Source organism: Thiomicrospira sp. S5 (genome assembly GCF_003991075.1).
Classification (GTDB): domain Bacteria; phylum Pseudomonadota; class Gammaproteobacteria; order Thiomicrospirales; family Thiomicrospiraceae; genus Hydrogenovibrio; species Hydrogenovibrio thermophilus.
Genome location: NZ_CP014470.1, coordinates 2,584,561 through 2,642,231 on the forward strand (window position 1 = coordinate 2,584,561; position 57,671 = coordinate 2,642,231).

At 49.3% G+C, this 57,671-nt stretch carries 47 protein-coding genes (2 of these 47 only partly in view); 29 read left to right on the forward strand and 18 right to left on the reverse strand.

Annotated features, from left to right (window positions below; translation table 11 throughout):
• Positions 1 to 1,009, forward strand: the 3' portion of a protein-coding gene (locus tag AYJ59_RS12065) for a GNAT family N-acetyltransferase (RefSeq protein ID WP_127120213.1). The gene continues 155 nt to the left of window position 1, outside the view; the window shows 1,009 of its 1,164 coding nt (coding positions 156–1,164); its start codon lies beyond the left edge, outside the window; the stop codon is at positions 1,007 to 1,009.
• A gap of 13 nt (positions 1,010 to 1,022) precedes the next feature.
• On the opposite strand, the gene AYJ59_RS12070 is transcribed toward AYJ59_RS12065, so the two are convergent.
• From AYJ59_RS12070 to doeB2, 4 genes are all read right to left on the reverse strand, one after another.
• Positions 1,023 to 2,396, reverse strand: a complete 1,374-nt coding sequence (locus AYJ59_RS12070) for an NAD-dependent succinate-semialdehyde dehydrogenase (protein ID WP_127120214.1) — start codon at positions 2,394 to 2,396, stop codon at positions 1,023 to 1,025.
• Positions 2,397 to 2,407: 11 nt separating this feature from the next.
• A complete protein-coding gene (doeA, locus tag AYJ59_RS12075) occupies positions 2,408 to 3,682 on the reverse strand; it encodes an ectoine hydrolase (RefSeq protein ID WP_127120215.1) in 1,275 nt (424 codons plus the stop codon).
• Entirely contained in the window at positions 3,679 to 4,938 is a 1,260-nt protein-coding gene (locus tag AYJ59_RS12080) for an aspartate aminotransferase family protein (RefSeq protein ID WP_127120216.1), read from the reverse strand. The genes doeA and AYJ59_RS12080 overlap by 4 nt, the downstream gene beginning before the upstream one ends.
• 82 nt (positions 4,939 to 5,020) lie before the next feature.
• Positions 5,021 to 6,193: a N(2)-acetyl-L-2,4-diaminobutanoate deacetylase DoeB2 gene (gene doeB2 / locus AYJ59_RS12085; RefSeq protein ID WP_127120217.1), complete on the reverse strand. Its 1,173-nt coding sequence runs from the start codon at positions 6,191 to 6,193 to the stop codon at positions 5,021 to 5,023.
• Positions 6,194 to 6,535: 342 nt separating this feature from the next.
• On the opposite strand from doeB2, the gene AYJ59_RS12090 reads away from it, so the two are divergent.
• The gene (locus tag AYJ59_RS12090) at positions 6,536 to 7,615 is read left to right on the forward strand and encodes a 3'-5' exonuclease (protein ID WP_127120218.1); all 1,080 of its coding nucleotides are present in this window, start codon (positions 6,536 to 6,538) and stop codon (positions 7,613 to 7,615) included.
• Positions 7,616 to 7,624: 9 nt separating this feature from the next.
• The gene (hisI, locus tag AYJ59_RS12095; RefSeq protein ID WP_127120219.1) at positions 7,625 to 8,086 is read left to right on the forward strand and encodes a phosphoribosyl-AMP cyclohydrolase; all 462 of its coding nucleotides are present in this window, start codon (positions 7,625 to 7,627) and stop codon (positions 8,084 to 8,086) included.
• 42 nt (positions 8,087 to 8,128) lie between these two features.
• On the opposite strand, the gene truD is transcribed toward hisI, so the two are convergent.
• From truD to AYJ59_RS12115, 4 genes are all read right to left on the reverse strand, one after another.
• Positions 8,129 to 9,184, reverse strand: a complete 1,056-nt coding sequence (gene truD / locus AYJ59_RS12100) for a tRNA pseudouridine(13) synthase TruD (protein WP_127120220.1) — start codon at positions 9,182 to 9,184, stop codon at positions 8,129 to 8,131.
• Positions 9,185 to 9,268: 84 nt separating this feature from the next.
• Positions 9,269 to 9,727, reverse strand: coding sequence for a hypothetical protein (locus AYJ59_RS12105; protein ID WP_051673529.1), 459 nt, complete (start codon positions 9,725 to 9,727; stop codon positions 9,269 to 9,271).
• A gap of 95 nt (positions 9,728 to 9,822) precedes the next feature.
• Positions 9,823 to 10,743: a Tim44 domain-containing protein gene (locus AYJ59_RS12110; RefSeq protein WP_029939504.1), complete on the reverse strand. Its 921-nt coding sequence runs from the start codon at positions 10,741 to 10,743 to the stop codon at positions 9,823 to 9,825.
• A gap of 108 nt (positions 10,744 to 10,851) precedes the next feature.
• Positions 10,852 to 11,433 (reverse strand): class I SAM-dependent methyltransferase, encoded by a 582-nt coding sequence (locus AYJ59_RS12115; RefSeq protein ID WP_029939503.1) that lies wholly within the window; start codon positions 11,431 to 11,433, stop codon positions 10,852 to 10,854.
• 166 nt (positions 11,434 to 11,599) lie between these two features.
• Here AYJ59_RS12115 and rep point away from each other — a divergent pair, with 166 nt between their 5' ends.
• The 9 genes from rep (at position 11,600) to AYJ59_RS12160 (ending at position 24,314) form a co-directional block, all read left to right on the forward strand.
• Positions 11,600 to 13,633, forward strand: coding sequence for a DNA helicase Rep (gene rep, locus AYJ59_RS12120; RefSeq protein WP_029939502.1), 2,034 nt, complete (start codon positions 11,600 to 11,602; stop codon positions 13,631 to 13,633).
• Positions 13,634 to 13,646: 13 nt separating this feature from the next.
• A complete protein-coding gene (locus tag AYJ59_RS12125; protein WP_029939501.1) occupies positions 13,647 to 14,834 on the forward strand; it encodes an iron-containing alcohol dehydrogenase in 1,188 nt (395 codons plus the stop codon).
• A 126-nt stretch (positions 14,835 to 14,960) separates the two neighbouring features.
• Positions 14,961 to 15,908: an OmpA family protein gene (locus AYJ59_RS12130; protein ID WP_051673528.1), complete on the forward strand. Its 948-nt coding sequence runs from the start codon at positions 14,961 to 14,963 to the stop codon at positions 15,906 to 15,908.
• A 28-nt stretch (positions 15,909 to 15,936) separates the two neighbouring features.
• On the forward strand, positions 15,937 to 16,587 hold the full coding sequence (locus AYJ59_RS12135) for a transglutaminase-like cysteine peptidase (protein ID WP_029939499.1): 651 nt from the start codon (positions 15,937 to 15,939) through the stop codon (positions 16,585 to 16,587).
• Positions 16,588 to 16,651: 64 nt separating this feature from the next.
• Positions 16,652 to 18,589 carry a bifunctional diguanylate cyclase/phosphodiesterase gene (locus tag AYJ59_RS12140; RefSeq protein ID WP_127120221.1) on the forward strand — a complete coding sequence of 646 codons (1,938 nt, stop codon included), beginning with the start codon at positions 16,652 to 16,654 and terminating at the stop codon, positions 18,587 to 18,589.
• Between the two features lie 105 nt (positions 18,590 to 18,694).
• A complete protein-coding gene (locus AYJ59_RS12145; protein ID WP_237260335.1) occupies positions 18,695 to 20,914 on the forward strand; it encodes a type I secretion system permease/ATPase in 2,220 nt (739 codons plus the stop codon).
• Between the two features lies 1 nt (position 20,915).
• Positions 20,916 to 22,277 (forward strand): HlyD family type I secretion periplasmic adaptor subunit, encoded by a 1,362-nt coding sequence (locus AYJ59_RS12150; protein ID WP_237260336.1) that lies wholly within the window; start codon positions 20,916 to 20,918, stop codon positions 22,275 to 22,277.
• Positions 22,278 to 22,326: 49 nt separating this feature from the next.
• Positions 22,327 to 22,935 (forward strand): response regulator transcription factor, encoded by a 609-nt coding sequence (locus AYJ59_RS12155; protein WP_051673527.1) that lies wholly within the window; start codon positions 22,327 to 22,329, stop codon positions 22,933 to 22,935.
• Between the two features lie 98 nt (positions 22,936 to 23,033).
• Complete coding sequence (locus AYJ59_RS12160) at positions 23,034 to 24,314, forward strand: TolC family outer membrane protein (RefSeq protein WP_237260337.1); 1,281 nt, start codon at positions 23,034 to 23,036, stop codon at positions 24,312 to 24,314.
• Positions 24,315 to 24,383: 69 nt separating this feature from the next.
• On the opposite strand, the gene AYJ59_RS12165 is transcribed toward AYJ59_RS12160, so the two are convergent.
• Together AYJ59_RS12165 and AYJ59_RS12170 are read right to left on the reverse strand one after the other, a co-directional pair.
• Entirely contained in the window at positions 24,384 to 25,076 is a 693-nt protein-coding gene (locus AYJ59_RS12165; RefSeq protein WP_127120222.1) for a sulfite exporter TauE/SafE family protein, read from the reverse strand.
• Positions 25,077 to 25,556, reverse strand: a complete 480-nt coding sequence (locus AYJ59_RS12170; protein WP_127120223.1) for an ATP-binding protein — start codon at positions 25,554 to 25,556, stop codon at positions 25,077 to 25,079.
• A 68-nt stretch (positions 25,557 to 25,624) separates the two neighbouring features.
• Between AYJ59_RS12170 and AYJ59_RS12175 the strand changes: the two genes are divergently transcribed.
• The 8 genes from AYJ59_RS12175 (at position 25,625) to AYJ59_RS12210 (ending at position 35,779) form a co-directional block, all read left to right on the forward strand.
• On the forward strand, positions 25,625 to 26,305 hold the full coding sequence (locus AYJ59_RS12175; protein WP_127120224.1) for a TnsA endonuclease N-terminal domain-containing protein: 681 nt from the start codon (positions 25,625 to 25,627) through the stop codon (positions 26,303 to 26,305).
• Positions 26,298 to 28,226: a Mu transposase C-terminal domain-containing protein gene (locus tag AYJ59_RS12180; protein ID WP_164730773.1), complete on the forward strand. Its 1,929-nt coding sequence runs from the start codon at positions 26,298 to 26,300 to the stop codon at positions 28,224 to 28,226. The genes AYJ59_RS12175 and AYJ59_RS12180 overlap by 8 nt, the downstream gene beginning before the upstream one ends.
• Entirely contained in the window at positions 28,223 to 29,134 is a 912-nt protein-coding gene (locus tag AYJ59_RS12185) for a TniB family NTP-binding protein (protein WP_127120226.1), read from the forward strand. Before AYJ59_RS12180 ends, AYJ59_RS12185 begins: the two co-directional genes overlap by 4 nt.
• A 2-nt stretch (positions 29,135 to 29,136) precedes the next feature.
• Positions 29,137 to 30,276: a TniQ family protein gene (locus tag AYJ59_RS12190; RefSeq protein WP_127120227.1), complete on the forward strand. Its 1,140-nt coding sequence runs from the start codon at positions 29,137 to 29,139 to the stop codon at positions 30,274 to 30,276.
• Between the two features lie 161 nt (positions 30,277 to 30,437).
• Complete coding sequence (locus AYJ59_RS12195) at positions 30,438 to 31,640, forward strand: DNA cytosine methyltransferase (protein ID WP_127120228.1); 1,203 nt, start codon at positions 30,438 to 30,440, stop codon at positions 31,638 to 31,640.
• 50 nt (positions 31,641 to 31,690) lie between these two features.
• Positions 31,691 to 33,658: a DUF262 domain-containing protein gene (locus tag AYJ59_RS12200; RefSeq protein ID WP_127120229.1), complete on the forward strand. Its 1,968-nt coding sequence runs from the start codon at positions 31,691 to 31,693 to the stop codon at positions 33,656 to 33,658.
• The gene (locus AYJ59_RS12205) at positions 33,655 to 34,791 is read left to right on the forward strand and encodes a DUF3696 domain-containing protein (protein ID WP_127120230.1); all 1,137 of its coding nucleotides are present in this window, start codon (positions 33,655 to 33,657) and stop codon (positions 34,789 to 34,791) included. The genes AYJ59_RS12200 and AYJ59_RS12205 overlap by 4 nt, the downstream gene beginning before the upstream one ends.
• A 10-nt stretch (positions 34,792 to 34,801) precedes the next feature.
• Positions 34,802 to 35,779, forward strand: a complete 978-nt coding sequence (locus tag AYJ59_RS12210) for a hypothetical protein (RefSeq protein WP_127120231.1) — start codon at positions 34,802 to 34,804, stop codon at positions 35,777 to 35,779.
• 817 nt (positions 35,780 to 36,596) lie between these two features.
• On the opposite strand, the gene AYJ59_RS12215 is transcribed toward AYJ59_RS12210, so the two are convergent.
• The 4 genes from AYJ59_RS12215 to AYJ59_RS12230 form a co-directional block, all read right to left on the reverse strand.
• Complete coding sequence (locus AYJ59_RS12215) at positions 36,597 to 36,908, reverse strand: hypothetical protein (RefSeq protein ID WP_127120232.1); 312 nt, start codon at positions 36,906 to 36,908, stop codon at positions 36,597 to 36,599.
• Between the two features lie 21 nt (positions 36,909 to 36,929).
• Entirely contained in the window at positions 36,930 to 38,750 is a 1,821-nt protein-coding gene (locus tag AYJ59_RS12220; protein ID WP_127120233.1) for a hypothetical protein, read from the reverse strand.
• 334 nt (positions 38,751 to 39,084) lie between these two features.
• The gene (locus tag AYJ59_RS12225) at positions 39,085 to 40,194 is read right to left on the reverse strand and encodes a YifB family Mg chelatase-like AAA ATPase (RefSeq protein WP_127120234.1); all 1,110 of its coding nucleotides are present in this window, start codon (positions 40,192 to 40,194) and stop codon (positions 39,085 to 39,087) included.
• A gap of 4 nt (positions 40,195 to 40,198) precedes the next feature.
• The gene (locus AYJ59_RS12230; protein ID WP_029939491.1) at positions 40,199 to 40,453 is read right to left on the reverse strand and encodes an accessory factor UbiK family protein; all 255 of its coding nucleotides are present in this window, start codon (positions 40,451 to 40,453) and stop codon (positions 40,199 to 40,201) included.
• A 160-nt stretch (positions 40,454 to 40,613) separates the two neighbouring features.
• Between AYJ59_RS12230 and AYJ59_RS12235 the strand changes: the two genes are divergently transcribed.
• On the forward strand, positions 40,614 to 41,669 hold the full coding sequence (locus tag AYJ59_RS12235) for a GGDEF domain-containing protein (protein WP_127120235.1): 1,056 nt from the start codon (positions 40,614 to 40,616) through the stop codon (positions 41,667 to 41,669).
• Between the two features lie 47 nt (positions 41,670 to 41,716).
• Here AYJ59_RS12235 and AYJ59_RS12240 read toward each other — a convergent pair whose 3' ends face one another.
• The 3 genes from AYJ59_RS12240 to topA form a co-directional block, all read right to left on the reverse strand.
• Complete coding sequence (locus AYJ59_RS12240; protein WP_127120236.1) at positions 41,717 to 42,421, reverse strand: SPOR domain-containing protein; 705 nt, start codon at positions 42,419 to 42,421, stop codon at positions 41,717 to 41,719.
• Between the two features lie 44 nt (positions 42,422 to 42,465).
• Complete coding sequence (gene argS, locus AYJ59_RS12245; RefSeq protein WP_127120237.1) at positions 42,466 to 44,232, reverse strand: arginine--tRNA ligase; 1,767 nt, start codon at positions 44,230 to 44,232, stop codon at positions 42,466 to 42,468.
• Positions 44,233 to 44,482: 250 nt separating this feature from the next.
• Complete coding sequence (gene topA, locus AYJ59_RS12250; protein ID WP_127120238.1) at positions 44,483 to 46,969, reverse strand: type I DNA topoisomerase; 2,487 nt, start codon at positions 46,967 to 46,969, stop codon at positions 44,483 to 44,485.
• A gap of 228 nt (positions 46,970 to 47,197) precedes the next feature.
• Between topA and AYJ59_RS12255 the strand changes: the two genes are divergently transcribed.
• Positions 47,198 to 48,106 (forward strand): response regulator, encoded by a 909-nt coding sequence (locus tag AYJ59_RS12255; RefSeq protein ID WP_127120239.1) that lies wholly within the window; start codon positions 47,198 to 47,200, stop codon positions 48,104 to 48,106.
• Here the strand turns inward: AYJ59_RS12255 and dprA are convergent.
• Positions 48,103 to 49,239: a DNA-processing protein DprA gene (gene dprA, locus AYJ59_RS12260; protein ID WP_127120240.1), complete on the reverse strand. Its 1,137-nt coding sequence runs from the start codon at positions 49,237 to 49,239 to the stop codon at positions 48,103 to 48,105. The two genes, AYJ59_RS12255 and dprA, sit on opposite strands and share 4 nt — an antisense overlap.
• 64 nt (positions 49,240 to 49,303) lie before the next feature.
• Between dprA and def the strand changes: the two genes are divergently transcribed.
• The 7 genes from def to trkA all read left to right on the forward strand — a co-directional run.
• The gene (def, locus tag AYJ59_RS12265) at positions 49,304 to 49,816 is read left to right on the forward strand and encodes a peptide deformylase (RefSeq protein WP_127120241.1); all 513 of its coding nucleotides are present in this window, start codon (positions 49,304 to 49,306) and stop codon (positions 49,814 to 49,816) included.
• Complete coding sequence (gene fmt, locus AYJ59_RS12270) at positions 49,813 to 50,784, forward strand: methionyl-tRNA formyltransferase (protein WP_127120242.1); 972 nt, start codon at positions 49,813 to 49,815, stop codon at positions 50,782 to 50,784. The genes def and fmt overlap by 4 nt, the downstream gene beginning before the upstream one ends.
• Positions 50,785 to 50,787: 3 nt before the next feature.
• The gene (rsmB, locus tag AYJ59_RS12275) at positions 50,788 to 52,107 is read left to right on the forward strand and encodes a 16S rRNA (cytosine(967)-C(5))-methyltransferase RsmB (RefSeq protein ID WP_127120243.1); all 1,320 of its coding nucleotides are present in this window, start codon (positions 50,788 to 50,790) and stop codon (positions 52,105 to 52,107) included.
• 26 nt (positions 52,108 to 52,133) lie between these two features.
• Positions 52,134 to 52,730, forward strand: coding sequence for a DUF4390 domain-containing protein (locus AYJ59_RS12280; protein ID WP_051673526.1), 597 nt, complete (start codon positions 52,134 to 52,136; stop codon positions 52,728 to 52,730).
• Positions 52,731 to 52,769: 39 nt separating this feature from the next.
• The gene (locus AYJ59_RS12285; protein WP_127120244.1) at positions 52,770 to 54,995 is read left to right on the forward strand and encodes an ATP-binding protein; all 2,226 of its coding nucleotides are present in this window, start codon (positions 52,770 to 52,772) and stop codon (positions 54,993 to 54,995) included.
• Positions 54,996 to 55,016: 21 nt separating this feature from the next.
• Positions 55,017 to 56,375: a sigma-54-dependent transcriptional regulator gene (locus tag AYJ59_RS12290; RefSeq protein ID WP_127120245.1), complete on the forward strand. Its 1,359-nt coding sequence runs from the start codon at positions 55,017 to 55,019 to the stop codon at positions 56,373 to 56,375.
• A 168-nt stretch (positions 56,376 to 56,543) separates the two neighbouring features.
• Positions 56,544 to 57,671, forward strand: the 5' portion of a protein-coding gene (trkA, locus tag AYJ59_RS12295) for a Trk system potassium transporter TrkA (protein ID WP_127120246.1). 270 nt of this gene lie beyond the right edge of the window; only the first 1,128 of its 1,398 coding nucleotides appear in the window; it begins with the start codon at positions 56,544 to 56,546; the stop codon falls past the right edge of the window.

The window sequence follows — 57,671 nt, forward strand, 5'->3', positions numbered from 1 at the left end:
CACCCGTTTGACGCTGAAAAAGATTGACGAAGATTGGGTGCCCGTCACCGTCAACCAGGAGGAATACGACAACAGCTATGTCTGTTCGCCCTACACGGCTTACATTTCCTATGCCCGGGACGAATTGGGGTTATTGAACAATGTGTTTCTGGAAACAGCCTTGAAGGGCGCCATCGGACTCGGCAGCCTGGCGTTAAAACACGCCAAAATCAATCAAACGGTGTCGCTGAACAACTGGTTGGTGTCCACCAACTTGGTGCCGAATTGGTCGGAAGCCACCTTACAGAACTTGGTCGCCGACCTGACCCAACGCTACCCCGACCACAGTTTGAGTCTGCGCTCGCTGAACGCCCGCACCGACGGCGACATGATGCGCCGACTGACAGCCCAAGGGTGGTTATTGATTCCGGCCCGGCAGGTGTATCTGTTCGACAATGAAAACACCGACTGGTGGAAACGCAATAATTGCAAAAACGACCAACGCCTACTGCGCAAAACCATTTTGCAATATGCGCCGGCTTCGGAATTGGAATACGACGATTTCGCCGACATCGAACGGATTTTCACGCAACTGTTCATCGACAAGCATTCGATTCACAATCCGCAATTCAGTGCCGATTTTCTCTACCATCTGCACAAGTCAGGTCTGGTGGATTTTCATACATTTCGGGATTCGTCCGGTCAAGTGGTGGCCGCCATGGGGCTATTCACCCAACGCGACATCATCACCACGCCGATTCTCGGCTACGACACCCGTTTGCCGAAATCGCTCGGACTCTATCGTTTATTGATGGCGGTGCTGTTAAAGCACACCTACGAAAGTGGCAAAATGATGAACCTCAGCTCCGGCGCGGCACAATTCAAACGCATGCGCGGCGGTCAACCGCAGATTGAATACACCGCCCTTTACGTTGAGCACCTTCCGAACAAACGACGTCGCCTATTGCAGGGATTTGCCGCCTTGGTGAATCGAACAGCACCAAAGCTGTTCGAAAAGCATCAACTTTAAAAGCGTCGCATTATTACGTTTTGGCCGGCCCCACCCAGACTTGCTGCACATTGACGAATTCCAAAATGCCATGCGGCCCCAACTCGCGTCCATAACCGGAACGCTTGATGCCGCCGCTCGGCAAACGCGGGTCGGTTTTCACAATGCCGTTGATCGCCACTTGCCCGGCTTCGATGTCCGATGCCATGCGTTGCGCTTTGGCGGCGTCCGCCGTCCAAATCGAAGCGGCCAAACCATACTGGGTATCGTTGGCGATACGCATCGCCTCCGCTTCCGATTCGGCCTTCATCACCACAGCGATGGGGCCGAAGGTTTCTTCACAGGACGCCTGCATTTCCGGCGTTACATCCACCAACAAGGTCACCGGATAGAAAAAACCTTTGCCGACCGGCATTTCACCGCCCAGCAAACAGCGCCCGCCCTGTTCGACGGTGGTGGTGACTTGACGATGCAAGCCTTCACGCAAATCTTCCCGCGCAATCGGCCCCACTTGTGTGCTTTCCTCGGCCGGATCGCCCATTTTCAATTTGGCGAGATGCTGATGAAAGGCGTCGATAAACGCTTCATAGACCGGCGCTTCAACGATGATTCGCTTCGCGGCGATGCAGGATTGTCCGGCATTGATAATGCGCGACAGCGCCAGCACTTCCGCGGCTTTTTCGATGTCGGCGTCCGCCAATACCAGACTCGGGTCGGAACCGCCCAACTCCAACACGGCCGGTTTGATGTGTTGGGCGGCCAACGACGCCACCTGACTGCCGGCAAAACTGGAGCCGGTCAAGGACACAGCCTGCACCGCCGGATGGGTAATGACTTGCGCCACCTGGTCGTTGTGCAGCCGTAGATTTTGCATCAGCCCTTTCGGCGCACCCGCCTTGACGAACAATTCACCGATGGCTTCGGCGCAAGCCGGAACATGCGAATCATGCTTCATCAAGCAGGTATTGCCCGCCATCAAGGCCGGGGCACAGAAACGAAACGCCAGCCAAAAGGGCGCGTTCCACGGCAAAATTCCCAACAAAGGCCCTAAGGGCAAGTGTTGCACATAACTCAAACTGGCATCCGACGCCAGCTCCTGAGGTGCCAAATAGCCCTCAGCCTGCTCGGCGTAATGGCGCGCACACCAAGCGGCTTTTTGCACTTCGCCGTAGGCTTCGCGAATCGGCTTGCCCATTTCCACGGTCATCAAACGCGCCAGGCGTTCTTCGTCCTCGGCCATTAAATCGGCCACTTTATTCAGCAAGGCCGCGCGTTCGGCAAAGGTGGTTTTTCGCCAGGCCTGGAAAGCCGTTTGGGCATCGTCAATCACCGTCGAAACTTCTTCCGACGTGTGCGTTGGGTACTGGTGAATCACTTCGCCCGTCGTCGGGTTGGTTGCAGTAAACATAATCCTTCTCCTTAGCTGTCGCCGGACGCTTTGCGTTTTTTGACTTTTTTATCTTTCTTACCGCCGACTGGGCTGGGCGGTTGCGGAATCTTTTCATTGGCGGCCTGCACTTTGCCCTGGTCCGGTTTGACGGTGAAGTCCTGCGGTACGTCGTCGAAGAACGAGCCGCAACCGTCTTCGGTGATGTAAAAGGTATCGGAAATCCCGCAGGTTTTATCACCGTCGATGCCCCACATCCATGGAATGACGTGGAACGTCATGCCCGGCTCCAACACCGAACTGTCGCCTTGGAACAGGCTGAGAATATAGCCTTCATCCCAACTCGGCGGAAAAGCGATACCGATGGAGTAACCGGAACGGGTAATCAGCTTGGCACCGATTTCGTTGTCGGAAATAATGTTACGAATCATGTTATCCACATCCGACACCGTCATGCCGGGCCGCAGCATTTTACGCGTGTGCAGCAAGGCGGTTTTCATGATCTCCTGCGCTTTATACATGCTGTCCGGCAAATCACCACACATCACGGTGCGCATCATGGCGGTGTGGTAGCGTCGGTAAGAGCCCGCCACTTCCAAAAACACATGCTCGCCCGGTTGGACTTCACGCCCTTCCCAAGAGGCGTGGCCGATCATGGTGCGCGGCCCGGAAGTCACATACGGCATGACCGCGGGAATCTCGCCACCGGCGGCAAACATGCCTTGGCTGATGGCCGCACCGATTTCATTCTCGGTCACGCCCGGCGCACAGGCGTCAATTCCGGCTTGCATCCCGGCTTTGGTAGCTAAGGCCGCCTTGCGCATCACGTCCAACTCATAACTGGATTTACACACCCGCCCTTGTTCAACAATGCCGAAACAGTCCATCAGGCGACTTTTGGTGAAAGTGGTGTGAAAGGTATCCTGGTGATAGGCGGGGAAGAAATAAGAATTTCGTTCATAACCGATGGATTTTCCCGCCAACCCGAACTCGACCAAGGCTGAAATCAACATCTGAATCGCGTCGCCGGTGTCGGGGTAAGGCCGAGTCACTTCAACCCAAGTCCGGGCGATGACGTTGGATTCCTCCAATTTTCGCGTCACCATAAACGGTTCCGATTCCAACGGCACCACCAGCGCCTGGAAAAAGGAATAACCGGTGGTTTGGTAATCGGTCAAATACATCAGGTTTTCGGGGTCGGAAATAATCACCGCATCCAGCAGGCGCTTTTCCATCCGCTGTCTCAATTCATGAATCCGGCGCTCGTACTCCGAAAAAGGAAAAGTCATGTCATCGCGTTCTCTCATTGCATCGCCTCCACTTGGCGGTCAACCGCCTGAGTCAAGATGCCCAATCCCGCGTCCAGCTCCTCCGTTGGAATGGTCAAAGGTGGAATCAGTTTCAATACCTGGCCCCCAACTCCGCAGGGACCGAATAACATACCGTGTTCAAAACAATCCTGTGCAATGGCCTTCGCCAAAGCGCCGTCCTGAACGTCCAGCGCTTGCATCATGCCTTTGCCGCGAACACTGAACCCCTTACCTTGGTATTTTGTCGCAATGGCTTCCAGTGTGCGACGCATGGTATCGCCTTTGGCACGGGTTCCCGACATCAGCGCATCGTCTTCGAAAAAGCGCAAGGCTTCACGCCCGGCGACAAAAGACAGGTTCTGCCCGCGGAAGGTGCCGGTGTGCTCGCCCGGCTTCCAGTGCTTATCGTGCTCCGGTTTCACCAAATTCATCGCCATGGGCGTGCCCAAACCGCCGATGCCCTTGGCAAGCGTCACGATGTCCGGTTCCAGGCCCATGCCTTCGAAACTGAAATACTGCCCGGTCCGGCCACAACCGGCTTGGATGTCGTCGAGAATCAGCAAGGCGCCGGTTTCTTTCGCCAAGGACTGCAAGGCTTGGAGCCAAGCTTCGCTGGCCACGTTCACACCGCCTTCCGCCTGAATCGGTTCGACAATAAACGCCGCCGGTTTATCCAACCCGCTGGAGGTGTTGCGGTACATGGCCGCCAAGGTTTCCAAACTCTCCAGCCCACCGCCTTCATGGGTTTCGAACGGCCAGTGCATGACGTTATCCAACGAAACGCCGGACACATTGCGGAACACTTCATTGGCGGTGCAGGCCAACGCTCCCAACGTCATGCCGTGGAACCCTTGCGTAAAGGCCACCACCTGACTGCGGCCGGTGACTTTACGCGCCAATTTCAACGCCGCTTCCACCGCATTGGTCCCCGTCGGTCCCATGAACTGCAATTTGTAATCCATGCCACGCGGTTGCAGAATGGTTTCCACAAACCCTTGAATGAAGTCACGCTTGGCGCCGGTCATCATGTCCAGACTGTGCAACACGCCATCCGCTTCAATGTATTTCAAAATCGCGGCCTTGAGTTTCGGATGGTTATGCCCGAAATTCAATACCCCCGCCCCGGCGTAGAAATCAATGTATTCCTTACCGTTCTCATCCGTCTGGATGGCGTTTTCCGCCTTAACGAACACAGCTGGATACGCGCGTGCATAGGCACGAATATCCGATTCATAACGTTCAAACCAATCCATCTTCCTCTCCTTCAATAACTAAGAGGTCTTTGCACGAACCAGCAGTCCTGACCCGCACAAGGGCCTCAAAACACTTCCGGCCTTAACCGGGGACGGGGGCGCCCGCCAAACGACTGAACACTTTAACGACCGTTTCCAAAACACGGTCATTAAACACATATTCGGGGCTATGGCACGGCTTATCAAACCGCCGATCGCCTTCCGCACCTTCGGCCATGCCGATCAGCGCAAAAGCCCCTGGAATTTCATTCAAGTAATAACTGAAGTCTTCCGATGCCATGAGCGGCATCATGATGTTTTGGGCCGGGTAAGCCGGCCCCAATTCGGTTTCAAGCACGCGTCGCACCGCGTCGGCGGATGGTGGATGATTCAGAGTGGCTTCATAACGTGGCCGAGTGATGACCTCGGCGACAACGCCGTAGCTCGCCGCGGTCTGCTCGGCGATTTCCCGAATCGCTTGGTTGATGGGAACGCGCCATTGCGGGCTGGACAAGCGGATGCTGCCCGCCAAGGTGACGTTTTCCGGAATCACGGTGACATTGCTGATGGCGTCAATGGAAGTCACGCTGACCACGGCATCCGCTTGCGGCGGCAAACGGCGGCTGACGATTTGTTGCAGGTTCAAGGTGACGGCCGCGGCGGCCAATACCGGGTCTCGTGCCGCTTCCGGTTGGGAGGCGTGCCCGCCCCGACCTTTTAAATGAATTTCAAAGGTGCCGTTGCCGGACATCACCGCGCCGTCCGGACAGCAGGCCTGGCCAAATTCGATGGCCGGCCAGTTATGCCAGCCGAAAATTTCTTCCACACCGTCCAAAGCGCCGTCTTCGATCATTTTTTTGGCACCGTGACCGCCTTCTTCAGCCGGTTGAAACACCAGTGAGACCGGGCCGGGTAACACCGTTTCGTGCTGCTTAAACCATTCCGCACACGCCAAGAGCGCGGCGGTGTGGCCGTCATGACCGCAGGCATGCATTTTGCCGGTTTGACAGGAAACATAATCGACGCCGGACGCCTCTTCAATGGGCAAGGCATCCATATCGGCGCGGAACGCACGATGCGGTCCGCGGGCCTGAGGCGCTAAGGTCGCGACCGTACCGTGGGTGGCGCAGACGCGCCAAGGGATATTTAAAGACGAGAGACGTTCACGAATGAAGTCAGCGGTTTTTTCTTCCTCCCAGGTCAACTCCGGGTTGCGATGCAACCAGTGGCGCGTTTCGATGGTACCTGTCAGGATGTCCTGCCAACTGCGAGTCATAACCGCTCCCTTCAAGATGTTTGAGACAGGAAATCTGCCCCAAAAAAGAACCTCTCTTCAAAGATTGCTTATGATGACACCCTAAGAGAAATTAACACCAACATACAATAAATATTTTATTTTCAACAAATTAAATATATTTATCACCTCCACAATACCAGCTACCGTGAGGGCAAATTTCATTAAAATCACCAAAAAGTTTCAAATCGCACCAAAAAAACCTGAATTTTCGTCAGAGTGTTTTTCTGGCCGGAAATCCGCCAAGCCGACCACTTTTCATCCACCCCAAGCCACAACCTGCTAAAATGACGGTCATTTTTTAAAAAACGCCTATTTTTCATTATGAGCAACGCCCAACTGATCTTCATCGATAAACGCAATCAGCCGATTAAAGAATACATTGTCGCCGTAGCGGCTTCCGACGGACTCGACATTAAAGGCATCCAAGTGATTGCTTCCCCGGCCAAAGGGGAAAAAGCCCTGATCAGCGCGACGTTGCGCATTCCGCCTTTGGAAGATCATCAATTCGACACCGCCAAAATTGTCGACGTCATTCTCGACCAAATGGTGGTGGGCAATGAGACCCTCACCGTCAAACAGCTAATTGAAAAAGCCAGTGACGATGAAGAGGTGCGCAAGGCATTGAGCAAATCGGTCAAGAAACTGCGCGTCAAACTGACCGACCTCATCAACGAATTCACCCGCTCCGAAGTCATCAACCTGATTCAGGAGCGCCGTAACGACGCCCTGTTCAAGCTGAAAGAACATGACCAGGCCATCAAAGGGCGCAAAGTGGTGTGCATCGACATCGAAGCCACCGACATTTGCACCAAAGACAATGCCGACATCATCCAGGTGTCCATCTGTGACTTGGACGGCAACGAAGTGATGAACCAACTGATTAACCCGGGTTACGACATTCCGGAAAACGATAAGCACAACATCTGTACCGAGATGGTTCAGGATGCGCCTTATCTGACCGAAGCCTGGGAACAGATTCATACGGCCTTGGCGGAAGCCGACACGGTGCTGGCGTACAGCACCGAATCCGACTTCGCCTATCTGCAGAAAAGCTCGGAAAAGAAAATGCTGACGTTCGAGCTGGACTATAACGACTGGCTGGATGTGGCGGAGCTGTCGAAAGATTTGGTCGGCGCGCTGCGCTGGCAATCGGAAAAAATGTACTGGTTCTACAAGACCCCGAAATTGACCGACGCTTATGAAAAAATCATGGGCCAGCCGTTCCCGGGAGATGCCCACGACGCCTTGGCCGATGCCCAGGCGACCGCCGAGCTGTTCAAAGCCATGCTGTTGCGCGGCCGTAAATCGCAGGTCAAGGTCAAGAAACCGGAGCCGGTCAAAGAAGAAATCTCCAACAACCCGTTCGCACAGGCCTTTGCCGCAGCGAAGCGCAAACGTTAAGGACACGTCATGAAATCGACCGAAACACCGAACAGCGCGCCCACCTTCAAGCAATTGGAAAAAGCCCGCCAAGGCGATACGTTCGATTGGGACACGGTCAAGCAGCAAGTCAAATACAACGAAGATGGGCTTATTCCGGCCATTGCTCAACAGTTCGATACCAAAGACGTGTTGATGATGGCTTGGATGAATGAAGCGTCTTTACAGGAAACCTTGAAAACCGGGCGTGTCTGTTATTGGTCGCGTTCGCGTCAGGCCTATTGGCGCAAGGGCGAAGAATCCGGTCAGATTCAGGTTTTAAAAGAATTGCGTTTCGATTGCGACGGCGATGCCATCCTGCTGTTGGTCGACCAAACCGGGCCCGCTTGCCACACCGGACGCAAAAGTTGTTTCTATACCGCCATACACGACAGCGAAGCGGAAATCCTGACCAATCCACTCATCGATCCGAACGACTTATACAAAAAGTAAAAAGTAACAAAAAATAGTGCCCGCATTGAAAGCGGAACCGGTTCAACTGCCCGAATCGGTTTCCAACTGCACCAGCTCCCGCACCACCATGGTCGCGTAGCTGCCAGCCGGCAATTCGAACGACACGCTCAGCGTTTCCGCATCCGGCCATTGCCAGGTCAATGCTTTCGGCCACACCCGCAGAGCACGGCGCTCCTGCTTCAACCCAAGTTTTTCCAAACCGGCCTGCCAAATCGGATGTCGCGCCATCACCGTTTGTTCCAGCTGAAACGCCTCGCCTTGCGTCGGCAAAACCCCGCGTCCGGTCAACGCCCCGGTGGGGTGTAAATCCATGGATTCAACGCGTTCCGCCAGCGACGGATCGCCGTCATCGGCAAACCATTTTTGCGACCCTTGCAACTGAAACACATCGCCCGGCAAGGCGCGATTCCAACAGCCTTGTTCAATTCGACGGCTGAGAATTTCATTGAATATCCAGGAACGCGCCGCGGAAATGTACAGGCTTTTTTGATGGCGCTTCGGCGCCTTAAGCTGTCCCTGAAACAACTGCGTGGCTTTCGGCAGGTTCTGAAACCCGTTACCAAAGCGTTGTTCACCAAAATAATTCGGCACGCCCTGCTCACGAATGCGTTGCAAACGTGCCTCCAACGCCGCTTTATCGCCCGCCACCTGTCGCAGTGTCAGCGTAAAACGATTACCCGACAGGCCGCCGGTTTGCAGTTTACGGTGATGGCGCTGCTGTTTCAAAATGCGCACGCCGGGAACCGACAAGGCGTCAAGCGCCGGGTCGGCTTGCCCCGGCAGATGCAAACTCATCCATTGATAGGTCACGGCTTGGCGGTCTTTCTTCCCGGCCACACCGACGTTTTTCGGCGCAATACCGGCCCATTTCGCCAACTGCTTCGCCACCCAATCCGTGTTCTGACCGGTTTTTTCCACCCACACCCAGAGATGCTCGCCTTCGCCACTCAAAGTATAAGCCAGTTGTTCTTCCACCACGAAATCGGCCGGGTCGGCTTTCAGGACGGCACGCGCCGGTGGCAGGCCATCCACATAGGCCAAAGCGTGTAAATCGGTCGGGTAAAGCGGGTCGGACATGGGCTTCTCTCAAAAAACAAAAACCGCCAGGCCTGGCGGTTTTTTAAATTAGACTTCCAAACGCAAACGAGAGGTCATTGGTCGTTAAATATTTCGAAACAACTTTTCTTCAATCGGCAGTTCATTACCGGTCGGCTGCTCGTCATAAATCTGAATCAACACCTGATTCACATTGCCCGGCACCATGAATTCTTTAATCATTTCACGTACGCCCGGCGGCGAATTTTTGCCGACATAATTATAGAGGTTGCGCAATTGGCACTTATTATCCGGATCGGACGCCAAAGGGCGCAACATACTGCCACCCTCGATCTTAAACCCTTGATTGGAAATCAGCACCGCATGGTGATAATAATCGGCGCGTAACGGTTCGGTAAAACAAATCTGCAACATGCGGTCGAAGTTGCCTGAGCCGCGATCCAGATTATCGACGATCTTCACCGAAGTCAGTTCCACCGGTGGTTTGGAGCAAGCGCTCAATAGCAACACCAATAACCCGATTACCACCAGGCCTGGGCGTTTTACAAGATTCCATCCCGACACCTTATTTTCCTCCTCAATAAGATTCCGTGCCACTATACTCAATGGCGCCATTTTTGGCAAACCCATTAATTTTTCAAGGGGTTACGCCACGGCATTTAAAGATCGTTCTGTTGAATCCCAGCGATTTGCCAAGGCCCACGCCCTTCCGCCAGACGGCGAATGTGCCAGATTTCATTGAAGGCATGGGCAAAGCCGTCGGCCTCTTCTTTGATAAAGCCGCTGAAGCGTACGCTGACGATGAAGTAATCGCCATCAATCGCCAAATCGGCGATATCGGCATTCAACTCATCCACTTCGGTATGGTTTGTGCCCACTTGCAATTGCGCCATCTCCACCTTCAAGGCGTTATAAAGTTCCGGCGTGCAGTAATCCTGCAATTCTTTGGCATCCAAGGCATCCCAAGCCTTTTGCACTGCAACGAAATGCGACCGGGCGTCTTCGATAAAACGCGCTTCATCGAACCAGTCCGGCTTCACCTGCACCGGCTCGGCATCATCCGACAGCCCGGAACCGATGATGCTTTCACCGGTTTGACGGGTGTGCGACGAATAGTCCATGGTGGCGGCTTCACGGGTTTGGTAGGGCGACGAAGTTGCGTCATAAGACGACGGTTCTTGTCCGCGGTGACCGGAATAAGCGGTTTGATGCGCGCCGGCACGGCGGCGAAACAGGCTAAACAAAATAAAGGCCAGGAACGCAATCAGCAAAATATCCAATAACTGAATCCCCTCGAAGCCGTCACCGAACAACATGGCCGCTAACAAGCCACCCGCTGCAATGCCGGCCAACGGCCCTAAAAACCGCGAAGCGCCGGACGTTTTCGTCCCCGCAGCCGTCGTGGTATTGGCCGCCGAGGGTTTAGACGCCGGTTTGGACGTGGAATTGTATTGCTTCGGCGCCACTTTTTTGGAATACCCAAAACTGCTACCACCACCGAAACGCTTCGCTTCCGCGGTCTGCATGGTGGCAAAAAAGGTAAAGGTCATCATCGACAACCAAAGAGTAATTTTTTTCATGGTAAAACCTATTTTCGTTAAGTCTGCTGTTGATTGTATCGGTAATGCATTAAAAATAAAGCCATCAAACCAAGGGATATTAGCAGAGCGCCCGATGGTATTGATGAATTAGGACGATTTCACGCAACGCGAAATGGTGTAATCCTTACCTTGCTTGACCTTGTCATAGTTGCCGAACACCTCCATGAAATTGCGCTTCATGTATTGTCGCAAGCCGTTGATGGTCACCACCACAAATTGACCGCCCGGTGCCAACTGCCGATGCACGTCGTGTAACAGAATGCTGAGCATTTCTTTACCGACTTTGGCCGGAATGTTCGACACCACCGTGGTGAACTGCAAGTCCTGCGGCACAGCGCTCAAGCCGTTCGACAAATAAGCCTTGGCGTGCGTTAAACCGTTGCGTTGCGCGTTTTGATTCGCGTAGTCCACGGCGACAAAATCCTTGTCCACCATATGCACCTCACCGCTGGCATTAGCGGCAATGGCCAATCCAATCGGGCCGTAACCGCAACCGATGTCCAGCGCGGTTTCCTGCGGTTGCAAATCGAGGTGTTTTAAAAGCAACAAGGTCCCGGCGTCAATTTCCCGCGGGCTGAAAATGCCCCAAGTGGTGTGAAACGTCAGGGGCTTGCCTTTCAATTCCGTTTCAAAAACAATGTCTTGCTTGAGCTGTTCGATGCTACTCATTCCGGTTATCCATCTTTGTCCCGATTTCAGCGCTCGCCACGGCGATGACTTTCGGAAACGCTTTGCAAAAAATTATCCGCGCCGAGCGCATTTCTCACCCGAGCACGCAGCGGCATTCTGGTATCATATTGTATCTTTTTTACGGCACGAGAATCGATTTTCCCCGATGTTTGGATTGAACGACAGACAATTAAAAGGCGTCATGCACGTGGAAACCCCAGCATTGGTTTTGGCCGGGGCCGGTTCGGGCAAAACACGCGTCATCACCGAAAAAATCGCGCACTTGATTCGCAAGCACGACGTTCAACCGCATCACATCTACGCCCTGACCTTCACCAACAAGGCGGCGAAAGAGATGAAAGAGCGGGTCAGCAAGCTGTTGAAAAACGACCCGAGCAAGGGCTTGAACGTATCGACCTTCCACAACCTCGGCTTGAATATCATTCGCCAGGAATACAAGGCGCTGGGGTACAAATCGAACTTTTCGATTATGGACGCCACCGACACCAAACAGATTCTCAAGGAGCTGATGAAAAAGCAGCAGCTCAGCGAAGAAGAACTGGACGGCGTGCAATGGGACATTTCCAATTGGAAAAACGCCCACATCAACCCGCAACAGGCGCTGGAGTTGGCGGAAGACAACCTGCAACAGGCCCGCGCCATTCTCTACGACTATTACCAAAAGCAATTGCACGCCTATAATTCAGTGGATTTCGACGACTTGATCGGGCTGCCGGTGCGATTATTCAATGACAACCCGGACATTCTCGATAAATGGCAAAACCGGGTGCGTTATTTGCTGGTGGACGAATACCAGGACACCAACGCCGCACAATACGAACTGGTCAAACAATTGGTCGGCGTGCGCGCCAAATTCACGGTGGTGGGCGACGACGACCAATCCATCTACGCCTGGCGCGGTGCCCAGCCGGAAAACCTGGTGTTATTGAAAGAAGATTTCCCGAGTCTGGAAGTCATCAAGCTGGAACAGAACTACCGTTCCAGCAACCGCATCCTGCAAGCGGCCAACGCCTTGATTGCCAACAACCCGCACGTGTTCGAAAAATCGCTGTGGTCGGAAATGGGCATGGGTGACATGCTGCGCGTACTGGCCTGCAACGACGAAAACCACGAAGCGGAACGGGTGATTTCCGAAATCATCGTGCACAAATTCAAGCACAAAACCCAATTCAAGGATTACGCCATCCTTTATCGCGGCAACTTCCAATCGCGTCTGTTCGAACGCGCCCTGCGTGAACAGAACATTCCGTACAAGCTGTCCGGCGGCCAATCCTTTTTCGACAAGGCGGAAATCAAAGACGTCATGAGTTACCTGAAACTCATCGTCAACCCGGACGACGATGCCGCCTTCCTGCGCATCGTCAATACGCCGCGCCGCGAAATCGGCGCTTCCACGTTGGAAAAGCTGGCCGGGTACGCCACCAAGCGTGACGTCAGCCTGTTTGACGCCACTCAGGAACTCGGCCTCAGCACCGTCCTGAGCGACAAAGCGTTGCAACGGGTGCAGCATTTCGGCAACCTATTGTTGTCTTGGGCACAGGAAGCCGATGCCTTGCAAGGCAAGGAAGTCACCTCTTTCGTACGCCAATTGATTGAAAAACTGGAATACGATAACTGGCTGCACGAAACCAGCAACACGCCACGCGCGGCCGAAAAACGCATTGAAAACGTGCGCGACCTGTTGCTGTGGATTGAGCGCATCATCGACAAGGCATTCGAAGAGGACGGCGACGAACTCAAGTTGGAAAAAATCGTCGCCCACATGACGTTGATGGACATGATGGAGCGCAACGAGGAAGACACCGAACCCAATATGGTCACCTTGATGACCCTGCATGCCTCCAAAGGGCTGGAGTTCCCGCATGTATTCCTCATCGGTATGGAAGAGGAATTACTGCCCCACAAACAGAATTTGGAATCGCCCGGCTTGGAAGAAGAACGTCGCTTAGCCTACGTCGGCATCACCCGTGCCAAGCGCAGCCTGACCATGACCTACGCCAAGAAACGCAAGAAATACGGCGAGGAAACCAAGTGCGAACCGAGCCGTTTCCTGGAAGAACTGCCGTCGGAATTGTTACAGTGGGAAGGCAAACCCGGTGTGGAATTATCGCCCGAAGAGCAAAAAATCACCGGCAACGCCCATTTGGACAACCTTAAAGCCATGTTAAACCCCGGATAAACAGGACAACGCCATGATCGCCGACTTTCAAATCGCCAACCTTCCGAAAATTCGTTTTGGCTGGGGTTTACGCGACCAATTCGCCGCCGCTATCGCCGAACAGGGCTTCCAATCTGTGGTGTTGATTTCCGGGCGGTTTTTGACCAGGCCTGGCGAATATGCCGATGACTTGATTCGACAATTGCAAGCCGAAAACATCCGCGTGTCGGCCTTCACGGTCTCCGGCGAACCTTCACCGGAACTGGTGGATGAAATCGTCCAGGCCTGCCCTGACCATGCACAAGCCGTATTGGGGGTGGGCGGCGGCAGCGTGCTCGACGCCGCTAAAGCCGTAGCCGGCTTGATTCCTAGCCGCACCTCGGTAATGGATTATCTGGAAGGTGTGGGCAAAGGACGGTCTTTGGAGGGCGACACCCTACCCTTTATTGCCATGCCCACTACCGCCGGCACCGGCAGTGAAACCACCAAAAATGCGGTCTTGTCACGCCTGGGCGAATTTAAAAAATCCTTTCGCAGTGAAAAGCTGCTCGCCCAAGACGTTTGGCTGGACCCCAGCTTTCTACAAACCTGCCCCCAAAACGTCCTCTACACCACCGGGCTGGACGCTTTCACTCAGCTACTGGAATCCTACACCACGCTGAAAGCCAACCCCATTACCGATGCCCTGGCCTGGCAGGGCATGACCTTATTTAAAGGCGCTTTCGAGACCATCAAAAACGGTTCGAAAACTGAGCGCCAAACCGCTTACGGAAACTTGATGCTGGCGGCCAGTCTATCAGGGATCACCTTAGCGAATGCCGGACTCGGTGCCGTGCACGGACTGGCCGGACCGACCGGCGCTTTCTTCGAAGCCCCGCACGGAGCGGTTTGCGCGCGGCTACTCGCCCCCATCACCCAAGCCAACATTGAAGCCTTGCAAGCGTCGAATGAACCGCATGCTCCTGCCGTTTTGGCGAAGTACGCCGCGATTGCGATCCTGTACGGTTCCAGTGCCGACAACCAACCTGAGCAGCTGCAAGATTTAATCGACAATTTAAACCGACTGGCGGCGACCTATAGCCCGGACGGTTTAAGCCATTACGGACTGACGAAGGACAACCTGGCCCCGATATTACAAAACTGCCGTTCCGGTAGCATGCTGGGCAATCCGCTGACATTATCGGACCAAGCTTTAAAAGAAGCGTTAAACACAGCACTCTAACCAAAAATTGACCTGGAACAACCCAGGCTTTTTTGAACTTCTTTTACCCTTTTTTTTACGCAGGCTTTACGATAAAATCCTGAAAAATACGAAATAATAAAAATTCATTAAAGGTTGCACAACACCATGAAATTCCATCTTTCCACCGCGTTTTATCTGACGTTGGCGTCGGCACTCTGGATGTCACACGCTTTGGCCGAAGACACTCAATCTTCCGATGAAACACCGCACGCCATCACCACCATCGAACAGGATGAAGACGCCTCCAAGCAAGTCAAAACCTATTACAAGGACCTTGACCAGGACGGCGTACCGGACCAACTCGATCAATGTCCGAATACCGAATTCGGTTATAAGGTCAATGAGCTGGGTTGTGAACTGGATTCCGACGGTGACGGTGTCTACGATCGTACCGACCAATGCCCGAATACACCGAAAGGCATCAAGGTCAACTTCCTGGGCTGTGAAGGCGATGCCGATAAGGACAAGGTACTGGATAGCCAAGATCAGTGTCCGGGCACCCCTTTGGGCACCAAAGTCGACAAAGTCGGCTGTAAGGTGAACAACGATGCCGACGGCGATGGCGTCATCGACCAGGAAGACCAATGCCCGAATTCGCCGCCTGGCAGTATCGTCAACAAATACGGCTGTAAACCGGAAACGCTGGTGGTCACGAACATCGTGTTCAACACCGGTTCTTATGAAATCCGCGCCGACCAGAAGCCGATTCTCGATAAGGACATCAGCCGTCTGCGTGCGCTGGACAGCAATGAAATCGTGTTGATTACCGGTTACACGGATAGCCAAGGCAGCGCGGCCAGCAACATCAAGCTGTCCTGGAATCGTGCCAATTCGACCAAGCATTACCTGGTGAAAAACTTCAATTATCCGGACAACGTGATTCTCCTTGACGGTCAGGGGGAAGCCAGTCCAGTGGCTTCGAATGCCACCGCAGCCGGTCGCCAGAAAAACCGTCGAATCGAGTTCAAGATCATGGATAAGCGCTTGATTCCAAAAGGCGCCAAGCTTGAACTTCCGGAGAAAATGAAGCACTATAACCGCTATCAACAATAGCTTCCGTTTTCCGGACGATAGGATTGCAATGCTGCCCAGATTCAAGCTGATAATTCCCATTATCTTCGGCATTATGAGCTTGTCTTGGGCCGCTCCCTCCACATCGCCAACCGTCATCACCCCGGCCGAAATCGAAAAAGCCAAAGAAAAATACGGCCCTCTGGCCGCCCGCCGCCTTGAGGCCTGGCAAAAACTGGTGGAAAACAACATCAACAAGCCGGAGCGACTCAAACTGCAACGGGTGAACGATTTCTTCAATGGCGCTACCTTCACCACCGATAAAAAACATTGGAAACAGGACGACTACTGGGCCACGCCCACCGAATTTCTGGGCACCGATGCCGGTGACTGTGAAGATTTCGTCATTGCCAAATACTTCACGCTCAAGGCGATGGGCGTTCCGGAAGAAAAGCTCTACCTGACTTACGTTAAAGCCATCCGCCTGAAACAGGCCCACATGGTGTTAACCTATTTCAAAACCCCCAAATCGGAACCGCTGGTACTCGACAATATCAACGACCGCATCATGAAAGCCAGCCAACGCCGTGACTTGATTCCGATATACAGCTTCAACGGTGACGGCCTCTGGCTGTCGAAACAACGTGGCAAAGGAAAGTCCGTCGATGGCGGCACCGATAAATTGAAAAACTGGAACTCACTGCTGGAGAAGATGCGATGAAATTATTACCCCCTTCTCCGAAAAACAAACTGAATGCAAACGGCCTTCAAAAAAGGAAAGATTCATGAGCTTAAGTAAACAGATGATTATTTTTATCGCCTCCATGCTGGTGATCGTCTTGCTGGGTACCTTCTTACTCAACCTGAACAACACCCGTTCTTTTTTGGAAGCGCAGCTACAATCACACGCTCAAGACACCGCCACATCACTCGGCTTATCCTTAAGCTCGGTCGCCGACCCGGAAGACCCATCCAGCATGGAAACCATGATCAATGCTGTTTTTGACCGTGGTTATTACTCCCACATCACCCTGATTGATGTCGACGAGCAACTTATATACGAACGCGCCAACCCGCAAAAAATCGAAGGCATTCCGCAGTGGTTCATCCAGCTGATTTCCATCAAAGCGCCCGATGCCACCGCTCTGATTCAATCCGGCTGGATTCCGGTGGGCACCCTGACCGTGCAAAGCCATCCCGGCTACGCCTACATCGAACTGTGGAAAACCGCCATTAACCTATTGATCTGGTTCGGTTTGGCTACCCTGATTGCGACAGGCCTGGCCATTTATGCCCTGAAAGTGATGCTGAAACCGCTGAAGAAAATGGAGAAACAAGCCGAAGCCATCGTCCGAAAAGAATACCTGTTACAAGACACCTTGCCCTCCACCATCGAATTTAAGCGGGTCGTTTCCGCGATGAACGCCATGGTCCATAAAATGAAAGAAGTGTTCGAGCGCGATGCCCAAAACGCCGAAAAACTGCAAAAAATGGCGTATCAGGACAGCGTGACCGGCATGAGTAACCGCCTGCACTTCGAAATGAATGTCGATGCCCTGCTGGATGACCAGACCGAAGCCACGGCCGGAGCAATTTTTCTATTGCGCATCGACGGCTTGAAAGAATTGAACGACCGTTTCGGTTATCTGATCGGGGATAAACTGGTCAAAATGCTGGCCGATAAAATGCGCGCCGAACTCCACAGCAAGGAAGCGCTGTATGCCCGTTTGAACGGCACCGAATTGATTGCTGTCCTCCCTTCACTGGCCGGCAAAAACGTTAAAGCCCCAGCGGAAGCGGTACAAGCCAGCTTGCCGGAAATTCTGGCGGAACTCAAAGCGGATGATGCCCCGGTAACGCTGTTGGCAGGCCTGGTGGATTACCAACCGGGCGACCAGCGCGGCCAACTACTGTCCAGGCTCGATTTCGCCATTTCCGAGGGACACGATAAGCAACTCGGTGTGTGTTTCTACGGCCACGAAGAAAACGAGGTTGACCAACACGGCGAGGCCTGGAACGACATTTTAACGTCCGCCATCAACGAACAGCGTTTTGTGCTTTTCCAGCAATCCGCTTACGATGCCAATCGCCAGGTACACGATCAGGAATTATTGATTCGTTTGAAAGACACCAATGGACACATCCATTCAGCTGGCTACTTCATGCCGGCCGTCGCGGAATTGAACCTGATGGAAAGCATTGACCGCCTGGTCATCGAGCTGGCCTTGCAGCACCTGCAAAAACGTCCTCAATCCGACTTGGGCTGTCTGGCCATCAACCTGACCGAATCGGTGATTGAAAACGACACTTTCCAGCAATGGTTGTTGACCATTCTAAAAGGTGTGCGCCCGAATACGCTGGCGTTCGAAATGACCGAAACCATGATCAGTCACAATAAAGCCCAGACCTGGCCGTTAATCGAAAAACTGAAAAACCTGTCTTTCTCGTTCGGCATCGACCACTTCGGCAGTCACTTCACCAATATGAACTACCTGCAGGAGTTGCGGCCAAACTACATCAAGCTGGACGCCGCTTTCACCAAAGCTATCGAGAGGGACGAACAGACTCAAAACTACGTTTCCAGCTTGTGTGAAATGTGTCACAGTCTGGATATTCAGATCATCGCCATGTCGGTGGAAAACGAAGCGCAGATTTCCGCATTCAACGAACTGGGAATCCAGCACTTCCAAGGATATTACTATGGTGCACCAAAACCTTTATAATCAACGATTTTGATGGCAAATTAAGTAAAAAAACTATACTCTATTCAAAACGAATAACTTATCTATAATCCGGAATAGACTTGGGTACAGGAACCTTAAATTAACGTGGTAGACAAAACCTCACAACAGACGACGAACACACCAGCGGAAGAAGCGCGCGTGGCCCCGGAGCAAAACCAGGCCTCGCAAGCAACGAATGGCGTCGATTTCAAAGACCCGCTACTGGATTGTTTGGTGCTTTACACCAAACTCAACCGTCGCCCTTTCTCCAAAGATGCGCTGTTGTCGGGCTTACCCATTGCCGACAAGGAACGCCTGACCCCGGAATTGTTCATCCGTGCCGCGGAACGCGCCAACATTATCGCAAGTTTCAAACAACGCGCCTTGACGGACATTCCGAATCTGGTGCTGCCCTGTATCCTGACATTGAAAAACAACCAGGCCTGCCTGCTGGAAAAGATAGACTACGAAACCGAACAAGCCACCATCATTCTATCGGAAGCCCCGGACGGTCGTCGACACGTCTCACTCGACAAACTGAATGAAGATTATCTGGGCTACGCGGTTTATTTCACCGAAAAATTCCAACAGGCCTCCAAAAAAGAAAACCTGGTACACGCCAACAAAGGCCACTGGTTCTGGCACACCTTCTGGGAAAACAAAGGCATTTACCGCGACGTTCTGATTGCCTCGGTCATCATCAACCTGTTCGTGCTGGCCAACCCTTTGTTCGTCATGAACGTCTACGACCGCATCGTCCCCAATAATGCCGTGGAATCGTTATGGGTGCTGGCCATCGGGATCAGTGTCGTCTACATGTTCGACATCTTGCTGAAATTCCTGCGGTCGTACTTCCTGGAAATCGCCGGCAAGAAAAGCGACGTCATCATGTCGTCCAAACTCTTCGAACAAACCTTGGGGCTGACCATGGCCAACCGGCAAGGTTCCATCGGTGCCTTCGCAAACAACCTGAAAGAATTCGACAGCATCCGCAACTTTTTCACCTCCGGCACCATCGCCTCTCTGGTCGATTTGCCCTTCGTGATTATTTTCCTACTGGTCATCTTCTACATTGCCGGCACCATCGTTCTGGTGCCGATCGCCATCATCGCTTTCATCCTGATATACAGCCTGTTGATGAAAGGGCCGATTCGTAAAAGCGTCGAAGCCACCTATGAAGCTTCCGCACAAAAAAACGCGGTTCTGATTGAAACCCTGACCGCAATCGAAACCATTAAATCCTTAGGGGTGGAAGCCCACTCCCAATGGAAATGGGAACAAGCCGTCGGGGAAATCGCCCGCGCCAGTTTGAAATCCAAAATGCTGCAAAGCTCTATCGGACGTATGACCGGGTTCCTGCAACAAATGAGTACCGTCCTGGTGATTCTGGCCGGCGTGTATTTCATCAAAGACGGTGACATGACCATGGGTGGCCTGATTGCCGCGGTAATGCTAAGCCAGCGTGCCATTGGCCCCATGGGACAGTTCGCCAACCTGACGTCCTCTTACCACCAGACCAAAACGGCGTTGGATTCCTTGAACGAATTAATGAAAAAAGAAATCGAACGCCCGTTGGAAAAACGCTTCATCCAACACCCGGTGTTTGACGGCAGCATCGAGTTCGTTGACGTCTCCTTCACTTATCCGGGCGAAAGCAAACAGGCACTGAACAACGTCTCATTTAAAATCGAGCCTGGTGAAAAAGTCGGCATTATCGGACGCATCGGCTCGGGCAAATCCACCATCGAAAAGCTGATTTTAGGGTTTTACCACCCGGACTCCGGTTCCATCCTGATTGACGGCATCGACATCACCCAGCTCGATCCGGCCGAATTGCGACGCAACATCAATTACGTACCTCAGGACGTCACGCTGTTCAGTGGTGATGTGCGCGAAAACATTGCCTATCGCGCTCCCTATGTCGAAGACGACCAAATTCTGAAAGCCGCCCGTCTGGCAGGCGTGGACGATTTCATTAAAACCCATCCTTCCGGTTACAGTTTGAAAATCAACGAAGGCGGCAGTTCACTGTCCGGCGGACAGCGCCAAAGCATCGGCGTGGCTCGAGCTTTATTGCTGCAAAGCCCGATTTACCTGTTCGACGAACCGACCAATGCAATGGATGCCAAAACCGAACAAACCATGATTGACCGTTTGAAAAAAGGCACCATCAAAAACACCAGCATTGTCGTGACCCACAAAATGAGTCTCTTGCAACTGGTGGACCGGTTAATCGTCATGGACAACGGAAAAGTCATCGCCGACGGTTCGAAAGCGAGCGTACTGGAGGCTCTGAAAACAGGGCGTATAAACAAGCAAAATTAACATGACAGAAAAGCAACGTAACCATTCACAGAATCATCCGCCGCAGGTATCCGATGCGGATTTGGCGTTCATGTCGAGCTTGAGTCAGGCCGCGCTGGAAAAGCCGACCATCAAGTCACAAATGATTGTCTGGGTGATGTTTTTGGTCATCATCTGGCTGATTATCTGGGCCAATTATGCCGAACTCGACAAAATCGTTCGTGGCGAAGGCAAAGTCGTGCCGTCCACTAAAATCCAAGTCGTGCAGAATCTGGAAGGCGGCATTGTTGAAAATATTTTCGTCCACTCCGGCGATGCTGTTCAGAAAGACCAGATTTTGCTCAAGCTCGACAATACCCAGTTCTCGAGTTCCTACGACGAAACCGAGTCGCAACTCTATGATTTGCAGGCTCAAGCCGCCCGTTTGTCTGCCCAGGCGTTCGGTAAAGAGTTCAAACTGGAGCCTCGGACCGACGACCCAGAGGTCATCAAGATGTTCGAGCGGGAACAGCAACTGTATGAAAATCAATTGCAACACTTGGAAACCACCAAACACATCCTGGCGGAAAAAATCAAACAGAACCGGTCCGACTTGCAAGAAGCCTACAACCAATTCACACAACTTTCCAAGTCCTATGACTTGTTGAAAAAAGAAATCGAAATCATGCAGCCGCTGGTCAAAGACGGCATTGCCTCCGAAGTCGACTTACTTAAAACACAACGTGAAGCCACCGAAGCTTACTCCAAATTGCAGACCACGGAAAACTCGATTCCCCGACTCAAGTCGATTATCGAGGAATCCATCAATAAGCGTAAAGAAGCCGAACAAAAATTCCGCAACGACGCCCAGCAGGAATTGAATACGGTACTCGCCAAACTCGCACAATTGGAAAGCTCGAAAACCGCGCTGGAAGACCGGGTGCGTCGAACCAACATCACTTCACCGGTTAACGGCACCATCAGCGAATTGCTGGTCACCACCATCGGCGAAGTGGTGCAACCGGGAAGCGACATCGTCAAAATCGTTCCACGTGATGACTCTCTGGTTCTGGAAACCAAAATTCTGCCCGCCGACATCGGCTTTGTTTACCCGGGCCTAAAGGCCAAGGTGAAATTCACGGCCTATGATTTTGCGATTTACGGCGGCTTGGAAGGCACGGTGGAAAAAATCTCCGCCGATACCATTCAGGATGAAGAAGGCAACAGCTTCTACATCGCACGAATCAAAACGGACAAGAACTATCTAGGAACCGAAAAAGACCCGCTTTATCTGTTACCGGGCATGACCGCAACCGTTGACGTTGTCGTCGGCAAACATACGATTTTGGAATACCTGATGAAACCGATTATCAAAGCAAAAGATTTGGCTTTAAGAGAATCCTAAGAAGTCAGAAACCTAAAAAATATAAGAATGAATGAGGCCAGAGACTCTCATGAAGCAGTTGCTACTCTATGTACAAGATCCGCATGCGTTAAAGAATTGGTCGCAGGCCACCGACTTGACCAAAAAGATTCTGTATACACTGGACATTGACCAAGCGGAATACAGCACCGATTCGGCGCTTTTGCTCGTGCAGTTGCCCGAGTCGGAAACGGAACAACAAAAAATTGAAACCATGCTTCGCCATGGCTTTACCGTCATATTGTTTTCCAATATGCCGTCGCCACAAGAAGGCGTGCAATGGTTCCAAAAAGGCATCAAAGGCTACTTGAACACCTTTGCCCAAACAGAACGCATCAACCAAGCGGTCGAGACCGTTTTGGCGGGTAATATCTGGTTGGGGCAAGGCGTGATGCAGTCCCTGATTCAAGCCGTTTCCAACCCGGTAAACCGGAAAGACACCTCTTGGAAAGAGCAACTGTCGGACCGCGAAATCGAAACAGCGGAGTCGGTACTGCTCGGCAAAACCAATCAAGAGATTGCCGAGCTTATGCATATCAGTGAACGCACGGTCAAAGCACATATGCACAGTATTCTTGAAAAACTAGAAGCCAAGGACCGTTTGAATCTGGTGATCAAACTCCAGAATTGGCCCAATTGAAAAATAATGCACTTTAAACTTAAAAAAGATAAAGAATGACGACTATGATCCAGAAATATAAACACTCTATTCGGATATCGGCTCTCAGTGTGGTACTCATGAGCCTATCCCCGCAAATTCAAGCGATTACCATCAAGGAAGCGATTGAAGACGCCATCATCCACAACCCGGACTTCCGTCAGGAAGTCAAAGGTTACCGCGCGATTGAAGCCGAAGTCAGAGGCGCTCAAGGCGGTTATTATCCAAAGCTCGACATTTACGCCGGCTACGGATATGAGGAAGTCGACAAACCAGGTCTAAACAACCAAGGCGACGGGCTGATGCGGCGCGAAGCGCAAATCTTGCTGACCCAAAACCTCTTCGAAGGCTTTGGCACCCAAGACGAAGTCGCCCGTCAGAAATACCGTTTGGATGCTCAGGCTTACAAAACCATTGCCAAGGCCAACGACATTGCCTTGGAAATGGCTCAGGCCTATGTCAATCTGCTGAAAGAACAAGAGCTTTTGGACTTGGCGCAAAGCAACCTGGACACTCACTTGAAAATCTTCGACCAGATTAAAAAGCGTGCCGAAGCCGGCATCGGTAACCAAGTGGAAGTTGACCAAGCCCAAGCACGTCTTGCATTGGCGCAATCAAATTACGGCGCGGCGGAAAACAACTTCTACGACGCCCGCGCCAAATTCCGTCGTATTTTAGGGCGTCAGCCGGACAACGATTTGATTAAACCCTCTTTCCGAGCCAAGATGCCGAAAAACATCGATGAGGCCACCAATACCGCATTATTGGATCACCCAACGATGAAATCGGCCAATGCCGACATCGCCGAGGCACGCATGCAATACGAAGCGTCCGGAAAAAACTATTATCCGAAAATTGATTTGGAAGTAGGGCAACGACTGGACCATAATATTGACGGGATTGAAGGCGAAAACAATAACCTACAGGCCATGGTCGTCATGTCTTATAACCTTTACAACGGTGGACGCGATGCCGCCACCCGTAAACAGACGTCCAGCCAATACCATCAAGCGACGGAAATCCGTAACAATACCCGCCGCCAGATCATTGAAAACCTTCGCTACGCCTGGAACGCCAACGAATACATCGGCAATCAGTTGGAATACGTCAACCAGCACATCAAACTGACGCATGAAACCCTGCTCGGTTACCGTAAACAATTCAGTTTGGGGCGCCGTTCCCTACTCGATTTGCTCAACACCGAAAACGAATACATTTCAGCCATGCGGACATTGATCACCAATGAAGCAGACCAGTTAAACGCCAAATATCGTATTCTGGCGGGAACCGGCCACCTGCTTGACGAGTTGGGCATTAAGTACAGCTTCATCGAAGCGGAAGAAGAACATACCGACGAATAGTCCGACAACGTCATAAAAAAAGCCCCGAATCGGGGCTTTTTTTATGAGCGTCAGTTTCTGGTCAAAAAGCTAGGCCACTTGAACGCTGTAGGCTAAATACAGTTGCCCGAACCCCATCACCATCACTAAACCTCCAGCCACTTTACGTACCAGGTTATTCCTCGCCAGTCGGGTGAAGAAAAACACAAAGGTACCCATCAACAAGAGATTCGGCAAAGTACCCAAACCAAACGCCAGCATCACCAAACCGCCTTCCAACGCGCCACCGGCACTCAATGCCATAATCAACATACTGTAGACCAAACCGCACGGCAACCAACCCCACACCATGCCATACAACCAGGCCTGGCCAATTGTGCGAATCGGTATCATTTTCTGCGTCAACGGCGCCAACCGCTTCCAAATACCCTGGCCGCTTTTTTCAATGACCACTAGACCGTTCCACCAACCGCCTAAATACAAGCCAAGCACCACCATAAACACCCCGGCCACGACTTGCAGGGTTTGTTGCAACGGCAAGAATGTCGCCAGCGACACCAAGGAACTGCCGAGAAAGCCGAACAAGGCGCCAATCAAAACATAACTGCTGATACGTCCCAGGTTATAGCTTAATTGATACGGTAACATGCGCCACCAACTCAGTTGCACTTCCGGCTTCAGGTTGAACGTCAAAGCCCCCACCACGCCGCCGCACATGCCTAAGCAATGGACGCCGCCCAACAATCCGACGATTAGCGCCGTTAAATAAATCGATTCGGTCATTTATTGCGTTTTGTCCATGCTGCGGTAAGAAATCGCTTCGGCCAGCTGGGCCGTTTGCACAGCCTCTTGCCCTATCATGTCGGCCAGAGTTCTGGCCACTCTTAAAATTCGGTGGTACCCACGTGCTGAAAGCCCCAAACGATTCATCGCTTGTTCCAAAAGCTGCTTGGAATCGGAATCTAATACTACCAGCGCCTCCAACTGCTTAGAGGTCAGCGCGGTATTTAAGCAACCTTGACGGTCATACTGCAAAGCCTGACATTGCTCGACTCTTGCCCGAATTCGCGCACTGGTTTCAGCGCCCGCTTCCGGCTTACCGCTTAAGGCCTCAAAATCCACCGGTGGCACTTCCAAATGGCAATCAATGCGATCCAGCAAAGGCCCGGAAATCTTCTGGCGATAACGACTGATTTGCTCTGGCGTGTCGGAGCAGCTGTCAAATACAAAATTAAATGATAATATCGGGAGTAAAAATGCCATTTTCTACAAAATTAATTGATAATCTGAGTTAAAAGATAGTACAGAAACCAAAAATCCTACAATAATAAATGAGAATGCTTGCCATGCCAGCCAGAAAAATTCCATTAAGTTATCGTAACATTACCGGCCATGTACACAGTAATAAAAGTGATGAATATACTCACTTTGAATCTGGCCTTGAACGCAAAGCGCTTCTGCTATGTGAGTTTGATGACCAAATTGAAAAATTCAAAACTCAGCCAAGGCGATTTGAATTCATTCATGATGGTAAAAAAAGACATTATACGCCTGATATTTTGATTAAGTTTAAAGATGGAAGATTGCTGTATATCGAGGTGAAGTACAGGAGCGACCTCAAAAAAGACTGGGAAAAACTAAAACCAAAGTTTAAAGCTGCTATACGGGAATTAAAATCAGAACCCAACACACGATTTAGGATATGGACTGAACAAGAGATTCTCTCCCCATTCTTACAAAACGTCACCTTTCTCCTCCCCTACAAAAACCGCCCATTCGAAAAATACCAACTTGCGACCATTCAAAAGATTTTATCCAGAGGTCAACCAACCCCAATCAACGAACTATTAGCTCTTTGTTCAACCGATGAAATGGAGCAAGCAGAGTTCCTAAATACACTCTGGTATGCCGTCGCAAACCAACTAGTCACCACCGACTTATCAACCCCGCTCAACATGAATCAATTAATCTGGGTAAAACCTGAATATTCCAAGGATGAAAACAATGAGTGAAACCCATTTTGAAATCGGCGCCGAAGTATTTCATGGTAACTCACGCTACAGGGTAATCGGAGTGCTTGACCTGGAGCACGTATCTGTCCGCAGCTCGTTTACAGGTACCGTTAAAAAGTTACATATTTCTGAATTATCATCTCAACCGGCCGACCCCGAAAAGCCTATTGAGGTTATCCCCGCAACAGAACTGTTAACCATTCCGGACGAAGACTGGATTAAGGCCAACAATAAAGCCATGCTGTTTAATCAAGTCATGCAGGTTAACGATGAAGTTGAAAGACGGGCAAAACTCCAAGAAGTCGCCAGCAAACTAGGCATCTCCGAACCGACGGCTTACAAACAGTTACAAAAATACAAAAAATCAAACGGAAATCCGTTATCCCTACTCAGAAAAAAACGAAAAGAATATGGTCGCTTGCAGCCTGAAGTTGAAGAGTTAATACAGAAATACATTGGAGTTTATCTAAGCCCGATTCAACCCAGAGTGACAAATATTTATCGTGACTTAGCATTAGAGATTTTTGAAATTAACAAAGAACGAAAACAACCTGGTCTCGAACTACTTTCTACACCTCATATCAACACTCTTAGAGTTCGTATTTCACAACTTAGTGCATCGGAAGTCGCCACCAAAAGAGAAGGCCGAAAAGGTCGTGAAAACTTCAGGCCCATAACCGGAAAGTTTCCAAGAATAGACAAACCTCTGGCTGTAGTACAAATTGACCACACACCCATGGACTTAACTATTGTCGATGACGAGTACCGTCTTGATATAGGGCGCCCAATCATAACCTTGGCAATCGATGTTTACAGTCGAATGGTCGTTGGCTTCTATATTTCATTGGAAAAACCAAACACCCTTCTGACTGGACTTTGCTTAGCTCATGCTATTCTCGATAAAAAGCAATGGCTACTTGATCATGACGTTAAAGGAGATTGGCCTGCCTTCGGAATTATGGATGTCATCCATACCGATAACGGTAAAGAATTTCACAGTAATTCACTAAAAAAAGCATGTGATACCTATCAGATCAGCATGACCAAAAGGCCAGCAAGAACACCCCGTTATGGGCCTCATGTTGAACGATCATTCAAGACATTTAATGATGCTGAGCTTCATACGTTACCAGGCACCACTAAATCCAACATTCAAGACAAAAAGGAATACGATTCTGCTGGAAATGCTATTTTTACATTATCGGAATTTGAACAATACTTCACCGAATTTTTAGTGAATCATTACCATCTCGAGAGGCATTCCGAAATCGGCATGTCACCTCTCCAAAAGTATAAACAAGGCATTCTCGGCGATGGTAAACAGTTAGGAAGGGGCATCCCGCCAAAAGTCGACAATCCACTTAAGTTGAAGATTGATTTTCTGCCCTACGTAGAAAGAAGTGTCCAGAAATATGGCATCCAGTTATTCGGCATTGACTACTTTCATGATGTATTACGTAAATGGATTAAGCAACCGGACAAAACGCGAAAGAACGTTCAAAAGTTCATTGTGCGCTATGACCCGCGGGATTTGAGCTCGGTTTTCTTTTACGATCCAGATATGGAGTCCTATGTCGTGGTACCGTACCGTGACACCAGTCACCCGGCGATTTCACTTTGGGAGTTGAGAGAGCTGAAACGCCGTGCGAAAGAAGCTAATCCTTCACAAAAAGCGGATGAAGAGGCTATATTCGAAGCCCGAGCCCGATTGAAACGGCTGACTGAGCAGGCCAAAAAAGAAACCAAGCATGTCCGGCGCGCCAAACAAAAAGAAGCCATCCGACAAAAAGAGTCTATTCCTTCTCTAGCAACCCAAACTGGAGATGATTACAGCATAGGTTCAATACTGACTCCTTCAATTGAGAGTATTGACGATGAGGATTTTGACGACATCCAACCATTTGAGGACATTGAACAATGAGTCAATACAATCACTTGTTAGACAAGGCGTTTGATTTATTAGATGCGCCAAAAGAGGAGCGCATCGAATACATCAATCTCGACAAATGGATTGGGTACCCAAGAGCACAACAAATTCTTGAACGGATGGAAGACTTCATCTCTTATCCGAAAGTCGAACGAATGCCGAATCTATTAATTGTCGGTGACAGCAATAATGGCAAGACACAAATCCTGAAGCGCTTTGCCAACCGCTACCCTTTGACGACGGATGAAGAAGACTATACAAATCGCCAGCCGGTTGTCTTTATCTCAGCTCCGGCCAAACCGGATGAAAACGCTTTTCTAATCCGGGTGTTAGAAGAAATGATTGTGCCTTACGCGAAGAACGACAGCCTGGAGGTCAAGCGCCAGAAAATTATTCGAGCTATGAACGCACGGGAAACCCGGATGTTGATTATTGATGAAATCCAACACATCATCGCCGGCTCCTACAATGCTCAAAAAGGCTTCCTCAATAGCATTAAGGACTTGAGTAACGCTTTAAGGATTCCAATTGTCGGTGCCGGCATTGAGGATGCTTTTCACGCAATACAGGTAGACTCACAAATGGCGAACCGGTTTCAGGTAGAAGTGCTGGAACGATGGGCGTTTGATTCCAAAGAAAACCGTAAGGCTTTCGCCCAATTAATTGCTACCATTGAAACAAGGCTTCCTCTGCCGGAACCATCCTTTCTATACAAAAAGCCATTTATTGAACAGCTGCATTATTTAAGTGAAGGCTTGATTGGCGAGTTGATTTTAATCATCAAACGTTTGGCCGTATACGCAATTCGTCATGACTTGCCTTCCATTGATGAATCGGTTTTCGGAGACTTGAACTTGGTACCGGCGTCGAAACGAAAGGACTTGCTCAAACGGATGCGTTAGATATGAGACGGTACATTCTTGACCCACCATTTAAAGATGAACTGATGACATCTTGGATTGCCCGAAATGCTTTGTTGTATGGAATGAAGCCAACTCAATTAGCGACCCTGATTACCAAAGATGTGGAGTCTTGGAAAAGTGATCTTGATGTATTCTTAAACGAGAAAAGAATGTCGTCCATTCTTGAAAGAACAGGACTGAATGAAACACAAATCCGGCGCTTACCGTTTTATGGCTCCTGCGAGTATTTTTACAACCAGACTGGGAAGACAAACCAGGTCAAATGGGTAATGCCTATTGGCATAAGACAGACAGGGAAAAAGTTATTTAGCTTGCAATACTGCCCTTGCTGTCTGGCAGAAGACGGTGACAGGCCTTATTTTCGAAAGCACTGGCGATTAGGGTTTATGACAGCCTGCCCATACCATTCCGTACAGTTACATGATCGATGCCCTAAGTGCCACAGCCCAATTGATTTGAAACGACTACAAAAACATGAAGAGGAAGTTCTTTACCACCCGCTTGATATCGTTCACTGCTCAAAATGTGGTTTTGATTTGCGCGAGACCGAATTTGTTCCTACCTCTAGCGATGAATATGAAATCAATCGCATCAATCTTTTGCAGTCCTCTCTCGGGTATGGTCATGCCGGAGATTTGGAGTTTAACTATTCAAACCTGTATTTTGAGGGCATCCGGCGTTTGTTATCGTTTTTGGTGTGCAGCCCAAAGGGTGAAAAACTGTTTATGCACTTACGTCAAGACTTAGGTTTACAGCAAATATACCACCGAGAATTGATTGGCCGAAATGTAGAACCGGAAAGGCTTAATATTAATTTACGGCGAACCGGGTTAATCATGATTTATTGCTTATTACAGGATTGGCCAGAGGGATTTATAAAAGTATGCAAAGCAACCAATACGTCAACCCACTTGATTAAAACACCTTATTTGGAGTTTCCGTTTTGGGTAACTGATGTGCTGTTTTTTCATATCAAGCAATACAAATATTTCGCGTGCGACGAAGAAAAATCGAATATTGTTGATTTTTTCGAGAGACGATTAAAGAAAAAAACTAATCCCCAACAGATTAAAAAATTTATGAATTACTACTTTAAAACAAACGATACCTCCAACTCTTAACCCTCAAGGCAGAATAAAGCAATACAAATTGACACCCTTGAATCACTACGCGACGTTATGGCCAGACAATGTTAAAATAGTCCAACTAAGCATGGAACCATTATCGCAAAACAAAACCCTGTATAATCATTTGCACGTAAGAGGTTAATAAGGAATTCATTTTGACGTATAAGTTACTGTCTTTTTTTACTGGAGCTGGGCTACTAGATATTGGGTTTAGGAATGTCGGCTTTGACTCTGTATGGCATAATGAATTTAACCCCGCATACTTAACAGGGTTTAAGTATGGAATGAACTCATTATACGGATTAACTGAGAATGAATTGAATATTAAACAGGGTTCAATTACTAACATTTCTTATTCAGAGATCAAACGAAATACTCCAAATAATTTACTTAGAAATGGCAATTTTGGAGTTATCGGAGGACCGCCATGCCCTGACTTTTCTAATGGCGGAAAACATAAGGGCTCTGAAGGTGAAAATGGCAAATTAACTGGTATATACATTGACGTAATTTTGGAATTAAAGCCAGAGTTCTTTGTTCTTGAGAATGTCAAAGGACTTATCCAAAAAACAAAACATCGAAATTACCTGTTTAGCTTAATGAAAAAGGTATCGAAGGATTATTATTTTGATCTCAATTTGCTAAATGCGCTTGAATTTGGTGTCCCACAAGATAGAGAACGTGTTTTTTTCATTGGCTTTAGAAAGGATTCCTTAATGGAAAAAAAAGGAGTGACTTTTTGCCAACATATTCAAGCCCTTAATAACATCTCCCTGACTTCAAATTTTTCAACCAAGGCTTTGTCAACTAGGTTAAATTGGTTTGATTGGCCGGTTGACAGTCGCTTCGTTGGAGCCAAAACACTTTTTGAATGGCCTAACCTAAGTCCATATGGAAAGACGCCAAAATTATCGTCAACGTTGCCTGAACGTTTAACAGTAGGCGCATCAGTATTTAATGAATCAATCAACAACCTACCAAACCAAGATGATACCTTTCGGGCCTTCAGTGAAAAATTTCACCAGATAAAAGAAGGGGATGTTTCGAGAAAAAGTTTTAAACGGTTACACAGGTGGCGATACAGTCCTACGGCGGCTTATGGCAATAATGAAGTTCATCTTCACCCATGGTTACCACGACGTTTATCTGTGAGAGAAGTCATGAGAATACAATCTGTTCCCGATGAGTACAGTCTCCCCTTTGATATGACTCTGACCGATAAATTTAAAACTATTAGTAACGGAGTTCCTGTTATTTTGGCAGAACGAATTGCGGAACAGGTTGCGAGTTTTTTAAAGTCTAACTCTTATGAAATACCTGAAAATGTAAATACTGAACTTTTAACAAAGGTATGTTGAAAAGATAGAAGAATACAACCTTAAAATAGTGTCACTCACGAGAATTAGAAATGTATACCAACTTTGAAGACGTCATTTTAGATATTGAAAATTTAGTAGGCATGGAACTCCAAGCAATAAACCCCATGACCCCAGATATTGTAATTGAGTCTTGGAATATCAACGATGGTAAATACATCGTAAAACAAAAAGACTCCAATAAAACTTACAACCGTAATTTTAAAGAGATTCAAACTATATTTTTGGAGTTAACAAAAAATGGCTATTGCAGTGTAGAGCAAGCCTTACAAGGCTCTTATAGTAGCCGCCATCACCCAGAAACTATTTTTTGCAACTTACCCTCTATTCAGTATTTCAAGTTTGAACGCCGAAAACATTTGATTCTTAGACAAGAAACACAACACTCTTACGGTGAAATACAAGAGTTACCAGCAAAAGAACAACGAAGTGTTAAAGCATCCATAGTAGCTCAGAAAAAATTTAGCCAAATCTGGTTAGCAAGAGAACTTGCAAACATTTCATCGAAACTTCACTCTGAAGTAGATCAACTACACTTAGCTTCCCCAGGGGTATTGATAGATACTAACCTTTCAGAACTAATTGAAAGATTCGATTATATTAATGATGCCGTGCAAGCAACCTCAATACGAATAGATACAAATCAAAATGAATTCGACCTACACGATGAAGATGTTTTAAACAAGGATGTTGACTTATCTGACTTAGTTGATTTATCTTCCATTACAGGAATTGATGATGGAAACACCTCTGATAGTATCAATAGCTTAGACGACGATGAAGACACTACAAAACCATCATCAGAATTAAGCGTCCCAAATATTCGACGCCAAACCCCAAGTTTATCTTTATTATATGAAAGACTTAAATACGGGGAGATTGAAATTCAACCTGAATATCAACGAAAGGATCGAATTTGGGATTCCAAAAGAAAATCCAAATTAATAGAATCTATTTTAATGGGTTTACCATTGCCGATTTTTTATTTTGGAGAACGCAAAAATGATGACTGGGCTGTAATTGATGGCCTACAGCGTTTAACAACTATACAGGACTTTATGAAGGGTGACTTTCAACTGAAGTTAGAAAAAGAATCGCCGGTCATGGAAGCCGATGGAAAGTCATTTAAAGAATTTGATAGAAAGCTCACTCGCCTAATTAATGAATATGAAATTACCGCTTATGTAATTGACATAAATGACGAAATCGATGAATCAGGTAGTTCAAATCGCTTTATTATCGAGCTATTCCACAGAATCAATACTTATGGTGTGAAACTTAGTGAACAAGAAATTCGTTCTGCAATCAACTTTGGTAATAGTGTTTACTACTTAAAGTTCCTAGCATCCTCAGCGACCTTTCTTGAGGCAACTACAAACACCGTAAACCCTAAAAGACAAAAGGATCTAGAGTTATGCTTAAGTGGCTTGGCTTTTATTATATTCGGGTATAAATCATTTGATACCATTAAATATTCCGATTACTTATCCCAAGCAATGGTATGGATTAATAGACAAGACTTTCAAAAAATAAAAAAAACTGATGGAGAAGAAGATTATGTATCAGAGTCCCCAACTATTATATCTCTTACATCAAAATTTGAATCAAGTCTCAAACTCTGTCACGAAATTTTTGGAAATGATGCTTTTAAAAAAGTAAGAGGGGCAATTAGAAAAGAACCAATTAGTAAACCTCTTTTTGAAGTCTTAGTCACTTTATTTGCACATGCTGATAACACACAAAAAGAACAAATCAAACAAAATAGAGATTCTTTTGTAGAGGAGCTTTATCTTGCCATCAAAAATGATAGTCAAAAATATGCTGAATGGACAAGTGAATCATACAACGATTCAGATCGTGGATTAGAGTATTCCTTATCGACATCAACAGGCAAGAAAGCAACGGTTCTTTATAGATTTGAAGCTATTGCAAACATTCTAAAGAATACAACAGGCTGTGAAATTTACATTAGACCTCTTTCAGTTCCGGTAACAAAATGATTACAGAAATAATTTTAAAAAACTTTAAGTGTTATAAAGAACAAAAATTTATCTTAAATAACTTAAGCGTTTTTTGCGGCAATAACTCAGTCGGTAAAAGTACCGCAATTCAAGCTTTAGCTGTTCCATTTCAAAGTCGATTCCAAACTGAAGTAGCTCTCAATAATAACCTTGTCGAACTTGGAAGCATTCGAGATATTTTTTCTGCTTATGCAAATAAAAATGAAAATTACTTGAAAATAACCTTAAAATTCAACGACCAAGAGTGCTCTTGGGGTGAAGAAAGCAGTGACGAAACATCAGACTTAATTAAAAACTACTTGCACAACCAATCAATGACTGTAAACAAAGAAGACCTCTATCAAAATTATTTTTCGGATAAAGGCTTTCAATTTTTACAAGCCGAACGATTCGGTCCCAGAGTATATCTAGAGAATAGCCACGATCAAACTATATCAAACTGGCTGGGCCCTAAAGGTGAATATACATATCAAGTCTTAACCCAACTAGATAATGTAGGGGCTCGTTTGGACTTAAAAGATAAAAGAATTTTAGATAATAATGAAGGTCCTAGTATCAGAAGAAATATAGTTAAATGGATGTCTGAAATTTCACCTGGATTTAACTTTGAATCACATATAGTCACCAATGCGGGTATTAGTCACGCCCAATTTCAAGCCTACGGTTCTGAAAAAACTAAACCCATTAATATGGGATTTGGCTTGAGTTACTCTTTAAGTATTGTTTGCGCTTTATTATTAACAAAACCTGGGGGGCTGGTCATTATCGAAAACCCAGAGGCTCACTTGCACCCAAAAGGGCAAAGTTACCTCGGAAGGTTAATCGCTAAATCTGCTCTTGCAGGAGTACAAGTCATAATAGAAACACATAGTGATCACTTGTTAAATGGTATTAGAGTTGCTGCCAGGTTAGATGACGATTACTTAGGCGAGGATTTTTCGGTTTTTTTTGTTTCAGGCAATAACAAAGCTGCAAGTAACGTAGAGAAAATTAATATTGGAAGTAAAGGAGAACTATCATCGTGGCCCGATGGTTTTTTTGACCAACAAGCATATGATGTTAAAACTCTAATGACAGGCAAGGAAGTATCCGATTTAGGATTAAATCAATAGGACACTAATTTTGGTTATTGCATATGTATACATAACTCGTTACAGTCTTGGGGCCCTTGACGAGAATACATCTGAAGATAAGCTAACGCAAATAATTTCTTCTCTCTCGCAAGCTATTGAAGATTATAAAAAATCTGATAATATTACAGTGGAATCACCCTATGATTTTATTGATTATATTGGCGATAATACAACGAATGCATTGCAGGATGAAATCTATCAAATTGTTGATAATGATTTTACTAAATTCTCTTTTTTGCTAGCAGAGTTGGAAAAAATCATCACGCCATATCAAATCAAATATAAAGACTCTAGTGTTATTATTTCTTCAATACAGAACCAAACATTAACCTTTCCTCGCCACTACGCTTTTACACAAGACAAAACTTACTTTTGGCCGCAGATTTGTCGCCATTTTCACACTTTTTCTTGGCGAGCAACATTAGATCAAAATTCTGACTTTATCGCCCAAAACCACAACGGTAGTGAAGAATTTATTTCTTGGTCAAAACAGAATTATGAAAATTTAGAGTTTCACTCCGACATAGAAGGAACATTACATACTGTTAAACAAGGAAGATATGAAGATTACAAAGCCATGTTTTCACATGCTTTAAACACACTAAATCAATCATATTATAAGATATCAAATGCCTCTAATCAAAATGAAGCCGACCTGATCATAATACGTGACCTTACTAATTCCATAGGTATAAAAAAACACCTTGCCTGCTCTAGGCAAGGGGCCAATAAACCCCCACCATTTAAATTTCCAAAAAGTTGTTCAGGAGCCGAAGTCAATTGTGGCCAAAATCATATCCCAGAGTATGACGAAATCAGTTGCGAGTACCATTTAAAAATTGATACTAATGACAGAGACTGTTCATTACCTCATTTAAAGAAAGTTCGTGTATATTTTGGCCTGAAAACTTATGATCATTTAACAAAAAAACAAATTAAAGTGGCCCATATGGGAGAGCACCTTTAAAGTATAGGCCCACCTGATAATAATGATATTTGATGACTGCTCAAGTGTTTAAAAGTTTTTTTGGGGGTATCAACTCTTTTTCGTACTTAGGTTTTTCTCTTTAGATCTCGTCAACCCTCTTATCAATTACTTAAATTTTTCTGGAGCAATATAAGTATTTAGGGGCTTAAGAAGCAAAACCCAAGGCTATATTGGCACTTTAAGACCACTTTCAATCGTTAATGGTAAAGCTGCCTTATAAAAAGGTGCGTGATACTCAGTAAACAAGTTCATTAAGCGGGCTTCATTTCCAGATACAAACAAAATTATATTTCGTTTATTTTGAACTAACACCCTTAATCTGCGCAAAAAACTCGTCCTGGGCTTAGTGACTTCCCAACTTCGTCAACATCACTTTCAGATACAACCATATCTTCAAATTCTGGCAACTTCTGAAACTCTTCAATGAACAAAAGGACTTATTTACCATCTACTTCTTCACGATCAACAATTGAACTCATGGTTTTTATTAAAAGAGCCGCCGTCAACAGTTCTCTGCCTGGATTTTTTCAAGCCTTCCTCTTGTAAATAATCGCCAACAAGGTTCGTGACAACTTCGAAAAAGGAGTTTACCTTACGCAAATCAATATGCATCACTGCAATATGCTCTTCATATTATTTGATAGCATCAAAAACTAAAGCCGACTTATCAACCATTCGTTTGGACATCAAGATTGTATGCTGACCATCCCTCAATCGTCTTTGGAGTGTGTTTATATTTTTATCAACCACTCTTCTCTTAATGGCCAGTTTGCCAATAAAATTGCCTTAAAAATTATTATTTCCCACGCTCCTTAAACAACTCAATCAAAGTATCCAAATTCTCCGAATACTCATAATACACTCCCTTGGACGCATAATAATCACCCGTAGTTGTTTCCAATATCTGACAATTAACCTTAAAATACCCATCCTGATAATCAGATATAAGAGTAAACCCTTTATAAATATCCCGACCGTCCGCGACACAACGCTCGGTAGCGACTAGAGCCATATCACCGCCAAATAGGATTTTTTCTTTAGGTGACTCAGCATCCGTAACACCGCTGGTTGCAATCAAAGCTGCGATAGCAATCTCTTTAGCCGGCATCAAACCATCTCCTAATCATATTTAGGTATCCTCATCGTCTTTAAACACCCCATCAATAGCACGATGCAACCGATCCACAAAGCTATCATTATCGCTTTCGGTATGCCTCATACTAGTCACAACAAAGTCCTCCAGGATCCCGTCTTTAATCTTAGAGCCTGAAGAATCTGCTATCTCAAACATCAACGACCGGGCACTGCCGAAATAATCAAGGCACTCATATTGATCTGCTCTAAAGAGAAACAACGAAAAACTGACCTCTCCTTTGCCTTCAATCTCCAACAAGTAAACCGTTTGGCCACTTTGATTCGAGATTGCTAAAAACAAGGCTCTCCGATTTCTTTCTCCAACCATATTCCAATCATATCGAGCATTTTTACCTGCCGGCCGCTCAAAACTGTAAAGTCCAAAAGGTAAGGTATCATCGACACAATTGACAGGTAACGCCTCAGCAAACCAACCAGTCTCCTTTTCAAGAACAGTTGCCACCGCATTGGATACCGTGACTAACCTTTCGGAGATAGGGATTGGTTCAGAATCTATCGCCCTGTTATTCCAAGGCTGAAGGTCGTTATCTTTTCGGTAGTCGCCAGGCAAAGTACTTCCATCATCTGAATTGGATTCTTTTTCCTGCTGATAATAGCTTTGCTTTTCCTTTTCAGATACCTTCTCGACCTTTTCAACCTGAACATCCTCTAGGTGGCTGAACCGCTGCATCATGAACTTCAACTCTTCAGGAGCAATACCATCGGTCGGCCTTTCGCCCTCGGTATAGTTTGGTGGCCTAGGATCACTATCTTCATCACGTTTTCTTCTTGGCTTTGATGGCTTCGGATCTTCATCCTCATTAACCTCTCCACTGGATTGATAAGAATCAACCGATTCAATTCTGATTTTCTTGAAGGGTAGTGGGTGATCGCAATCCTCGATAGTTCTGACCATATATTCTGTGAATTTCGTTTCACCATCTTTTCGTGGTAGCCACTGCCCCAGAACTTCAAGATTGGTTGCTCCGGAGAATGGAAGACTTGTTCTTGGGCAGACTTCTGGAATTATGTCGCCATCCTTAGTCTTAAAATTTGTTTTTGCATGTACCAGAGAAGCGTAGATATAGCTCATTGCATTCATTGCGACTTCATCAGCCAAACCGCGGGCAATCATGAAAGCATCCGAATCGAAACAATTCCTTTTTAACCAAATATAAACGCTTTCGTCAGCTTCATCGAACTCATATTTAAAGAAAAGTCTAGTGGCTTCACCAGAGTTATTAAAGCTTTTCAGCGCACCATTAAACAACTCTCTCGTGAAATAGGTTGAACCCGAAAAATAATAACGGATGATTTCAGTGGTAGGGATCAAAACAGTGATCGTCTTGTCCTTGACTTTTGAATTGGGAAATTTCAGAAACTGGACATTTTTTCTACCATAGAGGAAGGGCATTTTAGTTCCAAGTTTACTTTCACTATAAGAAGAAACCATACTTGATTCAGATTGATTGATGCAGACATTGGTTAATTCAGTCGACTCCCACATTGAGGCGCCATTTCTCCAGACGGTGCCAGGTTTTAAAAAAATGAGATTGGTGACATCGACATTAATGGAAAGATTGGCTTTTTTGTCGATGTACTTAGATTTGAAAATGTCTTTAGCTGGAATGGATCTTATTTTGTCGAGTGACTGATATTCACTGGAATAACAAGAAAAATTAACAATGACTGACTGGAAGGGCATCGTAGGGTCGTAAGTTTTTTCGAATGAAACACCCCTAATAATATCAAGCCGATAAAACTTGTCAGGTTGACACTGTTCTGCAAAATTTTTAAGAGTAAAAGCCCCCACCACTCAAACTTTCTCCTTTACCTAAAACACCCTTATAAACAGGCAAAAAGCATTTCGCAAGCAAAACGCTTGCGTTCAATACAAGCAAAACGCTTGTATTCAATACAAGCAAATTGCTTGTATTCAGAAATTTCATGGCAGGAGATTATTTTGAAACAACTTTATAGACAGTCCTTTACCTAAAAGTTTAATAACATCCATTAATACATAAAAACACAGTTAAGAATCAAAAGAGAATATTTGAAGTTTGTTACTTTTACTGCCTTGAAAGAAACTTCATTATCATTTAATTTTGTAGATTCTCATTTAATTTTGTAATTATCAAATAATTTTGTAGTTAACAGCAGCGTCCCAGAGCATCATCGGGGAAAAAACCGGACGGCGTTGGATTCATCGCACACACCAGTTGCACCCGGGCCGGATAGGTCACCTGTTGATTCACCCGGGCAATCTCGACATGACCGGTTTCCAACGGTTCTCGCAAGGCTTCCAGTACGGTTCGATTAAATTCCGGTAATTCGTCTAAAAACAGAATGGAGCGATGCGCCAACGACACAGCACCCGGTTTTGGGTTCGAGCCCGAACCGCCCCCGACCATCGCTGCGGCCGTGGCGGTATGATGTGGCTGAACCAGTTGCCGCTGCTGGAAACGCTCGACGGCCACCTCCTTACCGGCAACCGAATGCACGGACGCCACCTCGATGGCGTGTTCCAGGGGTAAATCCGGTAACAAGGTCACCAAACGCGACGCCAGCATACTTTTACCCGAGCCGGGCGGGCCGACCATCAACAAGGAATGTCCCCCGCTGGCACAGACTTCCAGCAATCGTTTCGCCTGCTGCTGACCACGGATATCGGCCATATCTTCGGCATAAGACGCGCCGGTAAAGGCCACCGCTTCCGGTTCAACCAATGTCGCGGTTTCATCCACCAAATAACGGGCCACCGACAGCAAGTTCTCCGCCCCAAACACTTGCGCACCTTTCACCAAACTGGCTTCGGCCAGATTCGCCATGGGTACCACCACCGTTCGGCCGGCCTGCGCCGCTTGCATCACGGCCGGTAAAATCCCGGGAACGGGGCGCAAAGCTCCATTCAATCCCACCTCGCCAAACCATTCGATGCGGTTCAGATCGCGCACCGGAATCAATTGGCCCGTCGCCACTAGAATACCCAAAGCAATCGGTAAATCGTAACGTCCCCCTTGCTTAGGAATATCGGCCGGCGCTAGGTTGATGGTCATCCGCTTGGGTGGCAACTGAAAGCCGGCGCTCATCACGGCGCTGCGCACACGGTCTTTACTTTCCTTAACCGAGGCTTCCGGCAAACCGACAATCGATAAACTCGGCAAGCCATTCGTGGCATGCACCTCGATTTGCACTTCCGGCGCCTGCACACCGGACAAACCGCGGGATAACAATGTGGCGTATTGGCCCGTCACCGACATTCGACTAAGAATCCACCGATTGTTTTGCTTCCAGCTCAGCCACCTGCTTTTCCAGCGCCTCCAATTTGGCGCGGGTTTTTGCCAAGACGCCCGCTTGAATCTCAAACTCCTGACGCGAGACCAAATCCATTTTCTCAAATGCACTCGCCAGCGTTTGCTTCAAATTCTGCTTGGCATTTTCGGGCAATTCACCCAGACCTGGCGGTAAAATGCCGCTGATGCTGTCCACCAGCGACTCAATTTGTTTCGGGTTGATCATGCTTTTCTCCTCGGCGTTTTGACCGCAAATATGTAAAAATTACTATACTCCATCCGTCCCTTTTTTTCTATGAACCCGGCGGGAATTCTGGTGTAAAATGACCCTTCAGGCATAAGCAAACGCTTTTCAAACCACAAAGTTGATTGGTAGGAATTTCAGGATGTTGCTAGACATTAAAGACGCCCCCGAAAAAGCTCAACGCATTTTCGTTCAGCTCATTGATATCTTCGAAGAACAAGGCATCAATCCGACCCCGCTCAATTACTTCATCTGGTATCAGTACTACAAAGGGGACCATCCTAAATTCCGTCAGGAAATGGACAATGCCTTACAGGATCCTTTCGGTTACAACGACCGTTTAGGCCGTCGCCTTTACGACGAATACTTTGCCGACGATGACAGCGGCAACGATTTCGACCGAGCTTTCAAGCGCCTGATCAATCTCGTCGTCAAGCGCATGAATGCCTGGAGCGATAAACTCGAGCAGCATACGCAAGAACTCGACCATTACACCAACACCCTGTCCACACAGGATATGGACGCCGAGACACTGAAAGAACTGACCCACTCGGTTCTCAATACCGCGTCATCGATGAAAAAATCCAGCGAGGAATTTCATCGTGAAATGATGGACAGCAACGATGAAATCCTGCGCCTGCGCCAAGAACTCATCGAAGCCAGAGCCGAAACCCTCACCGACGAACTGACCGAAATCGGCAACCGAAAAGCCTTTAATAACGCGATTCGCGATCTGGTCGACGAGATGCAGGAATCCCCGGAACAGCTGGTGTTGATTCTCACCGACATCGACCACTTCAAACGCTTCAACGACAGCTTCGGCCACTTGGTGGGCGACAGTGTCCTGCGTTACTACGCCAATCTGATGAAAAAAACCAAGGGCGACACCGAAACCCTGTGCCGTTACGGCGGTGAAGAATTCGCCATCCTACTGTCCCACACAGACATCGAACAGGCCGAACAACGTGCGGAGACGATTCGTCATGACATTGAAAACGCCAAACTGAAACGCAAGGATTCGGAAAAAAACCTCGGGCAAATCACCGCCTCATTCGGCGTCGCGGCTTATCGCGGAGAAGCACAGGAAACGATTGAAGAATGGATTAAACGCGCCGATGACGCTCTCTACAAAGCCAAAACGCTAGGCCGTAATCAAGTGGTCACCGAACGGGATTTAGAAGACACTCCACAAGACTGACAAGAAAAGCATCTTGCTGAAAACCACCGGAATGACAATTACCGGAATTACCCGGCGGTATCGTTTTTTGAACGGGATTTAATCAACAAGGTATCGACACCGAGCGAACGCAGTTCATTGCGTTTTTTGTTCATTTCCAAGCGGTCGTCATAAGGCCCGACTCGAAGACGATAATACACCCGCCCCTTCCAAGTGACGGTGGAAATCGTCAGTTCCTGACCGTGCGACTTCAAACGCGCTTGCTCCTTCTCCGCCACATCTCGCGACCCGAAGGTGCCGGCCTGAATAAAATAAGGCGCATTCAACTTCACGGAAATCGGCTCGACGTCCACCACCACTTCGGTTTTCGCCAAGCCATCGTAAAAGGTATATTGCAGCGGTTTTTCCGCCTCGGCTTGTGCTTTCGCCATCGGCAGGCTTTCCACCACCAGCGGTTTTTTCGGCTCGTCCTCAGTGGTGTTATCCGCTACGTCCACGGTGGTATTTGCCGCATCTTCAACCAATACCGTCTCCATCACCGACTCCGCCGTTTCAGCGGCCAGGGGCGTTGATTTCACGCCATGGTGCGCGAAATGTTGCACCACGAAAAATCCGCCAAACAGCGCCAAGGACAGCAACAAGGCCAGACCCCACACCCATCGCGACGAACTTTGCGGTGCTTCCGTTTCCGGTTCGATCATCTGGGATTTCCGTTGATACGTCTGACGCGGCTGACTGTGACCATGACGATAATCCCGGGTGTATTGCCTCATAACCGTTTATCCTGTCGTCGTTCGCAAAAATGCAGGCATGCTACTTACATTTTTTCCGGCGCGGAAACCCCCAATAGGGCCAAACCGTTCCGCAATACCTGGCGCACCGCCAGAATCAACGTCAAACGCGCGTTTCGAACGTCGGCTTCTTCGACGATAAACGGCGTGGCGTTATAGTAAGAATGCAATCCGTGCGCCAAATCTTTCAAATAATAGGCGATTTGGTGTGGTTCATAGACCTGAGCCGCCCGGCCGATGATTTCCGGATACTTGGCCAATTGCGTCGCCAAGTCGGCTTCCGCTTCCGAGGTCAATTGCGATAAATTGGCCAGGCCTGCGGATTGGTCATAAGTGTAACCGCGCTCCTCGGAGGAGGCCATGACCTGACAAATCCGAGCGTGGGCGTACTGAATGTAATACACCGGGTTCTCATTGGACTGCGATTTTGCCAAGTCCAAATCGAAATCCATGTGCTGTTCCGACTTACGCTGCACATAGAAGAAACGCGCCGCATCCGAGCCGACTTCGTCACGCAATTCACGTAAGGTCACAAACTGACCGGAACGGGTCGACATCGCCAACTTCTCGCCGCCGCGATACAGAATCGCGAATTGTACCAACAAGACTTCCAGCGCTTCCGGATTGGTGTCCAGCGCCTGCATGGCCGCTTTGACCCGTGGCACATAACCGTGGTGATCCGCGCCCCAAATATCAATCAACACATCAAAGCCACGTTCCAACTTATTGAAGTGGTAGGCGATGTCGGACGCAAAATAGGTTTTCAAGCCGTTTTCACGCACCACCACACGGTCTTTTTCGTCACCGTAATCGGTGGAACGGAACCACAAGGCGCCGTTCTGTTCGTAAATCTTACCGGCTTGCTGCAATTTTTCGATGGCGGCGTCAATCACGCCGGAATCCATCAAAGAGCGCTCCGAGAACCAGTTATCGAACTCGACACCGAACTCCGACAAGTCGTCGCGAATGTCGCCGAGAATGCGGTTCAACGCCACTTCGAACACCGCGCGATAATCGTCTTCCCCTAACAAGGTTTTCGCGTTTTGGATCAAGCCGTCAATGTGCTTTTCTTTGTCACCATCTTCCGCCGCGCCTTCATCGGCCGGCACACCGGCAAAGGCCTCCTCGGCCGCACGGCGATAACGGTCGCCGTCTGCGTCTTTCACCGTCTGGGCGATTTCATTGATGTAATCGCCCTGATAACCGTTACTCGGGAAGGTCAACTCTTCACCGCAGGCTTGCAAATAACGCAACCAGGTAGAGGCCGCCAGGATATCCATTTGGCGTCCGGCGTCGTTGACGTAATATTCTTTGGCGACATTGAAGCCGGCCACCGACAGCAAATTCGCCACGCAAGCCCCGTAGGCCGCGCCACGACCATGACCGACGTGCAACGGCCCGGTCGGGTTAGCGGACACATATTCCACCAGCACCGAACGCCCTTGACCGACGTTGCATTGGCCGTAGGCGTCCGCGTCTTTCAACACGGTTTCGACCACATCGAACTTGGCGGCGTCCTGCACGAAGAAATTAATGAAGCCCGGTCCGGCGATTTCGACTTTTTCGACGAAATCGGATGCCGGTAGACGGTCGATAATCATCTGCGCCACGTCTCGCGGCGGCTTGCCGACCAGTTTGGTGAGCATCATCGCCAGGTTGGTCGCAAAATCGCCGTGCGATTTGTCTCGGGTGTTTTCGACCGTCAAGCGAGGCTGGGCATCGGCTTCCAGCACACCGTCCTGTTTCAACTGCTCAATCACCTGCGACAAAATTTCTGCAACCTGTTGCTTCATGCTCTTTTATTCTCTTCGTTACGCTTGAAAATTAATGAGGGTATTTTACTGTAATCGACACCACAATCGGAAGATTCCTAACACTCTTCCAGAGTTTCATCCCATAATCGTTTTAACGGCCGTCATCACCATCGGCGAGCCGGACGCGAAAACCCCGGCCGTAAAAACACCAAAACCGACCAGGCCTGGTCGGTTTTGGATATTTAAACGAACCGAACGGAGCCATGGGAAACGGCTCTATTCGGAGCGGCTATTTTTGGGCCGTGGTCTTGGTCGTCTTTTTGGCCGGCGCCTTCTTGGCGGTGGTTTTTTTCGTCGCCGTTTTCTTGGTGGTGGTTTTCTTTGCCGAGGCCTTTTTCGCCGGTGCTTTTTTCGCACCGCCACGGCCCCGTTTTTTCGGTTCCGGCGCTTCGTCCAGACGTTTTTGACACTCTTCCAAGGTCAATGCCAACGCATCTTCGTCTTTTTGAATTTTGGCGTTCTTTTTGGTCGACACATCGGTGATATACGGCCCCCAGCGACCTTTCAGGATTTTCACATCCGTGTCCGGGAAGACCTTCACAATTTTATCCGCTTCGGCCTGGATTTTCGCTTCCACCAAAGCGGCGGCGTCTTCCAACGTAATGCTTAGCGGATCGAAGCCTTTGATGGGCGCATATTGTTTCGGGCCGTATTCCAAATAGGGACCGAAAGGCCCTTGCTTGGCAATCAACATCTGCCCTTTTTCCACCGAAAATTCGGTTCCGTCCACCGCTTTGGCCGAGAAGGATTCCGGCATTTCACCGACCTCTCGCGGCAGCTTGAACAATTCCAAGGCCTCTTCCAGCTTCAAGGTGTCCATTTTCTGGCCCGGCATCAAACTGGCAAACGTCGGCTTTTCGTCGTTCTCGCCATCGCCCAATTGCACGTAAGGCCCGAAACGACCGATTTTAACGAACATCGGCTTACCGGTTTTCGGATCGGTTCCCAAAGCGCGGGATTGCCCGGCCTCTTCACGCGATACGTCTTCCGCCGCATCGACACGCGGATGGAACTGCTGGTAAAACTTGGTGAGCATTTCCTGCCAGGACTCTTTGCCCTGCGCGATGGTATCGAATTCGGACTCCACCAAAGCGGTGAACTGGTAATCCAGCACATCGCCGAAATGCTTCACCAAAAAGTCGGTGACAATGCCAGCAATGTCGGTCGGGAACAATTTGTTTTTCTCGGTACCGGTGGTTTCAGTCAAATCTTCCGCCACGATGCCATCCGCCGACAAGGTCAATTGTCGATAATCGCGTTGACGGCCTTCGCGGTCTTCTTTCACCACATAACCACGCTGCTGGATGGTGTCAATGGTCGGCGCGTAAGTCGACGGCCGCCCGATGCCCATTTCTTCCAAGGTGCGGACCAGACTGGCTTCGTTATAACGCGCCGGTGGACGGGAAAAGCTCTGGCGAACCGACAGTTGTCCCAACGCCAACGCCTGGCCGATGCTCAACGGCGGCAGCTGACCTTCTTTGGCGTCATCGTCCAGGTTATAGACTTTCAAAAAACCGTCGAAGGTAATCACTTCACCTTTCGCCGTCAGCTTTTCATCCGGCAGGTTGGAAATTTGAATATCCACATTAGTCCGTTTCAGTTGCGCATCTGCCATTTGCGAAGCAATCGCACGGCGCCAAATCAACTGATACAAACGCTGTTCATTACGTTCGCCCGTCACGTCTTTCACGGAAAAATCGGTCGGACGAATCGCCTCATGCGCTTCCTGGGCGTCGGCGTTTTTGGTCTTGTAACGACGCGGCATGGAATAATCTGCGCCGTAGTCGCCGGTAATCGTCTGCTGTGCTTTGGAAATCGCCTCTTCGGACAGGTTGACCGAATCGGTACGCATATAGGTGATTTTCCCGGATTCGTACAGACGTTGTGCAATCATCATGGTCTGTTTGACCGAAAAACCGAGCTTTGAGGACGCTTCCTGCTGCAAGGTCGACGTGGTGAACGGCGCTTTCGGCGATTTCTTGGCCGGTTTTTCTTCCAATTGCCCGACCGACAATGCGGCCAGCTTCACCTGCTCCAGGTAGGCTTTCGCTTCGTCCTCGGTTTTGAAAGCGGCGCTGCGCTTGACCTCAACCGTTCCAACGGCCTGCTGATTGTCGTCCAAAATCGTCAACTCACCCGCCAGACGGTAAACGAAATCCGATTCAAAGGCATCGATCTCACGTTCACGTTCGACAATCAGGCGCACTGCGACCGATTGCACTCGCCCAGCCGACAAGCCGGTCCGAATCTTCTTCCATAAAATCGGCGAGAGCTCAAAGCCCACGATACGATCCAGAATACGTCGGGCCTGCTGAGCTTCTACCAAGTCCATGTCCACCGTACGCGGTTCGGCAATCGCTTTCTGGATGGCCGTCTTGGTGATTTCATGAAACACGATACGCTTGGTGCTGCTGACATCCAGTTTTAAGGCTTCCGCAAGGTGCCAGGCAATCGCCTCCCCCTCGCGGTCCTCATCCGTCGCCAGCCAGACCGCTTCCGCGTCTTTAGTCAATTTGCGCAATTCGGTGACGGTTTTTTTCTTGTCCGGTGAAATTTCATAATTCGGCAGAAAACCGTTCTCGATATCGATGCCCATCCCTTTTTTCTGGATGTCACGGATATGGCCATAACTGGAGCGGACGGTAAAGCCTTTGCCCAGATATTTCTCAATTGTCTTAGCTTTAGCGGGAGACTCCACTATCACCAAATTCGTCATATTTTTTCTCTGTTTTCAGTCACGTTATTTTTTTAAGAGTGCAAAAAAAGCCTAATAATTGCAATCTTTTATTTGAATGTTCTCAAACTCTTATTTATCACTACGTCTAAATACGACCGATTTATCGCTGGTCGATTTCACCCGAAAAGTGTTAAGCTAAAAGCGATTGAAGTGCCATTTAAGTTATATTCGCCAACCGGACAAGGACTCAGATTCAAGGCCTGTACCATGAACAAAGCCAACCTGCTGATCGTTGAAGACGACCTGGTCAGTCAAAAACTGCTCCAAAGTTTCCTCAAAAACGAGGACTTCAACCTATTCCTGGCCAACGACGGCGAAGAGGCATCACAACTCATCCGTCAGAAACCGCACGACTTTTTCCACTGCATCATTTCCGACTACCTGATGCCCAATAAAGACGGCATCCAATTGCTCGAAGAGCTCAAACAGCACGCCGAGTACAAAAAAATTCCCTTTATCCTGCAAACCACCGCCAATAGTGAAGCGGAAATTCAACGCGGGATTAATGCTGGCGCATTCTACTACCTAATCAAACCAATTACCAAGGAAACCTTGATTTCGGTTGTCAATGCCGCGCTAAAAGACTTCCAAAATCATAAGGATATCCTCACCACCCTCAAAGGCATCCATAAGGCGTTCCCCCTGATTACCGACGGTCGTTTCGAGGTACGCACCATCGATGAAGCCAAACACCTGTCGAGCTTCATCGCCTTGTTGACCACCGACCCCAACAGCATCGGCATCGGCTTTCTGGAATTGATGGTCAATGCGGTCGAACACGGTAATCTGGGCATCACCTATGATGAAAAAACCCAATTGATTCGCGACAGTCAACTGTCGGAGGAAATCAACCGGCGGCTGGCGTTACCGGAAAACCGCCGCAAGTTCGTGGCCGTCAATTTACGACATGATGACAAAACCCTGGTGGTCACCATCACCGATATGGGGAATGGGTTCGATTTTGAAAACTATCTGGAATTCTCGCTGGAACGGGCCATGGACAACCACGGCCGGGGCATTATGATGGCCAATAAATTGAGCTTCGATGAACTCACCTACCTCGACGGCGGGCGTCAAGTCCGTTGCCTGACCCGCAAACTCAAGCGACCGGCTTAACGCAAACGTCGCCAGCGCCCGGCGGACAAGGCTTCAATGTCGCCGCTCAATTCCAACATCAACAACTGGCTTTGAATGTCCGATACCGGCAATTTACTCAGCACCGCCAACTCGTCCAAACCGATGGGCTCGAACTCAATGAACTTCAACAAGCCTTTTTTAACATCATTTTTCGGCGCCGAAGATTCCGTTGCAGAGCTTGAAAAGGCCTCTTCGGCGAACAGCGAAGGTTGCAACATGGGTGACAGTTCTTCGAGAATATCCTGACCGGACTCCACCAGTTTCGCGCCTTGACGAATTAATTGATGACAGCCTTTCACCTGCGGATTATTGATGGAACCGGGTACCGCAAACACTTCCCGCCCTTGTTCCGAGGCGGTGCGCGCCGTAATCAGGGAACCGCTTTTCAAAGCCGCCTCCACCACCAAAGTGCCCAAACTCAACCCGGAAATAATGCGGTTACGCTGCGGAAAAAAATGTGCCAAAGGCTGCGTGCCCAGCGGGTATTCCGACACTATGGCACCGGTTTCGGCCACCCGATGCGCCAGTTCGCGATTCGCGGCCGGATACACTCGATCCAACCCGGTCGCCACCACCGCGATGGTCGTGCCTTGCGGCCCGCCCGCTTTAGTTTGTGCTTTCAAAGCACCTTCATGCGCCGCTTTATCAATGCCAGACGCCAAACCACTGGTAATGGTCAACCCCACGCTGGCCAAATACTGAGCAAAGTCTTCCGCTGTCAACCGCCCCTGCTTGGACGCATTACGGCTGCCCACTATCGCCAACTGCGGGTCGGACAACAGCGTTCGGTTTCCACGCACATACAATACCGGCGGCGGATCGGGAATCTGCTTCAATAACGGCGGGTAATCATCACTCGCCAGGGTCAATAGATGCTGATTCGGCTGCTCGACCCATTCCAACGCCTGAGTGACCTTTTCGGCCAGGCCTGGCTCAAACAACCGGTCCAATTGTTTCTCTTTCAACACCTGGGCCCCACGCCAAGCCGATTCCGGCGCGGAAACCGCCTGTTCCAAGCTGCCGAAAAAAGCGTCAATTTCCGACAACTGTTTCGCGTTGATACGCGCAAAATGTAAAGTCAGCCAAGATGTTAAACGGTCTAAATCAGACATAAAGACAACAATCCGCTATAATTTAAGGTCATTTTTTCAAATTTCAAAAAGTATACCTTGTATTATGGATAAACTCGATATTGTTCTCTATCCGGACGAAGGCCTTCGGGACGTCTGCCAACCGATTCCGGAAATGACCGACGAACTCGACAAACTCATCGACGACATGTTCTACACCATGTACGACGCCCCGGGCATCGGCCTGGCCGCGCCGCAAGTGGCGGTACAACAACGTTTGATTGTCGTGGACATTTCCGAAACCAAAGATCAGCCGATTGCACTCCTGAACCCGGAAGTGGTCAAAAGTGCCGGTAAAATCACCTGGGAAGAAGGCTGTTTATCGATTCCGGGCGTCTACGCCAAGGTCAATCGCCCGTCCGAGATACTGGTACGCGGCCTAAACCGCGATGGCAAGCGGGTCGAGTTCGAAGCCAACGACTTGTTGGCGGTGTGCATTCAACATGAAATCGATCATTTGAACGGCAAGCTCTTTATCGACCACCTATCCGGTTTGAAACGCACCCGAGCCCTGCAAAAATACAAAAAAGAACTCGCGCAACAACAGGCCGACGCATGACGCTATCTTCGCCCACTCAACCGCTTCGCATCATTTTCGCCGGCACGCCGGATTTTTCCGTGCCGCCGTTACAACGCCTGCTGGACTCCCCACATGAGGTAGTGGCGGTTTACACCCAGCCGGATCGTCCGGCGGGCCGCGGCCGTAAACTGACGGCCAGCCCGGTCAAACAGCTGGCGCAACAACACGACCTGCCGGTGTATCAACCGGTCTCGCTCAAAGACCCCGACGCACAAGCCGAACTCAAGGCTCTGAACGCCGACGTCATGGTGGTGGTGGCCTATGGCCTGATTCTGCCGAAAACCGTGCTGGACATGCCGACCTACGGTTGCTTCAATATCCATGCGTCCTTATTGCCGCGCTGGCGCGGCGCGGCGCCGATTCAACGCGCCATCCAGATGGGCGACGCCGAAACCGGCGTGACCATTATGCAAATGGATGTCGGTCTGGACACCGGCGACATGCTCACCATTCTGAAAACCCCGATTGCGGCGGACGACACCGCCCAAACCTTGCACGACCGCCTCAGCCAACTCGGCTGCGACGCGCTGATGCAAACCTTGGACGATTTACAGGCCGAGCGCTTGAATCCCGTCAAGCAAAACGACGCCGAGGCCACCTACGCCGAGAAACTCAATAAAGCCGAAGCGGAAATCGACTGGTCACAACCGGCCGACACGCTGGTGCGCCTGATTCAGGCCTTTAACCCCTGGCCGGTGGCCTTTACCCAATACGACGGTCAACCGCTGCGACTTTGGCGCGCAAAAATGGGCCAGGAAACGATTTCCGAAAAACCACCAGGCCTGATGATTTCCGTTACCAAAGACGGTGTTGAGGTCGCCACCGGAAAAGGATCGCTCATCCTAGAACAACTACAACCGGCCGGCAAAAAAGCCATGGCCGCCTATGATTTTGCCCAAGCACGCCAACTGACCGGGCAGAGGCTGGGCACGGAACAGGCGCGATAAGCCATGGCCGTCAACAGTCGCTACATCGCCCTGAAAATCTGCCTCACCGTCATTGAACAAGGTCGCTCCTTAAGCCAAGCACTGGCCGAAGGATTGGCCCAATTCGACGACCGGCGTGAACGCGCTTTTGCCCAAAACCTGGTCTTCGGCACCCTGCGCTGGCAGGAACGCCTGGAAGCGATTCGCAGCCATTTGCTCAAAAAACCGCTCAAAGCCAAGGACGAAGACGTCAACCAGTTGATTTTGCTCGGACTCTATCAAATTCTGTATATGGATACCCCCGAACACGCGGCGGTATCGGAAACCGTCAACCTCACCAAATCGTTGAAAAAACCTTGGGCGCGCGGTCTGGTCAACGGCGTTTTGCGATCGTTTTTGCGTGAAAAAGACGCGATTTGCGCGGAAGTCGACAAAAAACCGGCCTATCGTTTCGCCCACCCGCAATGGTTCACCAAAGCCATGCGCAAAGCCTACCCGGAGCATTGGGAACAGATTCTCGCCGCCAATAACGAACCGGCCCCCTTGACGTTACGCGTGAACCCACGCGTGCAAACCCGCGAGGCCTTCCTAGCCAGCCTGGCCGATAACGAAATTGACGCCAGCGCCCACCCGAAGGCACCGTTCGGCGTAGTGCTCACCCAAAGCCAGGATGTCACCCGCCTCCCCAGCTACGACGACGGCGGGTTCAGCGTGCAAGACGCCGCCGCCCAACAAGCCGGCACCTTATTGGCCCCGCAAGCGGGCGAACATATTTTGGACGCCTGCGCCGCGCCCGGTGGGAAAACCACCCATTTGCTGGAACTGAGCGACGACCAGGCCAACGTATTCGCGCTGGAAAAAGAACCGGAACGCATGGAACGCCTGTCGGAAAACCTGTTCCGTCTCGATTTGCATGCCGATTTGGACGTCGGGGATGCCGCACAACCCGACGACTGGTGGAATGGCGCCGCGTTCGATAAAATTTTGCTGGACGCGCCTTGTTCCGCCACCGGCATCATCCGCCGCCATCCGGACATCAAATGGCACCGCACGCCGGAAGACATCGACGCTCTGGTGACGACGCAAGCCGCCATTCTCAAAGCGCTTTGGCCGTTATTAAAGCCCCGCGGACGTTTGCTGTATGCCACCTGTTCGGTGCTGCCGGATGAAAACCGCAACCAGATGAGCGCTTTTTTGCAAGCCACCGACGATGCCCGGGAAATCCCCATCGAAGCCGACTGGGGCCTGACCATTGAGGGCACCCCCGGACGCCAGATTCTGCCAGGCCTGGACGGAATGGACGGATTCTATTATTGTTTGATTGAAAAAATCTCGTCCGAATGACCACAATAGAGATGGAGTAAAGCGATATGACAACTTGGCAACGCGCCATATCCACACTCGGATTTGCCGGCCTGGGCTTTCTCCTCTCTTGTTCGGTCGCGGCGGACACCCCCGGCATTCACATTCTGTATCTCAACGACTATCAGGAAGACCAGCAATTGGTGGTGGATGCCAGTGCCAAATTCCACTTTCCACCCAAAGTGCTCAGCGCCATCCACCATGAAATCCCACTGACTTTCACCACCGAAATCGAGCTGAACGAGATCCGCACGTTATTGGGCATCCCTTTCTCCCGAAACCGAACGCAAATCGTCTACCGGACCGAGTTGCAATACATCGGCTACAATCGTACCTATGTCATTGCCAACAAACGGAACCAAAAGGTTCAGAGTTTCGACAGTTTGAAAGAAGCCATGAAAACACTCGGCACCTTATCCAACTTCCGCATCGCCGATTTGGCGGACCTGCATCCGGACACGCTCTATGCCGTCAAAATGCGGATTTCGCTCGACCAATGGCAATTGCCGACGCCCTTGATTATTGATACGTTATGGTCGTCGGACTGGCAATTGGACAGCGACTGGCGTAGTATCGAAATCCAATCGCCGAAAAGCTGGCTATAAACGAACACTCGAACAGGAAACCAGGACGGAACCGAGCGCATGTTATCGCTGAAACATTCCAGATTCATCAAACAATACGGTTGGTTGATCCTGCTTTCCAGTCTGGTGCTCATCGCCTTGATTGTGATGAGTCAGATTCTGCAGAATGCCGCGCAATTCGCGCAAACCTACTCCACCCTTCTATTGGTCTCCTTTTTCGGGATGGTTTGGCTGTTGACCATGCTGGTGCGCACCCTGCTGAAGCTGCGCAACAATTACCGCAACCGCGTGCCCGGCTCCAAAATTACCGCGCGCCTGACCGGAATACTCAGCTTAATTCTTGGCATCCCCTTGGCCATCATTTTCTATTTTTCAATGAGCTTTGTGCATCAGGGCATCGATCAATGGTTCGACGTCAAAACCGAAACGGCCCTGGAAAACGCGGTCAAACTGGTGCAAATCACGCTCGATGACCAAACCCGCCGCAACCTCAATGCCACGCAGAAAGCGCTTGCCATGAATCAGGACACCTTGTTTATTACCCCAGTGCTGACACTGAACCAAATCGGAGAACAACTCAACACCCGTGAAGTGTCACTGTACCGTAGCGACGGTCAACTCATCGCCTACAGCAGCCAGGAAAACGTTAACATCCTGCCTAAATCGCCGGAGTTACGTCTGTTCCAACAAATTCGTAAAAAAATCAGTTACGCCGCAGTGGAAACCAAAGCCGGTTTGAACAGTGCCTATCAAGTGATTCGCATCATGTTGCCGGTCACCGACATTCAGAACAACAAACTCTACGCCTTGCAAGCCGTGTTCCCAATCCCGGAACAGCTCACGGCTTTAGCCAATACCGTACGCGTTTCCGCCGGCCAATATCAGGAACTGTCCTATTTGAAAGGCCCCCTGAAAACCAGTTTCACCGTGATTTTGAGCATGGTTCTCTTGCTGACCTTAATCAGCGCGGTACTGTTCACCATCCAAACCATCCAAAACATGACCCGCCCGATTCGAACCCTGGCAAAAGGCACCAAGGCGGTGGCAAAGGGGGATTACGCCATTTCGATGCCAGTCATTCAAGACGACGAAATGGGGCAGCTCATCGAGTCTTTCAACGATATGATTCAGCAAATCGCCAAAGCGCGTAACGACATCAAGTTCGGACACCAACAAACCGAAATGCAGAAACTTTACCTGCAGGCGATTATCAAAAACCTCAACAGCGGGGTCATCACCTTCGACATGAACCTGCGCCTGAAAACCATCAACGACGCCACCAACAGCATTCTCAACACCGATTTGTTCCGTCAACTCGGCAAACCCTTGGACGAAGTCCTCAAACAACCGGACACCCAGCGCCTCAAGCCGTTTTTCGACGCGATTTTCCCGTTATTCAAAAGCGAATCGAAACCCTGGAGCGAACAATTCACCTTCGACTGCAAAGAAGGTCAAAAAATCCTGCTGGTACACGGCTCCACCCTGCCGAGCCTCGACCAAAAAATCGGCGGCTTCGTCATCGTCATCGAAGACATCACCCAGCTGGTCCAAGCTCAATTGCATGCTGCCTGGAGCGATGTCGCCCAACGCCTGGCCCATGAAATCAAAAACCCGCTGACGCCGATTCAACTCTCGGCGGAACGTTTGAACTACAAACTGTCCGACAAACTCGAAAAGGCGGATCAGAAACTGCTGAACCGCATGACCGACACGATCATCGAGCAAGTCACCACCATGCAAAACCTGGTGCAAGCCTTCACCGAATACGCCGACACACCGGAAATCGAACTGCATCAAGTCAATCTCAACACTCTGGTGAAAGATGTGGTCAGCATGTACCAGACCCCGAAAGTCACCTGGAAAGTCAGTTACGATATCGACCCGGATTGTCCGGTTATCACCGCCGACGCCTCCAAACTGCGACAACTGCTGCACAATCTCATCAAAAACGCCATTGAAGCCTGTGAAGACCGGCCCGACACCCAGATCAAAGTCAGCACTGGCTATGAAAACCAGCAGGTCGAATTGGCAATTTGCGACAACGGTCCCGGCATTCCGGAGAAAGCCCGAAACTGGATTTTCGAGCCTTATTCCACGGACAAACCCAAGGGCACCGGACTCGGCTTGGCCATCGTCAAGAAAATTGTCGATGAACACCAGGGACAAATTCGGGTAGAATCAGAACCTGAACAAGGTACATGCTTTTTGGTACAGTTACCGCAACCGAATCTGAACGAATTGAACGAACCGAAACCATCGGCCCTTTTAACGGACACGAGCACGTAAAGATCGAAATCGAACACATCTATGAAACCCGGTAAACTCTTAATCGTTGATGATGAAAAAGACATCCGTAACCTGATGGAAGAAATTTTTTCCGAAGAAGGTTACGACGTTATGGTGGCCGCCAACGGTCAACAAGCCCAAACCATCTGGCGGGACATGGCGCCCGACTTGATTTTTCTCGACATCTGGATGCCTGACATCGATGGAATTTCCCTGCTGAAGGAAATGATCGAAGAAAACGTCCTGCAACACAGTTGCGTCATTATGATGTCAGGACACGGCACCATTGAAACCGCGATTGAAGCCACCAAACTCGGCGCCTACGATTACCTGGAAAAGCCCCTGTCGCTCGCCAAACTACTGATTACCGCCGAACGGGCGATGGAGCACCTGCAACTGCACCACGAAAACCGTCACCTGAAACAAAAACTGCCCGACCAGATTTTGCCGGTCGGTAAGAGCAAACTCATCGCCGAGCTGCGCGACTCCATCAAGCGTTTGGCGAAATATTCCATGCCGATCCTGGTGAAAGGCGAACCGGGAACCGGTAAACATCGCGTCGCGGAGGCCATTCACAAACTCAGCGATCGCAAGGAAAACACCTTCTTCCAAATCCACGGTGCCGATTTCGACGACCAGGAAACCTTGATTTTAGGCGAAGAAACCGACACCGGTACGTCTCCGGGCGAACTGATTCACGCCACCGGCGGCACCCTGATGATTTCCGACTTGGAACAACTCAGCACCAAAGGCCAGAATTTCCTGGCCCAACTGATGTTCGACGGCGCATTCATCCGCCCGGGTTCCAATAAGAAAATTGCCGTCGACATGCGTATCATCGCACTGACCAAAGGCGGGCTGGAAGACATGGCCAAAAACAACCAGTTCCGAGAAGATTTACTACAACGCCTCAATGTCATGCCGCTGGATGTGCCGTCCTTACGACAACACACCGAAGACATTCCCGACTTGATCGATTATTTCCTGGACTATTTCCTCACCCACGAAGGACTGGAATATCGTGAATTCGATGTCGGCGCCATCAATGTACTGCGCCAGTACAGTTGGCCGGGCAATTATCGCGAATTGCAAAATCTGATTCAACGACTGCTGATTCTCGGCGAAGGCGAAGTGACCGATGACGAAATCCGCCGTGCACTGGAAAGCAGCAAACGCAGTGAAGACGTCTCGATGAGCGGGATCGATACCTCGGTCAATCTCAAGCAGGCCAAGGAACGCTTCGAAGCCGCTTATTTGAGCCAGCTACTGCGCGAAACCGGTGGTAACGTCACTGAAACCGCTCGCTTGTCGGGCGTGGAGCGGACGAACCTGTATCGCAAGCTCAAGGCTCTCAACATCGATCCGAAAAACCCCAAATAATGCGACTGGTCGCATCGGGCGGAGAATAAAGCGTAATAAAGGTTAATTTCCGCGTCAATCCGGCGTAGAATAGCAACCAAACACCCCAAATCTACCGCAGGCCAAAAGTATGCGGTGTAATTGCAAAGCCCGCCCACGAGGCTGCGGGCACAATTTAGATAACGTCATATGAACATTATTATTCTTGGCGCAGGACAAGTTGGAACCTCTCTGGCCGAGCTACTCGCCACCGAAAACAATGACGTCACGGTCGTTGACCTTGACCGCACCCACCTTCAGCGACTGCAGGACCGTCTCGACATCCGGACCGTCGACGGCCACGCCTCCAACCCCGACGTTCTAGTACAGGCAGGGTTGGAAGAAGCCGATATGCTCATCGCCGCCACTCAAGTGGACGACACCAACATCGTGGCCTGTCAGTTGGCGCACATCATGTACAAAACGCCGACCAAAATCGCCCGGGTTCGCAGCCCCAGCTACCTGAACCACCCCGAACTGTTTGACCGTTATCAGAACACCAACGCCATCCCGATTGATGTACTAATCAGCCCTGAAACTCTAGTAAAAGACTATATTTTGCAGCTGATTGAATACCCCGGTTCCCTGCAAGTGGTGGATTTTGCCGATGGTAAAGTACGACTGGTGGCGATTCGCGCCTATTCCGGCGGCATGATAGTCGGCAAAAAAATCCGCGAAATCAAACAATACATGCCGGATGACGTGCAACATCGCATCGTCGCCATCTATCGCCGCGATGAAATCGTCATCCCGACCGGCGACGTCACCATTCAGGTCGGCGACGAAGTGTTCTTCCTGGCCGAACCCTTCAATATCCCCAAAATCGTTCAGGAGCTACGACGTCACAAATTGCGACCCTCGCGCAACATCATGATTGCCGGCGGGGGCAACATCGGATTCAACCTGGCCAAAGAACTGGAAAAACAACATCAGGTCAAAATCATCGACCATAACATCACCCAGGCCCGGCAAATTTCGGAACAACTGAAGCACGCCATCGTCATCCGCGGCGACGTGGCCGACAAATCCTTATTGATCGAAGAAAACATCGACGAAATCGATTTGTTCCTGGCGCTGACCAACTCCGACGAAGCCAATATCATTTCCGGCATGTTGGCGAAAAAACTCGGCGTGCGCCGCGTCATCGCGCTAGTCAACAACCAATCCTACGTCGATTTGATTCAACTCAACAGCATCGACGTCGCCATCTCCGCCGACCAAATCACCACCAGCCGCCTGCTGCACTTCATGCGCCAGGGCGATACGGTCAAGGCCTTC

Coding starts and splice junctions, on each gene's coding strand:
- fmt (WP_127120242.1), top strand. CDS start 49,813: ATGACGCTATCTTCGCCCACTCAACCGCTTCGCATCATTTTCGCCGGC.
- rep (WP_029939502.1), top strand. CDS start 11,600: ATGTTTGGATTGAACGACAGACAATTAAAAGGCGTCATGCACGTGGAA.
- topA (WP_127120238.1), bottom strand. CDS start 46,969: ATGACGAATTTGGTGATAGTGGAGTCTCCCGCTAAAGCTAAGACAATT.
- argS (WP_127120237.1), bottom strand. CDS start 44,232: ATGAAGCAACAGGTTGCAGAAATTTTGTCGCAGGTGATTGAGCAGTTG.
- AYJ59_RS12150 (WP_237260336.1), top strand. CDS start 20,916: ATGACAGAAAAGCAACGTAACCATTCACAGAATCATCCGCCGCAGGTA.
- AYJ59_RS12290 (WP_127120245.1), top strand. CDS start 55,017: ATGAAACCCGGTAAACTCTTAATCGTTGATGATGAAAAAGACATCCGT.
- doeB2 (WP_127120217.1), bottom strand. CDS start 6,193: ATGACTCGCAGTTGGCAGGACATCCTGACAGGTACCATCGAAACGCGC.
- doeA (WP_127120215.1), bottom strand. CDS start 3,682: ATGAGAGAACGCGATGACATGACTTTTCCTTTTTCGGAGTACGAGCGC.
- AYJ59_RS12185 (WP_127120226.1), top strand. CDS start 28,223: ATGAGTCAATACAATCACTTGTTAGACAAGGCGTTTGATTTATTAGAT.
- truD (WP_127120220.1), bottom strand. CDS start 9,184: ATGTCCGACCCGCTTTACCCGACCGATTTACACGCTTTGGCCTATGTG.
- dprA (WP_127120240.1), bottom strand. CDS start 49,239: ATGTCTGATTTAGACCGTTTAACATCTTGGCTGACTTTACATTTTGCG.
- AYJ59_RS12215 (WP_127120232.1), bottom strand. CDS start 36,908: ATGCCGGCTAAAGAGATTGCTATCGCAGCTTTGATTGCAACCAGCGGT.
- AYJ59_RS12205 (WP_127120230.1), top strand. CDS start 33,655: ATGATTACAGAAATAATTTTAAAAAACTTTAAGTGTTATAAAGAACAA.
- AYJ59_RS12225 (WP_127120234.1), bottom strand. CDS start 40,194: ATGTCGGTGACGGGCCAATACGCCACATTGTTATCCCGCGGTTTGTCC.
- AYJ59_RS12190 (WP_127120227.1), top strand. CDS start 29,137: ATGAGACGGTACATTCTTGACCCACCATTTAAAGATGAACTGATGACA.
- AYJ59_RS12200 (WP_127120229.1), top strand. CDS start 31,691: ATGTATACCAACTTTGAAGACGTCATTTTAGATATTGAAAATTTAGTA.
- AYJ59_RS12170 (WP_127120223.1), bottom strand. CDS start 25,556: ATGGCATTTTTACTCCCGATATTATCATTTAATTTTGTATTTGACAGC.
- AYJ59_RS12115 (WP_029939503.1), bottom strand. CDS start 11,433: ATGAGTAGCATCGAACAGCTCAAGCAAGACATTGTTTTTGAAACGGAA.
- hisI (WP_127120219.1), top strand. CDS start 7,625: ATGAAATCGACCGAAACACCGAACAGCGCGCCCACCTTCAAGCAATTG.
- AYJ59_RS12230 (WP_029939491.1), bottom strand. CDS start 40,453: ATGATCAACCCGAAACAAATTGAGTCGCTGGTGGACAGCATCAGCGGC.
- AYJ59_RS12165 (WP_127120222.1), bottom strand. CDS start 25,076: ATGACCGAATCGATTTATTTAACGGCGCTAATCGTCGGATTGTTGGGC.
- AYJ59_RS12135 (WP_029939499.1), top strand. CDS start 15,937: ATGCTGCCCAGATTCAAGCTGATAATTCCCATTATCTTCGGCATTATG.
- AYJ59_RS12080 (WP_127120216.1), bottom strand. CDS start 4,938: ATGGATTGGTTTGAACGTTATGAATCGGATATTCGTGCCTATGCACGC.
- AYJ59_RS12255 (WP_127120239.1), top strand. CDS start 47,198: ATGAACAAAGCCAACCTGCTGATCGTTGAAGACGACCTGGTCAGTCAA.
- AYJ59_RS12130 (WP_051673528.1), top strand. CDS start 14,961: ATGAAATTCCATCTTTCCACCGCGTTTTATCTGACGTTGGCGTCGGCA.
- AYJ59_RS12160 (WP_237260337.1), top strand. CDS start 23,034: ATGAGCCTATCCCCGCAAATTCAAGCGATTACCATCAAGGAAGCGATT.
- AYJ59_RS12180 (WP_164730773.1), top strand. CDS start 26,298: ATGAGTGAAACCCATTTTGAAATCGGCGCCGAAGTATTTCATGGTAAC.
- AYJ59_RS12125 (WP_029939501.1), top strand. CDS start 13,647: ATGATCGCCGACTTTCAAATCGCCAACCTTCCGAAAATTCGTTTTGGC.
- def (WP_127120241.1), top strand. CDS start 49,304: ATGGATAAACTCGATATTGTTCTCTATCCGGACGAAGGCCTTCGGGAC.
- AYJ59_RS12175 (WP_127120224.1), top strand. CDS start 25,625: ATGAGAATGCTTGCCATGCCAGCCAGAAAAATTCCATTAAGTTATCGT.
- AYJ59_RS12280 (WP_051673526.1), top strand. CDS start 52,134: ATGACAACTTGGCAACGCGCCATATCCACACTCGGATTTGCCGGCCTG.
- AYJ59_RS12140 (WP_127120221.1), top strand. CDS start 16,652: ATGAGCTTAAGTAAACAGATGATTATTTTTATCGCCTCCATGCTGGTG.
- AYJ59_RS12235 (WP_127120235.1), top strand. CDS start 40,614: ATGTTGCTAGACATTAAAGACGCCCCCGAAAAAGCTCAACGCATTTTC.
- AYJ59_RS12090 (WP_127120218.1), top strand. CDS start 6,536: ATGAGCAACGCCCAACTGATCTTCATCGATAAACGCAATCAGCCGATT.
- AYJ59_RS12285 (WP_127120244.1), top strand. CDS start 52,770: ATGTTATCGCTGAAACATTCCAGATTCATCAAACAATACGGTTGGTTG.
- AYJ59_RS12240 (WP_127120236.1), bottom strand. CDS start 42,421: ATGAGGCAATACACCCGGGATTATCGTCATGGTCACAGTCAGCCGCGT.
- AYJ59_RS12070 (WP_127120214.1), bottom strand. CDS start 2,396: ATGTTTACTGCAACCAACCCGACGACGGGCGAAGTGATTCACCAGTAC.
- rsmB (WP_127120243.1), top strand. CDS start 50,788: ATGGCCGTCAACAGTCGCTACATCGCCCTGAAAATCTGCCTCACCGTC.
- AYJ59_RS12155 (WP_051673527.1), top strand. CDS start 22,327: ATGAAGCAGTTGCTACTCTATGTACAAGATCCGCATGCGTTAAAGAAT.
- AYJ59_RS12110 (WP_029939504.1), bottom strand. CDS start 10,743: ATGAAAAAAATTACTCTTTGGTTGTCGATGATGACCTTTACCTTTTTT.